General features: G+C 57.6%; 56 protein-coding genes and 1 rRNA gene (2 of these 57 only partly in view). 17 read left to right on the top strand and 40 right to left on the bottom strand.

All coding sequences use genetic code 11. The features are described from left to right. Window positions 1-583, top strand: the 3' portion of a protein-coding gene (locus A1WC_RS06810) for a DUF5066 family protein (protein WP_008803797.1). The gene continues 68 nt to the left of window position 1, outside the view; the window shows 583 of its 651 coding nt (coding positions 69-651); its start codon lies beyond the left edge, outside the window; it ends in the stop codon at window positions 581-583. Between the two features lie 102 nt (window positions 584-685). Continuing rightward, window positions 686-1,528: a hypothetical protein gene (locus A1WC_RS06805; protein ID WP_016161637.1), complete on the top strand. Its 843-nt coding sequence runs from the start codon at window positions 686-688 to the stop codon at window positions 1,526-1,528. A 70-nt stretch (window positions 1,529-1,598) separates the two neighbouring features. Here A1WC_RS06805 and sseB read toward each other — a convergent pair whose 3' ends face one another. The 11 genes from sseB to trmJ form a co-directional block, all read right to left on the bottom strand. Next, a complete protein-coding gene (gene sseB / locus A1WC_RS06800) occupies window positions 1,599-2,375 on the bottom strand; it encodes an enhanced serine sensitivity protein SseB (protein ID WP_012540874.1) in 777 nt (258 codons plus the stop codon). Between the two features lie 97 nt (window positions 2,376-2,472). Then, window positions 2,473-3,759, bottom strand: coding sequence for an aminopeptidase PepB (pepB, locus tag A1WC_RS06795; RefSeq protein WP_016161638.1), 1,287 nt, complete (start codon window positions 3,757-3,759; stop codon window positions 2,473-2,475). 107 nt (window positions 3,760-3,866) lie between these two features. Beyond that, entirely contained in the window at window positions 3,867-4,067 is a 201-nt protein-coding gene (iscX, locus tag A1WC_RS06790; protein ID WP_002913954.1) for a Fe-S cluster assembly protein IscX, read from the bottom strand. A gap of 1 nt (window position 4,068) precedes the next feature. Beyond that, complete coding sequence (gene fdx / locus A1WC_RS06785; RefSeq protein ID WP_004201872.1) at window positions 4,069-4,404, bottom strand: ISC system 2Fe-2S type ferredoxin; 336 nt, start codon at window positions 4,402-4,404, stop codon at window positions 4,069-4,071. Between the two features lies 1 nt (window position 4,405). Next, on the bottom strand, window positions 4,406-6,256 hold the full coding sequence (gene hscA, locus A1WC_RS06780) for a Fe-S protein assembly chaperone HscA (protein ID WP_016161639.1): 1,851 nt from the start codon (window positions 6,254-6,256) through the stop codon (window positions 4,406-4,408). Between the two features lie 15 nt (window positions 6,257-6,271). Beyond that, window positions 6,272-6,787 carry a co-chaperone HscB gene (gene hscB, locus A1WC_RS06775; RefSeq protein ID WP_008803792.1) on the bottom strand — a complete coding sequence of 172 codons (516 nt, stop codon included), beginning with the start codon at window positions 6,785-6,787 and terminating at the stop codon, window positions 6,272-6,274. 74 nt (window positions 6,788-6,861) lie between these two features. Next, window positions 6,862-7,185 carry an iron-sulfur cluster assembly protein IscA gene (gene iscA / locus A1WC_RS06770; RefSeq protein ID WP_002913979.1) on the bottom strand — a complete coding sequence of 108 codons (324 nt, stop codon included), beginning with the start codon at window positions 7,183-7,185 and terminating at the stop codon, window positions 6,862-6,864. Window positions 7,186-7,202: 17 nt separating this feature from the next. Next, on the bottom strand, window positions 7,203-7,589 hold the full coding sequence (gene iscU / locus A1WC_RS06765) for a Fe-S cluster assembly scaffold IscU (protein ID WP_002913991.1): 387 nt from the start codon (window positions 7,587-7,589) through the stop codon (window positions 7,203-7,205). A 26-nt stretch (window positions 7,590-7,615) separates the two neighbouring features. Beyond that, a complete protein-coding gene (gene iscS, locus A1WC_RS06760) occupies window positions 7,616-8,830 on the bottom strand; it encodes a cysteine desulfurase (RefSeq protein WP_016161640.1) in 1,215 nt (404 codons plus the stop codon). Window positions 8,831-9,009: 179 nt separating this feature from the next. Then, entirely contained in the window at window positions 9,010-9,501 is a 492-nt protein-coding gene (gene iscR, locus A1WC_RS06755; RefSeq protein WP_008803790.1) for a Fe-S cluster assembly transcriptional regulator IscR, read from the bottom strand. A gap of 252 nt (window positions 9,502-9,753) precedes the next feature. After that, window positions 9,754-10,488, bottom strand: coding sequence for a tRNA (cytosine(32)/uridine(32)-2'-O)-methyltransferase TrmJ (gene trmJ / locus A1WC_RS06750; RefSeq protein ID WP_008803789.1), 735 nt, complete (start codon window positions 10,486-10,488; stop codon window positions 9,754-9,756). Window positions 10,489-10,608: 120 nt separating this feature from the next. Between trmJ and suhB the strand changes: the two genes are divergently transcribed. After that, on the top strand, window positions 10,609-11,412 hold the full coding sequence (gene suhB / locus A1WC_RS06745) for an inositol-1-monophosphatase (protein ID WP_008803788.1): 804 nt from the start codon (window positions 10,609-10,611) through the stop codon (window positions 11,410-11,412). 46 nt (window positions 11,413-11,458) lie between these two features. Here suhB and A1WC_RS06740 read toward each other — a convergent pair whose 3' ends face one another. The 3 genes from A1WC_RS06740 to A1WC_RS06730 all read right to left on the bottom strand — a co-directional run bounded on the left by A1WC_RS06740 (window position 11,459) and on the right by A1WC_RS06730 (window position 14,004). Further along, on the bottom strand, window positions 11,459-12,295 hold the full coding sequence (locus A1WC_RS06740; RefSeq protein ID WP_016161641.1) for a hypothetical protein: 837 nt from the start codon (window positions 12,293-12,295) through the stop codon (window positions 11,459-11,461). Window positions 12,296-12,394: 99 nt separating this feature from the next. Then, window positions 12,395-13,375 (bottom strand): nickel/cobalt transporter, encoded by a 981-nt coding sequence (locus A1WC_RS06735; protein ID WP_016161642.1) that lies wholly within the window; start codon window positions 13,373-13,375, stop codon window positions 12,395-12,397. Continuing rightward, window positions 13,366-14,004, bottom strand: a complete 639-nt coding sequence (locus A1WC_RS06730) for a DUF1007 family protein (protein ID WP_012967437.1) — start codon at window positions 14,002-14,004, stop codon at window positions 13,366-13,368. Before A1WC_RS06730 ends, A1WC_RS06735 begins: the two co-directional genes overlap by 10 nt. 124 nt (window positions 14,005-14,128) lie before the next feature. Between A1WC_RS06730 and csiE the strand changes: the two genes are divergently transcribed. After that, window positions 14,129-15,406, top strand: coding sequence for a stationary phase inducible protein CsiE (gene csiE / locus A1WC_RS06725; protein WP_016161643.1), 1,278 nt, complete (start codon window positions 14,129-14,131; stop codon window positions 15,404-15,406). On the opposite strand, the gene A1WC_RS06720 is transcribed toward csiE, so the two are convergent. Then, window positions 15,403-16,539, bottom strand: coding sequence for a 3-phenylpropionate MFS transporter (locus tag A1WC_RS06720; RefSeq protein WP_008803783.1), 1,137 nt, complete (start codon window positions 16,537-16,539; stop codon window positions 15,403-15,405). The two genes, csiE and A1WC_RS06720, sit on opposite strands and share 4 nt — an antisense overlap. Before the next feature lie 300 nt (window positions 16,540-16,839). Between A1WC_RS06720 and A1WC_RS06715 the strand changes: the two genes are divergently transcribed. Beyond that, complete coding sequence (locus A1WC_RS06715) at window positions 16,840-17,262, top strand: DoxX family protein (protein ID WP_012540860.1); 423 nt, start codon at window positions 16,840-16,842, stop codon at window positions 17,260-17,262. 55 nt (window positions 17,263-17,317) lie between these two features. Here the strand turns inward: A1WC_RS06715 and glyA are convergent, their stop codons facing one another. Next, window positions 17,318-18,571, bottom strand: a complete 1,254-nt coding sequence (gene glyA, locus A1WC_RS06710) for a serine hydroxymethyltransferase (RefSeq protein WP_008803781.1) — start codon at window positions 18,569-18,571, stop codon at window positions 17,318-17,320. 325 nt (window positions 18,572-18,896) lie between these two features. On the opposite strand from glyA, the gene hmpA reads away from it, so the two are divergent. Then, window positions 18,897-20,087 (top strand): NO-inducible flavohemoprotein, encoded by a 1,191-nt coding sequence (gene hmpA, locus A1WC_RS06705; protein ID WP_008803780.1) that lies wholly within the window; start codon window positions 18,897-18,899, stop codon window positions 20,085-20,087. A gap of 74 nt (window positions 20,088-20,161) precedes the next feature. Here hmpA and glnB read toward each other — a convergent pair whose 3' ends face one another. From glnB to purL, 5 genes are all read right to left on the bottom strand, one after another. Beyond that, window positions 20,162-20,500, bottom strand: a complete 339-nt coding sequence (gene glnB / locus A1WC_RS06700) for a nitrogen regulatory protein P-II (protein ID WP_002914032.1) — start codon at window positions 20,498-20,500, stop codon at window positions 20,162-20,164. A 65-nt stretch (window positions 20,501-20,565) separates the two neighbouring features. Further along, on the bottom strand, window positions 20,566-21,903 hold the full coding sequence (gene glrR, locus A1WC_RS06695) for a two-component system response regulator GlrR (RefSeq protein WP_016161644.1): 1,338 nt from the start codon (window positions 21,901-21,903) through the stop codon (window positions 20,566-20,568). Beyond that, window positions 21,890-22,576, bottom strand: coding sequence for a two-component system QseEF-associated lipoprotein QseG (gene qseG, locus A1WC_RS06690; RefSeq protein WP_012540858.1), 687 nt, complete (start codon window positions 22,574-22,576; stop codon window positions 21,890-21,892). Before qseG ends, glrR begins: the two co-directional genes overlap by 14 nt. A gap of 29 nt (window positions 22,577-22,605) precedes the next feature. Further along, the gene (locus tag A1WC_RS06685; protein ID WP_012967434.1) at window positions 22,606-24,027 is read right to left on the bottom strand and encodes a sensor histidine kinase; all 1,422 of its coding nucleotides are present in this window, start codon (window positions 24,025-24,027) and stop codon (window positions 22,606-22,608) included. A 591-nt stretch (window positions 24,028-24,618) separates the two neighbouring features. Next, window positions 24,619-28,506 carry a phosphoribosylformylglycinamidine synthase gene (gene purL, locus A1WC_RS06680; protein ID WP_016161645.1) on the bottom strand — a complete coding sequence of 1,296 codons (3,888 nt, stop codon included), beginning with the start codon at window positions 28,504-28,506 and terminating at the stop codon, window positions 24,619-24,621. A gap of 175 nt (window positions 28,507-28,681) precedes the next feature. On the opposite strand from purL, the gene mltF reads away from it, so the two are divergent. After that, window positions 28,682-30,298, top strand: a complete 1,617-nt coding sequence (gene mltF / locus A1WC_RS06675) for a membrane-bound lytic murein transglycosylase MltF (protein WP_008803775.1) — start codon at window positions 28,682-28,684, stop codon at window positions 30,296-30,298. Here mltF and tadA read toward each other — a convergent pair. Further along, window positions 30,295-30,804, bottom strand: a complete 510-nt coding sequence (gene tadA, locus A1WC_RS06670; RefSeq protein ID WP_012967431.1) for a tRNA adenosine(34) deaminase TadA — start codon at window positions 30,802-30,804, stop codon at window positions 30,295-30,297. The two genes, mltF and tadA, sit on opposite strands and share 4 nt — an antisense overlap. Before the next feature lie 62 nt (window positions 30,805-30,866). After that, window positions 30,867-31,502, bottom strand: a complete 636-nt coding sequence (gene yfhb / locus A1WC_RS06665) for a phosphatidylglycerophosphatase C (RefSeq protein WP_008803773.1) — start codon at window positions 31,500-31,502, stop codon at window positions 30,867-30,869. A gap of 212 nt (window positions 31,503-31,714) precedes the next feature. Here yfhb and A1WC_RS06660 point away from each other — a divergent pair, with 212 nt between their 5' ends. Continuing rightward, a complete protein-coding gene (locus tag A1WC_RS06660; protein WP_004144349.1) occupies window positions 31,715-32,563 on the top strand; it encodes a MurR/RpiR family transcriptional regulator in 849 nt (282 codons plus the stop codon). Between the two features lie 56 nt (window positions 32,564-32,619). Further along, on the top strand, window positions 32,620-32,880 hold the full coding sequence (locus A1WC_RS06655; RefSeq protein WP_004144350.1) for a YfhL family 4Fe-4S dicluster ferredoxin: 261 nt from the start codon (window positions 32,620-32,622) through the stop codon (window positions 32,878-32,880). 12 nt (window positions 32,881-32,892) lie between these two features. On the opposite strand, the gene acpS is transcribed toward A1WC_RS06655, so the two are convergent. The 12 genes from acpS to rseD form a co-directional block, all read right to left on the bottom strand. After that, the gene (acpS, locus tag A1WC_RS06650) at window positions 32,893-33,273 is read right to left on the bottom strand and encodes a holo-ACP synthase (RefSeq protein ID WP_008803771.1); all 381 of its coding nucleotides are present in this window, start codon (window positions 33,271-33,273) and stop codon (window positions 32,893-32,895) included. Further along, the gene (pdxJ, locus tag A1WC_RS06645; RefSeq protein ID WP_016161646.1) at window positions 33,273-34,004 is read right to left on the bottom strand and encodes a pyridoxine 5'-phosphate synthase; all 732 of its coding nucleotides are present in this window, start codon (window positions 34,002-34,004) and stop codon (window positions 33,273-33,275) included. The genes acpS and pdxJ overlap by 1 nt, the downstream gene beginning before the upstream one ends. Window positions 34,005-34,015: 11 nt before the next feature. Beyond that, entirely contained in the window at window positions 34,016-34,753 is a 738-nt protein-coding gene (gene recO, locus A1WC_RS06640) for a DNA repair protein RecO (protein ID WP_016161647.1), read from the bottom strand. 11 nt (window positions 34,754-34,764) lie between these two features. Then, on the bottom strand, window positions 34,765-35,670 hold the full coding sequence (era, locus tag A1WC_RS06635) for a GTPase Era (RefSeq protein ID WP_008803768.1): 906 nt from the start codon (window positions 35,668-35,670) through the stop codon (window positions 34,765-34,767). Further along, window positions 35,667-36,347 (bottom strand): ribonuclease III, encoded by a 681-nt coding sequence (rnc, locus tag A1WC_RS06630; protein ID WP_002914065.1) that lies wholly within the window; start codon window positions 36,345-36,347, stop codon window positions 35,667-35,669. The genes era and rnc overlap by 4 nt, the downstream gene beginning before the upstream one ends. 249 nt (window positions 36,348-36,596) lie before the next feature. After that, complete coding sequence (gene lepB / locus A1WC_RS06625; protein WP_008803766.1) at window positions 36,597-37,571, bottom strand: signal peptidase I; 975 nt, start codon at window positions 37,569-37,571, stop codon at window positions 36,597-36,599. Window positions 37,572-37,584: 13 nt separating this feature from the next. Then, window positions 37,585-39,384, bottom strand: coding sequence for a translation elongation factor 4 (gene lepA, locus A1WC_RS06620; protein WP_008803765.1), 1,800 nt, complete (start codon window positions 39,382-39,384; stop codon window positions 37,585-37,587). A 185-nt stretch (window positions 39,385-39,569) separates the two neighbouring features. Next, window positions 39,570-40,049 (bottom strand): SoxR-reducing system protein RseC, encoded by a 480-nt coding sequence (gene rseC / locus A1WC_RS06615; RefSeq protein WP_008803764.1) that lies wholly within the window; start codon window positions 40,047-40,049, stop codon window positions 39,570-39,572. Beyond that, window positions 40,046-41,002 (bottom strand): sigma-E factor regulatory protein RseB, encoded by a 957-nt coding sequence (gene rseB, locus A1WC_RS06610; RefSeq protein WP_012540854.1) that lies wholly within the window; start codon window positions 41,000-41,002, stop codon window positions 40,046-40,048. Before rseB ends, rseC begins: the two co-directional genes overlap by 4 nt. After that, the gene (rseA, locus tag A1WC_RS06605; protein ID WP_008803762.1) at window positions 41,002-41,652 is read right to left on the bottom strand and encodes an anti-sigma-E factor RseA; all 651 of its coding nucleotides are present in this window, start codon (window positions 41,650-41,652) and stop codon (window positions 41,002-41,004) included. The genes rseB and rseA overlap by 1 nt, the downstream gene beginning before the upstream one ends. Window positions 41,653-41,684: 32 nt before the next feature. Beyond that, the gene (rpoE, locus tag A1WC_RS06600; RefSeq protein WP_002914074.1) at window positions 41,685-42,260 is read right to left on the bottom strand and encodes an RNA polymerase sigma factor RpoE; all 576 of its coding nucleotides are present in this window, start codon (window positions 42,258-42,260) and stop codon (window positions 41,685-41,687) included. Continuing rightward, window positions 42,257-42,352, bottom strand: coding sequence for a rpoE leader peptide RseD (gene rseD / locus A1WC_RS28570; protein WP_121980491.1), 96 nt, complete (start codon window positions 42,350-42,352; stop codon window positions 42,257-42,259). Before rseD ends, rpoE begins: the two co-directional genes overlap by 4 nt. 328 nt (window positions 42,353-42,680) lie before the next feature. Here rseD and nadB point away from each other — a divergent pair, with 328 nt between their 5' ends. After that, entirely contained in the window at window positions 42,681-44,300 is a 1,620-nt protein-coding gene (gene nadB / locus A1WC_RS06595) for an L-aspartate oxidase (protein ID WP_008803761.1), read from the top strand. On the opposite strand, the gene trmN is transcribed toward nadB, so the two are convergent. Further along, a complete protein-coding gene (gene trmN, locus A1WC_RS06590; protein ID WP_016161648.1) occupies window positions 44,285-45,022 on the bottom strand; it encodes a tRNA(1)(Val) (adenine(37)-N(6))-methyltransferase TrmN in 738 nt (245 codons plus the stop codon). The two genes, nadB and trmN, sit on opposite strands and share 16 nt — an antisense overlap. A 130-nt stretch (window positions 45,023-45,152) precedes the next feature. Between trmN and srmB the strand changes: the two genes are divergently transcribed. Further along, window positions 45,153-46,484: an ATP-dependent RNA helicase SrmB gene (gene srmB / locus A1WC_RS06585; RefSeq protein ID WP_012540851.1), complete on the top strand. Its 1,332-nt coding sequence runs from the start codon at window positions 45,153-45,155 to the stop codon at window positions 46,482-46,484. Between the two features lie 45 nt (window positions 46,485-46,529). On the opposite strand, the gene grcA is transcribed toward srmB, so the two are convergent. Further along, entirely contained in the window at window positions 46,530-46,913 is a 384-nt protein-coding gene (grcA, locus tag A1WC_RS06580; protein WP_002914084.1) for an autonomous glycyl radical cofactor GrcA, read from the bottom strand. A gap of 311 nt (window positions 46,914-47,224) precedes the next feature. Here grcA and ung point away from each other — a divergent pair, with 311 nt between their 5' ends. Next, entirely contained in the window at window positions 47,225-47,914 is a 690-nt protein-coding gene (gene ung, locus A1WC_RS06575) for a uracil-DNA glycosylase (RefSeq protein ID WP_012540850.1), read from the top strand. Between the two features lie 56 nt (window positions 47,915-47,970). On the opposite strand, the gene A1WC_RS06570 is transcribed toward ung, so the two are convergent. Next, the gene (locus A1WC_RS06570; RefSeq protein WP_016161649.1) at window positions 47,971-49,056 is read right to left on the bottom strand and encodes a tRNA/rRNA methyltransferase; all 1,086 of its coding nucleotides are present in this window, start codon (window positions 49,054-49,056) and stop codon (window positions 47,971-47,973) included. A gap of 203 nt (window positions 49,057-49,259) precedes the next feature. Here A1WC_RS06570 and trxC point away from each other — a divergent pair, with 203 nt between their 5' ends. The 5 genes from trxC to A1WC_RS06545 all read left to right on the top strand — a co-directional run bounded on the left by trxC (window position 49,260) and on the right by A1WC_RS06545 (window position 54,980). Next, a complete protein-coding gene (trxC, locus tag A1WC_RS06565) occupies window positions 49,260-49,685 on the top strand; it encodes a thioredoxin TrxC (RefSeq protein WP_002914091.1) in 426 nt (141 codons plus the stop codon). Between the two features lie 69 nt (window positions 49,686-49,754). Continuing rightward, window positions 49,755-50,453 (top strand): tRNA-uridine aminocarboxypropyltransferase, encoded by a 699-nt coding sequence (tapT, locus tag A1WC_RS06560; protein ID WP_012540848.1) that lies wholly within the window; start codon window positions 49,755-49,757, stop codon window positions 50,451-50,453. A 34-nt stretch (window positions 50,454-50,487) separates the two neighbouring features. Further along, a complete protein-coding gene (locus A1WC_RS06555) occupies window positions 50,488-53,139 on the top strand; it encodes a bifunctional acetate--CoA ligase family protein/GNAT family N-acetyltransferase (RefSeq protein ID WP_016161650.1) in 2,652 nt (883 codons plus the stop codon). 120 nt (window positions 53,140-53,259) lie between these two features. After that, a complete protein-coding gene (pssA, locus tag A1WC_RS06550) occupies window positions 53,260-54,615 on the top strand; it encodes a CDP-diacylglycerol--serine O-phosphatidyltransferase (RefSeq protein ID WP_016161651.1) in 1,356 nt (451 codons plus the stop codon). 41 nt (window positions 54,616-54,656) lie between these two features. Continuing rightward, window positions 54,657-54,980 carry a YfiM family lipoprotein gene (locus A1WC_RS06545; protein ID WP_008803753.1) on the top strand — a complete coding sequence of 108 codons (324 nt, stop codon included), beginning with the start codon at window positions 54,657-54,659 and terminating at the stop codon, window positions 54,978-54,980. 3 nt (window positions 54,981-54,983) lie between these two features. Here A1WC_RS06545 and A1WC_RS06540 read toward each other — a convergent pair whose 3' ends face one another. Next, window positions 54,984-56,282: an MFS transporter gene (locus A1WC_RS06540; RefSeq protein WP_012540846.1), complete on the bottom strand. Its 1,299-nt coding sequence runs from the start codon at window positions 56,280-56,282 to the stop codon at window positions 54,984-54,986. Window positions 56,283-56,744: 462 nt separating this feature from the next. Then, window positions 56,745-56,766: ribosomal RNA gene (gene rrf / locus A1WC_RS06530) — 5S ribosomal RNA — on the bottom strand; it runs 94 nt beyond the window's last position.

Here is a 56,766-nt window from a genome sequence, read left to right on the forward strand (position 1 = left end):
GATGCCCGTAGACGAAGTGGATCGCCTGCGGGTACGGAAATATCGTGACCCGCAAAATAGCGAAACCGTGGCGCTTCCGGAGAGTCTGAAAGCGCTGTTGGCCTACGATTGCCAACTGAAAAGCCCCCACGGACAGCTGGTACTGGAATGGGTTGTGGACTCCATTGATGAACATGGCGTCCTGCTTTCCGACTCGCTTGATGAAGATGCTTATTACATGAATGGTCTTGATATGGCCGGACTGGACTTTGAAGAGCTGATGCCCGTCTGGAACGACGATCCGCGTCTTCCTGCCCTGATTCGCATCAGCCACGCCGGCGATCAGCAGGTATTTATCTATGTCACTGAACGTGATGAACAAGGTGAATATCCTGTTGTCCGCTTCGAGGGTAAAGAGAATGATCTCTGGCTGGCAGAATCGTCACTGATTGAATATCTGCAGGGGATCTTTGCCGGCAGCGAGGAGAGTCACGACGAATGGCAGCATCAGCAGACCCTCAATGAGGCACGCGATGGCGCCTTGCTGGAGCTGGAATATATTCATGAGGATCTTTACGCCAGGCTCGAAGGCTGCCCTGACTAATTCACGATCTCACCCCGGATGACGCGATTAACGCGCGCCGCCGGGGCCTGCTCCAGGAGGGAGCGTTTTATCCGTAACCTGATGTCACCACAAGGAGTGAAAATGGCATTAGTCTCTAACCCACATTCTGCTGATTCACCGCGCCGTCCCTGGCTGGGAGGCATAGCTGGCCTGCTGGCGGGCGGCGTCATTCTTTATTTTTGGCCGCAATGGAACCGGACATGGTTAAGCCTGGTGCCTGCGCCGGTCTCCGTGTATACCCGATTTCTCGGGGTCACGCTGGAAGAGGTCCCGCTGATCACCTATGGTCACCAGGCGCTGCTGGGTTTTCTGATGGTGCTGCTCGCGCCCGGTTACGGTAAGTCGACCCTTGCCGCGTGGATGATGCATAACCCTGCGTCAAGCCGGCGCTGGCCCGGTGAGGTACTCCGCGCCTGGGGCATAAAATTTGGCCTGCTGATCATCGTCTTTTGCAATCTGTTCTTTTTATCCCGGGTCGGATCCGGGACCCTGGCGTTATATATTTTTATTCTCCAGCACGTCAGCGTTGCCGCGGCGGTGGCGTCAGGGGGGCTGCTCCTGCGTGACGCCCGGCGTCTGGCCCGCACGTTCGACGCTCAGCTGGCGGACCTGCGCCTTCTCATGATACTCACGCTGGGGTTTCAGACGATTTTGCCGGCGCAGATCGCGCTGATGAGCGCCCGGGGCGTGAATACACCGCTGGGCTGGTACATTGTTATCGCCCAGATGGCAGGGGTGTTACTGGCGTTTATGCTGGTCGGCGGGCTGGTGGCAGCGCTACGTTCTTTGCTGGGCAAGGAGAGATGTCGGGCATGGCGTGGGGATATGGCGCTCTTCAACGGCATTGTCTCGCTGTGTGTGACGGGATTCCTTATCTATAACATGGTGTCAGCCTATCCGCGGATCTTTGCTGCGCTGCATTAACCCTGGCAAAGCCGATTTTCGGCCTCACACTGGAAGCATAAAGAAACAGCGGGGGCAGCCGCCCCCGCTGTCAGATAATGCGGTTTTGTTTGAAATCGCGCAGGAAGCTGCCCCAGCGCTTTTCATAGAACGGTGTGATATGGGCAATCATAAAGTGGCTGATGCCCTTCTCGCCTTCCACCACCTGACAAATATCGATCGGCTCATCGCCGGGCAGGGTATCGGTCGCCACGCTGCCGGTGGTCTGGATAACGGATTCAATATCCCCTTCCGCTTCAATACCGATCAACAAGTTGGCCGGCGCGTCGGCGCTCTCTTTAATCGAGCACAGAAACGCCCGCTTGACGGTTTTCAGCGTTTTGAACAGCGTGGTCAGCGAATCGACCATCTGCGCCGGCGGGTCAGCGACTTCAGACAATAACAGCGCTTCGCCCCCTTCCAGCACCGTCTGGGTGCTGAGCGGGCTGCCCTCTTCCCCGAGCAGATGGCTGATTTCACGCGGGGTGAACTCTTTGCCGCTCGGCAGCTTCGGGTTGAGGAACAGCGATTCGCCCAGCGTCATCGCCATCAGCGTACGGGCCGGCATCATCACGAAAGCCTGTTCGTCTTCCACCGCCTGCTGCAGCGCCTCCAGCGAGGTAAAGAACGGGATCACCGAGCTGCCGTCATCTTTTTCCCAGTGCTGCAGATCCAGCGCGCTGTCTTCGACAATCTGCTCACCATCGGCTGCACTGCCGGGTACCCAGACGGTCGCCTCCAGCAGCGCGCTGAAAAATGCCGGACGGTGGGCGGGCTCAGTCGCCGCTTTTTCCAGCAGGGTTTCTAATTCATTTTTCGTATCAGACATAGTTTGGCTACTTCACAATGAATTGCCCGGCGGCCATTCGTCCACGCGGGCATACGGTTTTCCTGGCCGGGTAAGCGTAGCGCCCCCGGCAAGGCCGTTACTCAGCCGTCAGCAGGTTAGCAATGGTACGCACGCCAAGACCCGTCGCGCCCGCCGACCACTGCTCAACGGCAGATTTACGGTAGGTTGCCGAACAGTCGATATGCAGCCAGCCCTGATGGTAGTTTTCCACGAAGTGGGACAGGAAACCCGCCGCGGTACTGGCGCCAGCCGGATAGGCGGCACTGCCGGTGTTGTTCAGTTCAGCGAAGTTCGACGGCAGCTGGTTGCGGTGGAACTCGGCCAGCGGCAGACGCCAGAAGGCTTCGTTTTCCGTCTGGGCGCTCGCCAGCAGGCGATTCGCCAGCGCATCGTCAAAGCTGAACAGCGCGTGGTAGTCATTACCCAACGCGGTTTTCGCCGCGCCGGTCAGGGTGGCGGCATCGATGATCAGCGCCGGCTTCTGCGCCGAAGCGTCAATCAGGCCATCCGCCAGCACCAGGCGGCCTTCGGCGTCAGTGTTCATCACTTCAACGGTTTTGCCGTTACGATAATGAATAATATCGCCGAGTTTAAAGGCGTTACCGCTGATCAGGTTGTCGGCGCAGCACAGGTAGAGCTTCACGCGCTTGTTCAGCCCGCGGGTAATGGCAAAAGCCAGCGCGCCGGTGATGGTCGCCGCGCCGCCCATATCGGATTTCATTGAATCCATAAAGGCGCTCTGTTTGATGCTGTAGCCGCCGGAATCAAAAGTGATGCCTTTGCCCACCAGGCAGGCGTATACCGGGGCTTCTTTATCGCCGGTCGGGTTATAATCCAGCGCCAGCAGGACCGGCGGACGCTCGGAGCCGCGGCCTACGGTGTGCAGACCGAGATAGCCCTGCTCACGCAGATCTTCGCCTTTGGTGATGCGATAGCTCATCTGCTCGCCCGCCACGCTGCACAGCAGGTCCACGGCGCGCTGTGCCAGCTGCTCCGGGCCCAGCTCTTCCGCCGGCGCGTTGATGGTGTCGCGCACCCAGTCAATAATGGTCAGACGGTTGTCCAGCTCGCTACGCTGCGCATCGTCCAGGGTCGGCCATTCAACTTTACGGGTGCCTTTCGGACCTTTATAACCCGCCCAGAACGCCCACGCGCGGTCGGTGTCCCAGCCTTCGCCGCTTAACGCGACATGTTTGATGCCCATACCGTCAATTTTACGCGCCGCGCGCTGAATCAGGCCCAGGTCGTCTTTGCCGTTGAGGTGCAGGGCGATGCCGTCGTTATTAATGCTGTAAGACGCCTTTTCTCCCCAGCGCGCATCGGCTGGCTGAGTAGAAAGCGTAATCTTCATGGCTTCGGTCATTATCATTATCCTTCTTAGCAAACGGGCCACCGTATGGCAGCCCGTAATGTTCTCTCGCTCGATGATTCATCCGACTTAATACCGTCGCATAAATCATAACGCGAAAATTATTCGGCTTCGTCTAACCAGACTAACAGAATCGCCTCGAGAATTTTTTCATTGGATGCGTTTGGGTCGTCATCGAACTCTTCCAGATCGCAAATCCACTGATGCATGTCGGTAAAGCGAACGGTTTTCGGATCGAGATCCGGATAAGCGTCGTACAGCGCTTCGCCGATTTCACGGCTGTCGGTCCATTTCAGTGCCATATTAATGCTCGCGTGCGTGGTTGATGGTGTAACGCGGGATCTCAACGACCAGATCTTCGTCGGTGACGCGCGCCTGACAGCTCAGGCGGCTGTCAGGCTCCAGTCCCCAGGCTTTATCCAGCATATCGTCTTCATCTTCGGTACTTTCCGCCAGCGAGTCAAAGCCTTCACGCACGATGCAGTGGCAGGTGGTGCAGGCACAGGATTTTTCGCAGGCGTGTTCAATCTCGATGCCGCTACGCAGCGCCGCATCCAGAATAGTTTCACCAGTCTCAGCTTCCACAACGATGCCATCCGGACACAGGTCCTGGTGGGGCAGAAATACAATTTTTGGCATTTTAAACCTCGTCCACGGATTGGCCTTTCAGCGCGATACGGACCGACTGATCCATACGGCGGGCGGCGAATTCCTGGGTTTGTGTGTCGATATTTTTAATCGCTTCTTTAATGGCGTCGGCGTCGTCGCCTGCCGCCGCGGCGCGTACCTGCTCCGCAGCGGCATCGATAACCTGACGCTCCGCGGCGCTTAACAGCGCGGCGTCGGCGGCCAGCGCGCTTGTCAGGCTCTCCAGGACGCGGGCGGCTTCCACTTTCTGTTCAGCCAGCATGCGCGCCTGGACATCCTGTTCGGCGTAGCTCATCGAATCTTTAATCATGGTGGCGATTTCGCCATCGGTCAGACCGTAAGACGGTTTCACCTGGATAGAGGCTTCCACGCCGGTCGATTTTTCCATCGCCGTGACGCTCAGCAGACCGTCGGCATCGACCTGGAAGGTGACGCGAATATGCGCCCCGCCTGCCGGCAGGGCCGGGATCCCACGCAGCGCAAAACGCGCCAGCGAGCGGCAATCCTGCACCAGCTCACGCTCGCCCTGCATCACATGAATGGACATCGCCGTCTGACCATCTTTGAAGGTGGTAAACTCCTGCGCGCGGGCCACCGGAATGGTGGTATTACGCGGGATCACTTTCTCCACCAGGCCGCCCATGGTCTCCAGCCCTAACGACAGCGGGATAACGTCGAGCAGCAGCAGTTCGCTGTCCGGCTTGTTGCCGACCAGAATATCCGCCTGAATCGCCGCGCCGATGGCGACGACTTTGTCCGGGTCGATGGAGGTCAGCGGGGTGCGGCCAAAGAATTCGCCAACGCGTTCGCGCACCAGCGGCACGCGAGTGGAACCGCCGACCATCACCACTTCCAGCACCTCTTGCGCCTCAACGCCGGCGTCTTTCAGCGCGCGACGGCAGGCCAGTAAAGTGCGTTTTACCAGCGGGGCAATCAGATCGTTAAACTGGCTGCGGGTGATATCGCCCTGCCAGCCGCCGACCTCGACGTGCGCTGCCTCGGCATCGCTGAGGGCGATTTTCGCCGCGATGGCGGCATCCAGCAGCTCACGCTGCAGGCGGTTATCGCTGCGGTCGCTGAAGCCCGCCTGCTCGCGCAGATAGTCGGCCAGCAGATGGTCGAAATCATCGCCGCCGAGCGCCGAGTCACCACCGGTCGCCAGCACTTCAAACACCCCGCGGCTTAAGCGCAGAATGGAAATATCAAAGGTGCCGCCGCCGAGATCGTAGACCGCAATTACCCCTTCCTGACCGGAATCGAGGCCGTAGGCGATAGCCGCCGCGGTCGGCTCATTGAGCAGGCGCAGCACGTGCAGCCCCGCCAGACGCGCCGCGTCTTTGGTCCCCTGACGCTGAGCGTCGTCGAAATAAGCGGGAACGGTGATCACCACGCCGTCGAGTTCGCCAGCCAGCGCTTCGGTTGCCCGGGCAGCCAGCGCTTTCAGGATGTCGGCGGAGACGCGAATCGGGTTCAGCAGGCCGCCGGCGGTCTGGATCATCGGCAGGCCGTTTTCACTGGCCTGCAGCTGATACGGCAGATGCGGGTAGCGGTTTTGAATATCGGCGAGGGAGCGCCCCATCATTCGCTTCACCGAGCTGATGGTATTGGCAGGATCCTGGGCGGCGTTAAGCCGGGCATCATAGCCGACGGTCAGCCCCGAAGCGTGGTAGTTCACCACCGACGGCAGCAGATAGCGGCCTTGATGGTCGGGCAAGGTTTCGGCCTGGCCGCTACGCACGGTAGCCACCAGAGAATTGGTGGTGCCCAGGTCGATACCGGCCGCCAGACGACGCTGGTGCGGCGCGGCGCTCAGGCCGGGCTCACTAATTTGTAATAAGGCCATAATTGCTTCCGAAAATTAAAAATCGAGCAGTTTTTCTTCGAGTTCTTCAGCACTGCTGCGCAGTTTATCAAGAAAACGGAGCTTACGTACCGTATCCGCCGCCGCCTCCCAGCTCTCATTATGCAATTGGTCAACCATCAGTTGATGGCGGGTATCAAACAGCGCTTTCACTCGTTTGATAAAGGCTTCCAGCCGCGCATCGTCTTTCGCCTTACCGATCTCGTCGAGCTCTTCGCGTAGCTCCAGCTGTTCCATCAGGAATGCGGTATCGCGAACGGTATGCTGCTCGCTGGCCAGATCGAAGCCATGAAGCGAGAGGAGGTATTCCGCCCGGGTCAACGGATGGCGCAGCGTCTGCCAGGCCTGGTTTATGGTCGCGGAATGCTGAACCGCCGCAAGCTGTTCCGCAGCAGGCGCGCTGGCAAATTTATCCGGATGGTACTGGCGCTGCAGATCCTGATACCGGACAGCCAGTTGTTCAAGCGAGAGGGTATAGCTGGCTGGTAACCCGAAGAGGGTGAAATAGTCCATAGTAACCTCAGGGTCATGCATCTAAATGAAAACCCCACGCGCGGCGTAACCGCGGTGGGGTTGGGGATGACCGATTATACGTTAAAGCTTTCGCCGCAGCCGCACTCGTCTTTGACGTTAGGGTTGGTGAACTTGAACCCTTCGTTGAGACCTTCTTTGACGAAGTCCAGCTGAGTGCCGTCGAGGAATTGCAGACTTTTGCCGTCGATCACGACCTTCACGCCTTTGTCTTCAAACACGGTGTCTTCTGCCGCCGGCTCGTCAACAAACTCCAGTACATAGGCCATACCCGAGCAGCCGGAGGTTCTCACGCCCAGGCGCAGGCCAAACCCTTTACCGCGGTTCGCCAGAAAGGCATTGACTCGCGCTGCAGCACTGTCGCTAAGAGTAATCGACATAACAAAACCTCAACTAATTATTTTGCTTCACGTTTGCTTTTGTAATCCGCAATCGCGGCTTTAATCGCGTCTTCCGCCAGAATAGAGCAGTGAATTTTCACCGGCGGCAGTTCCAGTTCATCGGCGATATCAGTGTTCTTGATCGCCTGCGCTTCGTCCAGGGATTTGCCCTTCACCCACTCGGTAACCAGGGAGCTGGAAGCGATGGCGGAACCGCAGCCGTAGGTTTTGAAGCGCGCGTCTTCAATGATACCTTCATTGTTGACTTTAATCTGCAACTTCATCACGTCGCCGCAGGCCGGCGCGCCGACCATACCGCTGCCGACGTTCTCGTCACTGTTGTCAAAAGAGCCGACGTTGCGCGGATTCTCGTAATGATCGATAACTTTTTCGCTGTATGCCATGTTGAATTCTCCTTATCGGTGCCGAATTAGTGATGTGACCATTCAATACTGTTCAAATCCACGCCCTGCTTAAACATTTCCCACAGCGGAGAAAGATCGCGCAGACGGCCGATGGAGTTACGAACCAGTTTGATGGTGTAGTCAATCTCTTCTTCGGTAGTGAAACGACCTAAAGAGAAACGAATAGAGCTGTGCGCCAGTTCATCAGTCATACCTAACGCGCGCAGCACGTAGGATGGCTCAAGGCTCGCGGAAGTACAGGCTGAACCGGAGGAAACCGCCAGGTCTTTCAGCGCCATAATCAGCGACTCACCTTCAACGTAGTTGAAGCTGACGTTAAGAATGTTCGGCGCGCCCTGCTCGAGGTCGCCGTTGAGATAAACTTCTTCCATATCCTTCACGCCGTTCCACAGACGGTTGCGCAGCGTGCGCAGACGCGCCATTTCGCTTTCCATCTCTTCTTTGGCGATACGGTAAGCTTCACCCATGCCGACGATCTGGTGAACAGGCAAAGTACCAGAACGCATACCGCGCTCGTGGCCACCGCCGTGCATCTGAGCTTCGATACGGATACGCGGTTTACGGCGAACGTACAGCGCGCCAATGCCTTTCGGACCATAGATTTTATGGCCGGAGAAGGACATCAGGTCCACCTTCAGCTGGCTCAGATCGATAGGCAGCTTGCCCACGCTCTGGGTGGCGTCTACGTGGTAAATGATACCGCGGGCGCGACACATCTCGCCGATGGTAGCGATATCCTGCACCACGCCGATTTCGTTATTCACATGCATGATGGAAACCAGGATGGTGTCGTCACGCATCGCCGTTTCCAGCTCTTTGAGATCGATAATCCCGTTGCGCTGCGGCGCCAGGTAGGTCACCTCGAAGCCTTCACGCTCCAGCTGACGGCAGGTATCCAGAACCGCTTTATGCTCGGTTTTGCTGGTGATGATGTGCTTACCTTTTTTCTGATAAAAGTTGGCTGCACCCTTGATCGCCAGGTTGTCGGATTCAGTCGCACCAGAGGTAAAGACGATTTCGCGCGGGTCGGCACCGACCAGCTCGGCAATCTGATTGCGGGCGATATCAACCGCCTCTTCAGCCTGCCAGCCAAAACGGTGGGAACGGGAGGCCGGGTTACCAAAGGTCCCGTCCATGGTCAGGAACTGCATCATTTTCTCGGCAACACGCGGGTCCACCGGCGTGGTTGCGGAGTAATCGAGATAAATCGGTAATTTCATTGCTCTTAAACTCCGTACATCACTCAATGCAAGGAATCAGGCAACCGGCTTGATGTACGACCGAGTACACGGAATGCTGGCGCATCCCGGCCTGATTCTGAAAGCTCTTTATAATCGTTGTCCCGACCGTTTCGCGCTGCCTCGCCCTGTCAGCCGCAGTCCGAAACGGGACGGGTCACTCAGGCGCGCAGCTTAACGTTGATCGCGTCCTGGGTGCGCGCATTGCGCTGGGTTTCGTGCTGATGCTGACGGCCGGACACATCAAGGATCTCCTGGTTATTCACCAGTTCACCCAGGGTGATATTGTTCAGGAAGCCGGTCAGGCGTTCGCTCAAATCGCGCCACAGCGCGTGAGTCAGGCACTTATCGCCGCCCTGACAGCCGCCTTTGCCCTGGCAACGGGTCGCGTCAACGGATTCGTCTACCGCGCTGATCACTTCGCCGACGGCGATGCTGCTGGCATCTTTACCTAACAGATAACCACCGCCTGGACCACGAACGCTGGAAACCAGGCCATTTTTACGCAGGCGAGAGAACAGCTGTTCCAGATAGGAAAGCGAAATTCCCTGACGCTCTGAAATATCTGCCAACGGCACCGGGCCCGTTTCAGAGTTGAGCGCAACGTCAAGCATCGCGGTCACGGCATAACGCCCTTTAGATGTCAGTCTCATGTCTTACTTAACCTCAAACTCGCCCCTGGCCGGGCTTTTTATTAATATGGGTATTGCATAGCAGGGCCAAGTCTGACATTCCCGAGTAATTTGGTCAACTATTTACTTGACTGTTTTAGTCAGGTATTTGGCTTTCCGTGCCGTTATTAATTTCGAGCCGCTCCCGGGGTCGGCCAAAGGCCTCGCCCGGGCTACAACAGAGATGTAGATTCGTAGGCCGGATAAGCGAAGCGCCATCCGGCGTTAACGCGCTTACTTACCTTTATTCTGCTGCTCAATAGACGCCAGCATGCCGCGCAGAATGTTCAGCTCCTGACTTTCCGGACGCGCGCGGGTGAACAGACGACGCAGCTTGTTCATCACCTGCCCCGGATGATTCGGGCGGATGAAGCCCGTCGCCAGCAGCGTCTGCTCAAGATGGCCGTAGAAACGCTCCAGATCGTCCACCAGCGGGTACGGCGCCTCTTCATGGTCAACCGCAGGCTGCGCCTGCTCCTGCGTCGCCAGCCAGGCCATCCGCACTTCATAAGCGATAACCTGCACCGCCATCGCCAGGTTCAACGAGCTGTACTCCGGGTTCGCGGCGATCGCCACGTGGTAGTGGCACTTCTGCAGCTCTTCGTTGGTCAGGCCAACGCGTTCGCGGCCAAAGACCAGCGCCACCGGCGCATGCTGCCCCTCGGCGACGCTTTTCAGGCCGCATTCGCGCGGATCGAGCATTGGCCACGGCAGTGTGCGGGAGCGCGCGCTGGTACCCACCACCAGGCTGCAGCCCGCCAGGGCTTCATCAAGGGTATCGACGATCTGCGCGTTACCGATCACATCGCTGGCGCCCGCGGCGAGGGCTATCGCCTGTGAGTCGGGTTTGACCAGTGGGTTGACCAGCCACAGGTTAGTTAAGCCCATGGTTTTCATCGCGCGGGCTACAGAGCCCATATTGCCGGTGTGGGAGGTTTCTACCAGTACGATTCGAATATTTTGCAGCATTATGGTTCTTCGGCTAAAGATTATTCGGGCATGCTACCATAAAACGGAGACATAAGCAGATTTCGCTGTTATTATATGCGCCGTTTTTTCCCGTTCTTTAACATCCAGTGAGAGAGACCGATGCATCCGATGCTGAACATCGCCGTGCGCGCCGCGCGCAAGGCGGGTAATTTAATTGCCAAGCACTACGAAACGCCAGACACCGTAGAAACCAGCCAGAAAGGCAGCAATGATTTTGTGACCAACGTCGATAAAGCCGCTGAAGCGATTATTATCGAAACTATTCGCAAATCTTACCCGCAGCACACCATTATCACCGAAGAAAGCGGTGAACACGCTGGTGAAGAGCAGGATGTTCAATGGGTTATCGATCCACTGGATGGCACCACCAACTTCGTTAAACGTCTGCCCCACTTCTCTGTTTCCATCGCCGTACGCATCAAAGGTCGTACTGAAGTCGCGGTGGTTTACGATCCGATGCGTAACGAACTGTTTACCGCGACCCGCGGCCAGGGCGCGCAGCTGAACGGCTATCGTCTGCGTGGCAGCAACGCTCGCGACCTCGACGGCACCATCATCGCGACCGGCTTCCCGTTCAAAGCGAAGCAGCACGCCACCACTTACATGAATATTCTCGGCAACATGTTTACCGAATGTGCCGACTTCCGTCGCACCGGCTCTGCCGCGCTGGATCTGGCCTATGTAGCCGCCGGCCGCGTTGACGGTTACTTTGAGATCGCCCTGAAGCCTTGGGATTTCGCCGCAGGCGAGCTGATCGCCCGTGAAGCTGGCGCGATTGTCTGCGACTTCACCGGTGGCCATAACTACCTGCTGACGGGCAACATCGTTGCCGGTAACCCGCGCGTGGTGAAAGCGATGCTGGCGAATATGCGTGAGCAACTGAGCGATGCGCTGAAGCGTTAATCTCTTACAGATGTCAAAAAGGAAGCCGCGGCTTCCTTTTTTTATGTCATTTTATCATGTTGAGGATCTGGCGAATCACCGCATTGCCGCCGATGCACAGTACCGTCAGGCCGCTAAACAAGGCCAGCGGCCCGCGCCAGCGCAGGCAGCCCTGCGGTCCCAGCCAGCGCCGGAAACACAACGCTATTCCTACTGTCGCCAGGCGGGCTAACAGCACGCCGACCATCGCCGGAACCAGCAGCAGCCATCCCCACAGCGGCAACTCGAACTGCTGCGCACTGAGTAAAATCCATACCAGCTGAAACGGCAGATAAAAGCTCAGGGCAAAGATCAGCGGAATGCGAATATTGCTTGCCGGTGCGGAAACGCCTTGAAAGTCTCGCCAGCTATCGCGCAGCAGTATCCCAGCCAGCACCAGCGTGGCCAGATAGCAGACGTCGTTAAAGATGCCCACGAACTGCATCAGCCGATAGCTGGTCAGCTTCCCCATGAAAGCAAAACGCCAGAAAATGATCACCAGGAAACCGAACTGCAATACCCAGCTGCGCAGGATCCAATCGACCATCTCCCGTAGCGAAGGCTGATTATGCACAGCCCAGGCAACAATGGGCAGTTTACTGTGCCCGGGGTGGCAAAAAGCCATGACGAAACCCGACAGCGTTAAGGTGGCGTAGGCCACCAGCGGGATATCCCCGATACGCGACACCCCGAATCCCATGACATACGACATGGCGTGGTAGACGCGCACCAGATCTGACGGCCACCAGCTGGCCAGCGCCGGAAACCAGTAGACGATCGCCAGGCCCGCCAGCAGCCCGGCGGCACCGGCGCAGCCATAATAAAACCGCCCGCTCGGTGCGGAAGAAACGATATTTGCGGCCATAGCGACTCCTTGTCATCCGCCGAAAAGCGGAAAACTAGAGCATCGCTTCGCCAGCGGCAAGCACAGGCGCCCACTTTCGGATTTGCGCCCGGCGTCTGACTAAAACGGGCGGATCCCACCGCCGGCCGGGACCGCGGTGAACCACATCACTCCTGCCGCCGCCAGCAAAATCACGCCGCCGGCCAGCGCCAGCGTCAGCCAGCCCACCTGACGCCACAGCGGCGGCGCCTGATGCTGACCCAACTTCACCGCCAGCTGGCGAAAACTGTGCACCAGCAGCGCCAGCGCCGTGATGGTCAACGAGGTTCCCGCCGCCATCGCCAGCGCCGCCGCCATTCCCCAACTGAACACCCCGATCACCTTGCTGAACAGCAGCACCATGATCGCTCCCGAGCAGGGGCGCATGCCCATCGACAGGACGATCGCGGCGCGTGCCCGCCAGTCGTCGCCGCTCTGAAGCTGATCCGACGCCGGGAGATGCTGATGCCCGCAGCCGCAATGCTCGTGATGAACATGATGTGGGGTAAAAGCGGTAAACGTTGGCCGGCTCAGCAGCAGACGCAGCTTTTTTAACGCCCGCCAGCACAGCAGCAAGCCTAATGCGCCCACCAGCAGATAGCTGCCCTTCTCCAGCCAGAAACTGCTGAGATGCAGCTGGCGCGCCGGCAGCTGCAGCAGCGCCAGCACCACGACCACCAGCGCGATGGCCACCAGCCCCTGTAATAAAGAGGCGGCCAGCGTCAGGTTAATGCTTGATTTCAGCTTCGAGGGATGGGTGGCGAGCCAGGTAGTAATGACAATTTTGCCATGGCCGGGCCCTAAGGCATGCACTACACCATAAACGAAACTGAACCCGAGCAGCGACAGGCCCGCCGCTGCCGGGTTCTCCGCCACCGCCTGCAGCAGGCGGCTGAGTTCCAGATTCAACGAGCGCTGCCAGACCGCGCTCTGCATCAGCACCTGCGGCCACACCCGCCATAGCCAAATGCCGCCGATGATGCTCACAGCCAGCAACAGCGCCAGCGGCCACAGCGCTTTCCAGCGCGAGGATCGCGCGCGGGGGGTGAAAATTACTGACATGTCAGGGTCACCTTCTGGGCAAAATAGCTGCCCAGCGCCATATCCTCCGGCGGCGCATCCGCTTTATCCAGCGACTGAGCGTACGAGAGCATTTTGTCGTTCGGTTTTGGCGTCATCACCGTTGCCTTACAGGCGGCCCGCAGCGCGGCGGGCAGGGAAAAATCGCTATCCTTGTCATAAAACATGTCGACGTAGTAGGTCGGGTCGAAGGTGGAAAAGGTAAACGTCTGCCCGGCAACGGGTTGCGGCGTCGCCAGCGGCAGCGTAAAGGTCAGTACCGCCTGCAGTCCGTCACGCTCGAGGCCATAGCCGTCGGGACGATTTTCAAATTTCACCCGCTGGCCGTTGTGCCACAGCTCGCTGAAATAGTGCTGGCCGAGTACGTTGGCCATCACCTCCGCCGCCAGCTTTTTCCATACTTCGCTGCCCGGTTTGGCGTTACCGGCGTCATAGAGCAGATCCGATGAGGTAATTTCATCCATGGTCCAGCGCATTTTAAACCCGCTCAGCAGACCGTCTTTAACCACCGGCTCGCTCTGCAAACTAATGAAGCTATGCGGATGCGCGGCGGCTGAAAATGATAAAACCATGAAAAACGCCGCGCTGGTGCATTGTTTCACTCTGTTCATCTGTTCCTCACGTGAAAAATTCTGTGAACTTCACCAGCAATCCTGAGCTAAAGCGGGCGTTTCGCCCTGCCCCCGCCTCTGCCATTGTCTATTCTTAGCGAAAACCCTAACTGGAACTTACCAGATGATGACCGTCATTGAACCACCATCTGCGCTTTCCAGTCCACAGCGCCGTAGCCAGGTGCTCCTGATGTTTTATCTGCCCGGACAGTCGGTGACGACTGAACGGCTTGGCAGGATCAACCTCGTTGATGAGACCACGGCCCGGCAGGATATTGAGGAGACCGGACGCGAAATTCAGCGTTACCACCGTTTGACCCTCCGGTCAGAGGTGGACGGCAGCTATCGGATTGAAGGCGCCGCGCTCGACCAACGTTTATGTCTGCTGCATGCGCTGCGGCGGGGGCTACGCCTCTGCCCGCAGTTCGTCAATCATCATTTTACCCCGGCCCTGAAAACGCAGCTTAAACATGAAGGCATTGCCCGTACCTTATACGATGATACCAATCTGCAGGCGCTGGTGAACCGCTGCGCGCGGGCGCTCAATCGCCAGTTTGACTGCCGCGACGTGCAGTTTCTGCGCTTATATCTGCAGTACTGTCTGCTTGAGCATCACCGGGGATACTCTCCGGACTTCAATGATGAACAGCAGCGTTGGGCCCAGACCGCCGCCGAGTTTACCCTGGCGCAGGAGATTGTCCGCCACTGGCAGCGCCGGGTCGGCGCTCCGCCGCATGTTGGAGAGCCCTTCTTCCTCTCGCTACTGTTTATGTTGCTCAAAACCCCCGACCCGGTCCGCGACGGTCACCCGCACGATCGCCGCCTGCGACTGGCTATCTCCGGCCTGATCCATCGCTTCCAGGTCCTCGCCGGCAGGGCTTTCAGTGATGAGCAGGGGCTCAGCGATCAACTCTATATTCATTTATCGCAGGCGTTGATCCGCAGCGTGTTTGCCATCGGCATCGACAGCACGCTCACGGAGGAAGTGAGCCGGCTCTATCCTCGCTTACTGCGTACCACCCAGGCGGCATTGAGCGAATTCGAGGAAGCCTGGCACATCCGTTTTAATGAGGAAGAGACTGGCTTAATCGCGGTGATCTTTGGCGCCTGGCTGATGCAGAAAAGCGACCTGCACGAAAAACAGGTGCTGTTGCTAACCGATGACAACCCGGCTATAGAAGAGGCTCTGGAACAGCAGCTGCGCGAACTCACGCTGCTGCCGCTGAATATCAAATACCAGACCGTAGAGCGCTTTCAGAAGGAAGGCGCGCCCAAAGGGGTGACGCTTATCGTCACCCCTTATGCGACGGCGCTACCGCTGTTTTCGCCGCCGCTGATCCACGCGGAAAACTGCTTCACTGAACGCCAACAGCAGCATATCTGCGCGATGCTTGAGGACTAGGCCGCCACCGCTTTTGGCCGGATAATCAGCGCCGGGATCGTCAGCAGGGCCATTACCCAGAACACGCCCTGGTGCAGGTGCTGATAGAGGAAACCGGCGAAGACGGTCATGATGGCAATACTCCCGCCCATCGCCACCGCGGAGTAGACGGCCTGCAAGCGGATCACTTCGCTGCCCTGACGGGCGGCGATATAGCGCATCGCCGCCAGATGACACACCGTGAAGGTGCCGCAGTGAAGGATCTGCGCAAGGAGGAGTCCCGGCAGCGCCGTGGTCCAGCCCATCAGTCCCCAGCGAATCAGCCCGCAGACGGCGGAGAGCAGCAGCAGGTCGCGTGCGCTGAAGCGGCGGAACACCTTTTTACTCAACGCGAAGATCACCACTTCCGCCACCACGCCTAACGACCACAGATAACCGACCGCCGAGGCAGAATAGCCGGCCTGCTGCCAGTAGATGGCGCTAAAGCCGTAGTAGGCGGCGTGCGCCCCCTGTAGCAAACAGACGCAGGCGAGAAAGCGCCAGCTCTGGCGTACCAGCGTCAGCCAGGCCGTCAGTCCTGCTCCCTGCTGCTGGCGCGACTCCCCGTGGGGCATCACCGACGGCTTAAGCAGCATACCCAGCAGCATCGAGGCGACACCCAGGCTTAACATCAGCAGGATCGCCCGATAATCAAACAGGCTGACCAGCTTGCCGGTCAGCGCCGAACCGATGACAAAGGCAATGGAGCCCCATAGCCGCACCCGGCCATAGTCCATGGTGATCTGCTTTTGCCAGGTATTGGCCAGGGCATCCGTCAGCGGCACCAGCGGCGAAAAGAACAGGTTGAAGCCGATAATGACCGCCAGCAGCCATGCCACGTGACTGCCGACCCAGAAGGCCAGCGCGAAAAGTAAGGTTAACAGGGCCAGCACGCGCAACGCGGCAATGAGCCGGGAGGGATCGCTGACCCGCGGGGCAATCAGCAGGCTCCCAAGAAAACGGGCCACCAGGCCAGCGCCAAGCAACAGGCCGATGGTTTCCGGAGTCAGCCCGTTTCCGGCCAGCCAGACGCTCCAGAAGGGCAGAAAAATACCGTAGCTAAAAAAGTAGGTGAAATAACTGAGCGCCAGCCAGCGCGTGGAGTGCAAGACCATGATTTCCTCCCGAATGGTGGCGATAGTCTGGCGACAAACCCCATCTTGAGTAAACCGGTGTCTCACTCTCTATATGGAAGTTGAGTACATTTGTCTTTAAATCGTGACACACATCACAGAGCGAGCACCATCCCATCGCCGGTTGTATTAAATAAAATCCGATAACCGGGCATCAAAGTGCGAGCAACCCCGCAGCCAAATCCTGATGAAACGAAGCGCAACATTATTATTTTCTCTCCATGGCGGCGGGCAAATTTGTGTATTACGTTTAGATCACACTTCTCTCATAACGAGCTGATTATGAACACACTCCGCTATTTTGATTTTGGCGCTTCCCGCTCCTTGCTGCTGCTCATCGCCCGCATCGCCGTGGTGGTCCTGTTTATCCTTTTTGGTTATCCGAAACTGTTAGGCTTTGGCGGTACGGTGCAGTACATGGCCGCCTCCGGCGCGCCGATGCCGACGCTGGCGGCGATTATCGCTGTGATAATGGAGGTCCCTGCGGCGATCTTAATTGTGTTGGGCTTTTTCACCCGCCCGCTGGCGGTCATCTTTATTTTTTATACGCTGGGTACGGCGGTGATTGGCCATCATTACTGGGATATGACCGGCGATGCGGTATTGCCGAACATGATTAATTTCTGGAAAAACGTCAGTATTGCTGGCGCTTTTCTGCTGTTGGCGATTACCGGCCCCGGCGCGATTTCGCTCGACCGCCGCTAATCGGCAGACACAAAAAAGGCCGCAATCGCGGCCTTTTTTATTGCAACGTTAACGCTTACGCATAAACCGGGAAGCGGGCGCAGATATCCAGCACTTTGCCTTTCACACGTTCAATGACCGCTTCATCATTGATATTGTCCAGCACGTCACACATCCAGCCAGCCAGCTCTTTGACTTCCGCTTCTTTAAAGCCGCGGCGAGTCACAGCCGGAGAACCGATACGGATACCGGAAGTCACGAACGGGCTCTTCGGATCGTTCGGCACGCTGTTTTTGTTCACGGTGATGTTGGCGCGGCCCAGGGCGGCGTCAGCTTCTTTACCGGTCAGGTTTTTATCCACCAGATCCAGCAGGAACAGGTGGTTCTCAGTCCCGCCAGAAACCACTTTGTAGCCGCGGTTCAGGAACACTTCCACCATTGCTTTGGCGTTTTTCGCAACCTGCTGCTGGTAAACTTTAAACTCTGGCTCCATCGCTTCTTTCAGCGCCACCGCTTTCGCCGCGATAACGTGCATCAGCGGGCCGCCCTGCGCGCTTGGGAACACGGCAGAGTTCAGTTTTTTGTACAGCTCTTCGCTACCGCCTTTCGCCAGGATCAGGCCGCCGCGCGGACCCGCCAGGGTTTTGTGGGTGGTGGTGGTCACAACGTGAGCATGCGGAACCGGGTTCGGATACACACCCGCGGCAATCAGGCCAGCCACGTGCGCCATATCGACGAACAGGTAAGCGCCGATGCTGTCGGCGATTTCACGCATTTTCGCCCAGTCAACGATACCGGAGTAAGCGGAGAAACCACCGATGATCATCTTCGGTTTGTGTTCCTGAGCCTGCTTCGCCATGTCGTCATAGTCAATTTTACCGGACTCATCAATACCGTAAGGGATGATGTTGTACAGTTTGCCGGAGAAGTTCACCGGAGAGCCGTGAGTCAGGTGGCCGCCCTGCGCCAGGTTCATACCGAGCACGGTATCGCCCGGCTGCAGCAGCGCGGTGTAGACCGCAAAGTTAGCCTGAGAGCCGGAGTGCGGCTGGACGTTAGCATAGTCAGCGCCGAACAGTTCTTTCGCGCGGTCGATAGCCAGTTGCTCAACCACGTCGACATATTCACAGCCGCCGTAGTAACGCTTGCCCGGATACCCTTCAGCATATTTGTTGGTCAGCTGAGAGCCCTGCGCCTGCATGACGCGCGGACTGGTGTAGTTTTCGGAGGCGATCAGTTCGATGTGCTCTTCCTGACGTACTTTTTCCTGCTCCATAGCCTGCCACAGTTCGGCATCATAATCGGCAATGTTCATTTCACGCTTTAACATCCGCATCTCCTGACTCAGCTAACAATAAAATTTCGGCCTAAAAAGGCGGTCCGATTGGACAACGGCCCACAGTATAACCTAATCATTCTGTGATAACAGGTCTTGACAAAGGATTTTACGCAAACGATTGGCTCCGCATGACACAAGGCTTTGAGCAATAACGTCTCTCTCATTATCAACGGATTTCTTTTCAGGTTTGTGATGCAAATTCTTCATGTTGTAACGGCATCGGGGTTAAGTGTTAAAGAACCATTTACATAGCAGGGTTATTTCTATAAGATGCATTTAAAATACATCAATAAGATAACACACAAGGAAGCACGCTATGCTCGACGCTCAAACCATCGCCACGGTCAAAGCCACCATCCCCCTGCTGGTAGAGACCGGCCCAAAGCTTACCGCCCATTTCTACGATCGTATGTTCGCGCATAATCCGGAGCTCAAAGAGATTTTCAACATGAGCAACCAGCGCAACGGCGATCAGCGCGAAGCGTTATTCAACGCCATTGCCGCCTACGCCAGCAATATCGATAACCTGCCCGCCCTGCTGCCGGCGGTGGAAAAAATCGCCCAGAAACACACCAGCTTCCAGATCAAACCGGAGCAGTACAACATCGTTGGCAGCCATCTGCTGGCGACCCTCGATGAAATGTTCAGCCCGGGTCAGGAAGTGCTTGATGCCTGGGGAAAAGCTTACGGCGTGCTGGCGAACGTCTTTATCGGCCGCGAAGCAGAAATTTATCAGCAAAACGCCAGTAAAACCGGCGGCTGGGAAGGGACCCGCGCGTTCCGCATCGTGAAGAAAACCCCGCGCAGCCAGCTTATCACCAGCTTTGAGCTCGAACCGGTTGATGGCCAGCCGGTCGCCGATTACCAGCCTGGCCAGTACCTGGCCATCTGGCTGAAACCGGAAGGCTTCGAATATCAGGAAATCCGCCAGTACTCCCTGACCCGCAAAGCGGACGGCAAAGGCTACCGCATTGCGGTAAAACGTGAGGACGGCGGTCAGGTTTCCAGCTGGCTGCATAACCATGCCAGCGAAGGCGATGTGGTCTATTTAGCCGCCCCGGCGGGTGACTTCTTCCTTAACGTTGAACCACAGACGCCGGTCACCCTGCTCTCCGGGGGCGTCGGGCAAACGCCGATGCTGGCGATGCTGGATGCGCTGGCGAAGAGCGGTCATCAGGGTCAGGTGAACTGGTTCCATGCGGCGGAAAATGGCGACGTTCACGCCTTTGCCGATGAAGTGAGTGCGCTTGGCGCGGCGCTGCCGGCGTTTACCTCTCACGTGTGGTATCGCAACCCGAGCGAAGCCGACCGTCAGACTGGACGTTTTGATAGCGAAGGTTTGATGGATTTAGCGGCAGTGGCGGACAATATTCGCGCCCCGCAGATGCAGTTCTATCTCTGCGGCCCGGTAGCGTTTATGCAGTTTGCAGCGAAGCAGCTGGTAGAATTAGGGGTTAATAAAGACAACATTCATTACGAATGTTTCGGCCCGCATAAGGTCCTGTAAGCCCCGACGACGCGGGGATTTGTAGGCCGGGTAAGCGCAGCGTCACCCGGCAATACTGCAGCGAGCGGCGAGGATTAAATCGCCGCGTCGTCTTCTTCACCGGTACGGATACGAATGACCCGCGCGACGTCGAAGACAAAGATCTTGCCGTCGCCAATCTTGCCGGTCTGCGCCGTACGGATGATGGTATCCACACAGGTATCGACGATATCGTCGGTCACCACGATTTCAATTTTTACTTTTGGCAGAAAATCCACCATGTACTCCGCACCGCGGTACAGCTCGGTATGACCTTTCTGGCGGCCAAAGCCCTTCACTTCCGTCACCGTCATCCCGGTGATGCCGACTTCGGCCAGCGCTTCACGCACGTCATCCAGTTTGAAAGGTTTAATAATCGCATCAATCTTTTTCATGGTGTTCCTGTCTTAGTCGCGTAACCGGTTGCTTACCGTATCATAACTTGCGCTATGTTGCGGAGCTACTCTTTAAAGTCGTTGGCGTCGAGCTCATGGCGCGACAGCAGTTTATAGAATTCGGTGCGGTTGCGCCCTGCCATCCGCGCGGCGTGGGTGACATTGCCTTTAGTAATTTGCAGCAGCTTGCGCAGGTAGTTCAGCTCAAACTGATTGCGCGCCTCCACGAAGGTCGGCAGCGCGGTATTCTCTCCTTCCAGCGCCTGCTCCACCAGCGCGTCGCCAATCACCGGCGACGAGGTCAGGGCCACACACTGCTCAATCACGTTCACCAGCTGGCGCACGTTACCCGGCCACTTGGCGGCCATCAGCCGCTTCATCGCATCGCTGGAAAACGCCCGGACAAACGGCTTATGGCGATCGGCGGACTGGCGCAGCAAATGATTAGCCAGCAGCGGGATATCCTCAGCCCGTTCGGAAAGCGGTGGGATCTTCAGATTCACCACGTTGAGTCGGTAAAACAGATCTTCGCGGAACTCGCCGCGGGCCATCGCCTTCGGCAGGTCGCGATGGGTGGCGGAGATGATCCGCACGTTGATCTCGATATCGCGGTTGCTGCCCAGCGGACGCACCTTACGCTCCTGCAGGACGCGCAGCAGCTTCACCTGCAGCGCAACCGGCATATCACCGATCTCGTCGAGAAACAGCGTACCGCCCTCAGCGGCCTGGAATAATCCTTCACGGTTACTGACCGCGCCGGTAAAGGCGCCCCGCGCATGGCCAAACAGTTCGGATTCGAGCAGCTGTTCCGGCAGCGCGCCGCAGTTGATCGCCACGAACGGTTTATCATGACGCGGGCTGGCGTTATGGATCGCCTGGGCGACGATCTCCTTCCCGGTCCCACTCTGGCCGTTAATCAGCACGCTGACATCCGATTGCGCCACCATCCCGGCCTGCTCAAGCAGACGCAGCATCAGCGGGCTGCGGGTCACAATCGCCTGGCGCCAGGCTTCGTCGGTGGCCGGCGAGCGCTGCTCCAGCGCCTCATCAATGGCTTTATACAAGGCATCTTTATCGACCGGCTTGGTCAGGAAGCTGAACACCCCCTGCTGGGTCGCGGCCACGGCGTCGGGAATCGAACCATGGGCGGTGAGAATAATCACCGGCATGCCGGGCAGCCCTTTCTGGATCTCGCTGAACAGCTGCAGGCCATCCATTTCATCCATCCGCAGATCGCTAATCACCAGATCCACTTTCTCACGCCCCAGCACGCGCAGCGCTTCCGACCCGCTCTCGGCGGTGACCACGCTGTAGCCTTCGCTGACCAGGCGCATGCCCAGCAGCTTCAACAGTCCCGGATCGTCATCCACCAGCAGCAAACGCGCCGGTTTACGGATCGTCATGGATCACCTCCGGCACTTTTTCGCTGCCGAAATTGCCGCCCGGCTTGCGGCTGGAGAGCTGACGCTCAATATCCGTCAGGTTCTCCAGCTTGCGGGTGGTCAGCTCCAACTGCTCGCGCAGCGCCTGCTCCTGCTGTCGCAGCGTCTCCAGTTCGCTATCGCTGGACTGCTGAAGCTTCGCGTAACGGGCACGCTCTTCCACCAGCTGCAGCTGACGGGTCTGGCCATCGCGCCAAAGCTGATACAGCGGGCGGACCTGAACGGCGATTTGCGGGCTGAAGGTATCGAGACGCGCCACCAGGTCGCGACGCTCGTCGGGAGTAATTTTGGCATCAGCAAGCAGGATGCCGCGACGGAACGCGTCCTGCCAGCTATCGTCGGTATGGCGTTTCGCCTCCGCCCGCGCCTGCGCCGGTGCGAGGCGATCGGCACAGTCAATGCCCCGCAGCCAGTAGAGGGGATTTTTGTCGCTGGCATCGCTGCTGTGCGCCCAGATGTCCGCGCAGTCTACCGCGACAAAATCGGCCACCTGATGCTGCGCCTGCCCGGAGGCGGCGGTACCTTCCGCAGTATGCGGTGAAAAGCCGGCGGAACACCCCGCCAGCGTCAGACAAGCAATGCCTGAAAGCAGCCATCCGCGAAGGGAACGGCGCCAGGCCAGGAATTGGGACATAGTTCCCCGATATCGATTCATAAGTTGGATTATTCCGGCGCTGAGGGAAGCGTAATGCGAAAACAGACCTGCCCGGCGGGCGCGTCAACTAAGCTGAGCTCCCCTTGCATCTGCCGGACGCAGTCGCGGGCGATACTCAACCCCAGCCCACTGCCCTTAACGGCCCCTTTACGCTGGTGACTCCCCTGGTAAAAAGGCTCGAAAATCATATTCTTTTCCGCGGCCGGGATCGGTTCGCCGCTGTTGGCGACATCAATACGCACCTGCTCTCCGTGCCGGTAGCTGTGAATACGGATGTTACCGGATTCAGCGCCATAGTGCACCGCATTGGAGTAGAGATTATCCATTACGCTTATCAATAGCGCAGGCTCTGCCAGGCAACGCCGCGCCTGCAGCGTCAGTTCGGTATGCATCAGTTTAGCCCGCGCGGGCAGGCTGTGCGCCGCCACGACGTTTTCCACCAGGTCCACCAGGTCCACCGCTTCGCGAGCCACCGGGCTGTCGGCCTGTTTTCGGTTGTAGTCCAGCAACTGTTCAATCAGCTTTTGCAGGTTACGACTACTGCTGTCGAGGATCTCGACGATCTCCTGCTGCTCAGGGGTCAGTGGCCCGGCGACCCGGTCGGCCAACAGCTCGGTACCTTCACGCATACTGGCCAGCGGGGTTTTCAGCTCATGCGACAGATGACGAAGAAATTGATGCCGCTGCGACTCCAGCCACGCCAGGCGCTCGCTGAGCCAGATGATGCGCTTGCCCACCGAGCGCAGCTCGCGCGGGCCGGTAAACAATGCGGCGTCGTCCAGCGACTTCCCTGCCCCCAGCTGATTGATCATTCTTTCTATGCCTTTCACCGGACCGATAATCATACGGGTGAAGAGCAGCACCAGCGCCAGGCTCAGCAGAAACAGCACCAGCGCCTGCCAGCCGAAAAACTGGCCGCGTTCGGCAATCTCCTGCTGCAGCTGCTGGCCGCGGGAATAGACGACTGCCCGGGTCGCCTGCACCATATCGCTGTTATTGCTGGCGAAAACTTCCAGTCTGGCGGCCGCCTGGGCATCGGGGCCGCTATTTTTACACTGCAACTGCGCCAGATCGCTGACGTCCTGACGCAGCGCCTGCCAGAGTTTCTCGTCCGGTAGCACGCCGGCATGGGCATCCAGCATCTGGCTGTAGCGCTGTCGCTGATTCTGATACACCCGCGCCAGCGTCGGATCGTCCAGCACGCAGTACTGGCGATAGCTGCGCTCCATTTCCAGCGCGGCATTGATCATCGCCTCGCTGCGTCGGGCATCGACCAGCGTAGTGCGGTTAATATGCGCCGCCTGGGCGCTAAGGGCATTCAGGCTCTGCCAGGCCTGCCACGCCAGCACCAACAGCGGCAGCAGGATCAGCACAAAGGAGAGCGTCACCAGTTGACGCAGCGAACGGGGAAAAAGAGAGAGTCGCTTCAAGGATGTTGTCTCAATCATTAGCTCTGGTCGATGCTAACTGAGGAGCGCGCCGGAGAAAAGCGCTACCGCTGGTTACTGCGCCGCAGAAACAACAAAGCCAGGCGCAAGGCCTGGCTTTGTTCAGGAATGAGGCGGTGCCTTACTCGACGTTTCGCCCGATGTCTGATAAAGCCAGGCTGTTATCAGGAGTTGGACGGCAGGCACCTGTTTGTGCGTCATTCGAAGTTTATGTAGCGCGTCCCGAAGGGGCTGACATAAGAAGGTGAATGAGCCACTGGTTAATATTATGCATGAACTATGCCACCTTTCAAAACATTTTATTAACACGCTGATATATATGATATTAGCTCACGATCATTGCCATACCGGAACCGTACATTTTTTATTCATATTGTCGCTAATTGACGACACTAAACAGGCGCCGCACCACTGCTCAATAAAATCAATATGTTAAGTGTCTCCTATTGACGACACCATAACATAGGGGTTGTCGGCAATTCCCGACACCCTGGCGTGCCGGCCATCACAGATAAAAAAAGCCCCCTGCCTGAGCAGGGGGCTGATACATTCACATGAGGCGCTGCCGGAAGGTTAACCCAGCTGTTTACGCGCGTTACGGAAGATACGCATCCACGGGCTGTCCTCGCCCCAGTTCTCCGGGTGCCAGGAGTTGCTTACGGTGCGGAAGACGCGTTCCGGGTGCGGCATCATGATGGTCGCGCGCCCGCTTTCGCTGGTCACCGCGGTGATACCGTTCGGGGAACCGTTCGGGTTCGCCGGATAGGTTTCGGTCACTTTGCCAAAGTTATCCACGAAGCGCAGCGCCACCAGACCTTTGCTCTCCAGCTGGGCCAGATGCGCGCTGTCGCGCACTTCCACCTGACCTTCGCCGTGGGAGACCGCAATCGGCATCCGTGAGCCAACCATGCCTTCCAGCAGCAGGGATGGGCTTTGCGTCACTTCCACCAGGCTAAAGCGCGCTTCGAAGCGGTCAGACTGGTTACGCACAAAGCGCGGCCACAGGTCGCTGCCCGGGATCAGCTCGCGCAGGTTGGACATCATCTGACAGCCGTTGCACACGCCGAGCGCCAGCGTCTGCGGACGATGGAAGAACGTCGCGAACTCATCGCGCACGCGCTCGTTGAACAGAATCGACTTCGCCCAGCCTTCACCCGCGCCCAGCACGTCACCATAGGAGAAGCCGCCGCAGGCCACCAGGGCATGGAAATCCCCCAGACCGGTGCGGCCCGCCAGCAGGTCGCTCATATGCACGTCGATGGCGTCAAAGCCGGCGCGATGGAAGGCTGCCGCCATTTCAACGTGGGAGTTCACCCCCTGCTCGCGCAGGACGGCCACTTTCGGACGCGCGCCGGTGGCAATGTACGGCGCCGCAATGTCGTCATTAATCTCAAACGAAAGCTTCACATTGAGGCCCGGATCGGCGTCATTGGCTTTCGCCTCGTGCTCCTGATCGGCGCAGGCCGGGTTGTCGCGCAGACGCTGCATCTGCCAAGTGGTTTCCGCCCACCACATGCGCAGCGTAGTGCGGCTCTCGCTAAACACCGTCTGACCGTTGGCGGTCAGCACGAAGCGATCGCCCTCGACCGCTTTACCAAGGTAATGCACGCAGTCTGCCAGGCCGTTAACCGCCAGAATGGCTTCCACCGCCTCACGGTCTGCAGCGCGCACCTGGATCACCGCCCCCAGCTCTTCGTTGAACAGCGCGGCCAGACGATCATCGCCCAGCGCGGCGATATCTGCTTCCAGGCCACAGTGGCCGGTAAAGGCCATTTCCGCCAGAGTCACCAGCAGGCCGCCGTCGGAGCGGTCGTGGTAGGCCAGCAGTTTACGCTGCGCCACCAGGGCCTGCATCGCGTCCCAGAAGCCTTTCAGCTGGGCAACATCGCGCACGTCAGCCGGCTTGTCGCCGAGCTGGCGATAGACCTGCGCCAGGGCCGTCGCGCCCAGCGCGTTGTGCCCTTTACCGAGGTCGATCAGCAGCAGCGCGTTATCTTCTGTAGAAAGCTGCGGCGTGACGGTATGACGAACATCTTCGACACGGGCGAAAGCGGAGATCACCAGCGACAGCGGGGAGGTCATCTCGCGCTGCTCGCTGCCTTCCTGCCAGCGGGTTTTCATCGACATCGAGTCTTTACCGACCGGAATGGTCAGGCCCAGCGCCGGACACAGCTCTTCGCCTACCGCTTTTACCGCCTCATACAGGCCAGCGTCTTCGCCCGGGTGACCTGCGGCGGCCATCCAGTTAGCTGACAGTTTCACGCGATTCAGCTCGCCAATCTGCGTGGCGGCGATGTTGGTCAGCGCTTCGCCGACGGCCAGACGGCCAGAGGCCGCGAAGTCCAGCAGGGCAACCGGGGCGCGCTCGCCCATCGCCATCGCTTCGCCGTAGTAGCTGTCGAGGCTGGCGGTGGTCACCGCGCAGTTGGCCACCGGGATCTGCCACGGGCCGACCATCTGGTCGCGGGCGACCATACCGGTCACGGTGCGGTCGCCGATGGTCACGAGGAAGGTTTTCTCGGCCACCGTCGGCAGGTGCAGAACACGATTTACCGCATCGGCAAGGGTAATCGGTTGACGATCCAGCGCGCTGCCCTGGGCTTTCAGGGTCTGCACATCGCGGGTCATTTTCGGTGTTTTGCCGAGCAGAACGTCCAGCGGCAGGTCGATCGGCTGATCGTTAAAGTGGCTGTCGCTCAGGCTCAGGTGCTGCTCCGCGGTAGCTTCGCCGATAACGGCATAAGGCGCGCGTTCGCGGCGACACAGTTCGTCGAACAGCGGCAGTTGCTCCGGGGCGACCGCCAAAACATAACGCTCCTGCGATTCGTTACACCAGATCTCCAGCGGGCTCATCCCTGGCTCATCGCTGAGAATATCGCGCAGCTGGAATTTACCGCCGCGGCCGCCGTCGCTCACCAGCTCCGGCATGGCGTTGGAGAGACCGCCCGCGCCAACGTCGTGGATAAAGAGGATCGGGTTGGCGTCGCCCAGCTGCCAGCAGCGGTCGATCACTTCCTGACAGCGGCGTTCCATTTCCGGGTTGTCACGCTGTACGGAGGCGAAATCGAGGTCGGCATCGGACTGGCCGGAGGCCATAGAAGAGGCCGCGCCGCCGCCGAGACCGATGTTCATCGCCGGGCCGCCCAGCACGATCAGCTTCGCCCCGACGGTAATCTCGCCCTTCTGCACATGCTCGCCGCGGATGTTGCCGATACCGCCGGCCAGCATGATCGGTTTGTGGTAGCCGCGCAGCTCTTCGCCATTGTGGCTGGTGACTTTCTCTTCATAGGTGCGGAAGTAGCCGTTCAGCGCCGGACGACCAAACTCGTTGTTAAACGCCGCGCCGCCCAGCGGGCCTTCGGTCATGATGTCCAGGGCGGTGACAATGCGGTCCGGTTTACCGAAATCTTCTTCCCACGGCTGCTCGAAGCCCGGAATACGCAGGTTGGAAACCGAGAAGCCCACCAGGCCCGCTTTCGGCTTCGCGCCGCGGCCGGTGGCGCCTTCATCACGGATTTCGCCGCCGGAGCCGGTTGCCGCGCCCGGCCATGGAGAGATGGCCGTCGGGTGGTTATGGGTTTCCACCTTCATCAGTATGTGCGCCGGCTCCTGATGGAAGTCGTAGCGCCCGGTCTGGTGGTCGGCAAAATAGCGCCCCACTTCAGACCCTTCCATCACCGCGGCATTATCTTTATAGGCCGACAGGACGTAGTCCGGCGTTTTTTCGAAGGTGTTTTTGATCATTTTGAACAGCGACTTCGGCTGCTGTTCGCCGTCGATGATCCAGTCGGCGTTGAAAATCTTGTGGCGACAATGCTCAGAGTTCGCCTGAGCGAACATATACAGCTCAATATCGTTCGGGTTGCGGCCCAGACGGGTAAACGCATCCTGCAGGTAGTCAATTTCGTCATCTGCCAGCGCCAGCCCCAGACGGAGGTTGGCGTCAATCAGCGCCTGACGGCCTTCGCCCAGCAGGTCAACGCTGGTGACCGGCGTCGGCTGATGATGGGCAAACAGCGTCTCGCCCGCTTCCAGGGCGTCGAAGACGCTCTCCATCATGCGGTCGTGCAGTTCCGCCGCCACGGCGGTCCACTGCGCTTCGGTCAGGGTTGAGGCTTCAACGTAATACGCCACGCCGCGCTCCAGGCGCACGACCTGAGTCAGACCGCAGTTGTGAGCGATATCGGTAGCTTTAGAAGACCAGGGAGAGATGGTGCCAGGGCGAGGGGTCACGAGCAGTAATTTACCGGTCGGGGTATGGCTGCTTAAGCTCGGGCCATACTGAAGCAGTCGCGCCAGGCGCTCGCGATCGTCAGCGCTCAGCGAGGCGTTCAGATCGGCAAAATGAATATACTCGGCATATATGGCGCTTACCGGAAGGTTGGCCGCCTGAAATCGTGCCAGCAGTTTATTGATACGGAATGCCGACAGTGCAGGTGAACCACGCAAAATTTCCATCATAAGTCTCTCGTCTTCGAAGCTTTCAGGGTGAGCCAGGGGGGGAAACGGGCGTCATTATAGTGAATCCTGCGCCCCGACGAAACCGTTTGCGTAGAAATAAAATCATTGATGCTGTTTATCAATAAATGTGACGACCATCGCGAATAAGTTGCCAACTGGCGCATTCTTAAGCAGAATGCCGCACATTCGACGACAACCTTGCGTTTTTTCCGGACATCGCCTGCTGAGGAACCTGAAGCTGCAGAAGATTAACGCTCTGAAAAAATTAAAGATTAATTATCTGCTGATCGGCATTGTCACCCTTTTGCTGGCGGCGGCCCTGTGGCCGTCAATCCCCTGGTCCAGTAAACCCGAGAACCGGGTGGCGGGTATTATCGCTCGCGGCGAGCTGCGCATCAGCACCATCAACTCGCCGATGACCTTCGCCACCATGAACGATAAAACGTTCGGTCTGGATTATGAACTGGCGAAGCAGTTTGCTGACTATCTGGGCGTGACGCTTAAGATAACCGTCCGGCAGAATATCAGCCAGCTGTTTGACGACCTCGACGACGGTCAGGCCGATATGCTGGCTGCCGGTCTGGTTTATAACCAGGAGCGGGTGAAAAACTACCAGGCTGGCCCCACCTACTATTCTGTTTCCCAACAGCTGGTCTATCGTGTCGGTAATATCCGGCCGCGCACTCTCGCGTCGCTAACCGCCGAGCAACTCACTATCGCTCCGGGCCACGTGGCGATCAACGACCTGCAGGCCTTAAAAGCGGAGAAATATCCGGATCTTACCTGGCGCGTGGACGAGAAGCGCGGTACCACGGCGCTGATGCAGGCGGTGATTGACGGCAAACTCGATTACACCGTCGCCGATTCGGTGGCCGTCAGCCTGTTTCAGCGCGTCCATCCGGAGCTGGCGGTGGCCCTGGATATCACCGACGAACAGCCGGTCACCTGGTTTAGCGCCCGGGGCGAAGATAATTCGCTGTCGGCCGCAATGCTTGATTTCTTCAATAACATTAATGAAGACGGGACGCTGGCGCGCCTGGAGGAGAAATACCTCGGCCACGGCAACGACTTCGATTATGTCGACACCCGCACCTTCCTCCGTGCAGTGGAAAATATTCTCCCGGACGTGCAGCCGCTATTTGAAAAGTACGCCCGCGAGATTGACTGGCGCCTGCTGGCCGCGATCGCCTGGCAGGAATCCCACTGGGATCCGCAGGCCACTTCCCCCACCGGCGTGCGCGGCATGATGATGCTGACGCGCAACACCGCGCAAAGTCTGGGACTGACTGACCGGACCGATGCGGCGCAGAGTATCGACGGCGGCATGCGCTATCTGCAGGATATGATGGATAAAGTGCCGGATTCGATTCCGAAAGACGAACGCATCTGGTTTGCGCTGGCTGCTTACAATATGGGCTATGCCCATATGCTGGACGCCATGGCGCTCACCCGCAAACAAAAAGGCAATCCCAACAGCTGGGCAGACGTTAAGCTGCGTTTACCCCTGTTGAGCCAGAAGCCCTATTACAGCAAACTTAAATACGGCTACGCGCGCGGCCATGAGGCCTACGCCTATGTGGAAAACATCCGCAAATATCAGATAAGCCTTGTCGGCTATTTGTCAGAGAAGGAGCGCCAGCAACAGCAAACGCTGGCCCTGGCGGAGGATTACCCGGCCGTGCTCCCGAATGAACTCGAACAGCCGCAGGAGACCACCCTGCCCTTTTTCAAGTTTCGCGCCGATAAGCAGATGGATAATGCCCGGTTAAAACTCCCCGGCCACCTGTATTAACCTTCTCCGGTCTGCTCCCGGGCTTTCTTCAGCGCTTTTTTCTCTTCCCGCCGCCAGCGAAAGAAGTCGCTCAGCATGGTAGAGCAGGACTCCGCCAGCACGCCTTCGCTTATTTCAACCCGATGATTCATTCCCGGATGGTGCAGGACATCTATTAGCGAGCCAGCGGCGCCGGTCTTGGCATCCCTGGCGCCAAAGACCAGGCGGGCGATACGGCTGTGCACCATGGCGCCAGCACACATGACGCAAGGCTCCAGGGTCACGTACAGCGTGGCGTCGATCAGGCGATAGTTTTGCTGCACCAGCCCGCCCTGGCGTAAAGCCATAATTTCCGCGTGAGCGGTGGGGTCGTGACGGCCGATCGGCCGGTTCCAGCCCTCGCCGATGACCTGGTTGTTATACACCAGCACCGCGCCCACCGGCACCTCGCCCTCTTCCCAGGCGCGCTTTGCCAGCGTCAGGGCATGACGCATCCAGTATTCATCATTGAGTTCGAGGTCAGACACAGCGGCCACTCCAGCAGAAAAAGCGGGGCGCATTATACATGGGCGCTATCAATTACACACTATTACTCCAGCTGCTGGAGCTCTCCCTGAGGCGTTACCCGCCAGCGATGCTGGCAAAAGCCGAGCAACGGGTTGTCCTGCTCGCTGTCGCTATAGCCGCTGTACAGCCGCAGCGGCGCGCCGATCTTTTTCTCCAGCTGCACCACTTTTTCATGCCCCAGGCAGCGCAGGGTCAATACCCAGCCGCCCCAGCGGCGCGCGGTGCGGCTGGCTATCAGATTCACCCGCGGCAGCCAGAGAGTATCGCGATAGACCTGCTCCACCAGCGACTGCGGCGAGCCGGTGATCAACCAGACGTCGGCATCGGTACTGGTCAGGTAGGCCGTGAGCCGCGCATGAACCACCGGAAACGCCGTCACATGATGGCGAAACCAGCCGACAAACTCCGCTTCCAGCCGCTTCAGTACCGCCTCGCGACGGCCAAAGGTTGACGCCCACAGCAGGAGGCTCATTGGCCAGCGCGCCGCCCGCCCACACACCGCCAGCCCGGCAAGGATCGCCGGCCCCATCGCCACCACCAGCAGCAGGTTTAGCGGCAGATTACGCAGCAGGTAGCGCAGGAAACTGCCGAACATATCCTGCTGATGCAAGGTTCCGTCCAGATCGAAAAACACCACTTTCCGTTCATTGTGCTGCAAACTGCCTCCTTATGTCAGGACTCGCTTCTCGTTAGGTTAAGCTTAACAGCCTTACGCCGCGAAGAGGGAAAACATCCCCTGCCGTTAAGGAACAATTAAATTAGCAGGCGAAGGAAAAATTGTGGCTCAAGAATTTTTAATTCGTGGTATACCCCTTATAATCGAATAAAAATTCTGTCAGTCACGAGCCGGACGGCTCCAGCGGAGCTCCAATGAACTGTTTAACGCGTATTCGTCAGCGCTATCCCACCCTGGCGGCGAGCGACAAAAAGTTGGCCGATTATATTCTGAGCCAGCCCGATGAGACCCGGCACCTCAGCTCGCAGCAGCTGGCGGCGGAAGCCGGCGTGAGTCAGTCCAGCGTGGTTAAATTTGCCCAGAAACTGGGGTTCAAAGGCTTTCCGGCGCTGAAGCTGGCGCTGAGTGAAGCGCTGGCCAGCAGCCCGGATCCGCACTCGGTTCCGGTACATAACCACATTCGCGGTGACGACCCGCTGCGTCTGGTCGGCGAGAAACTCATTAAAGACAATGTCGCCGCCATGCATGCCTCGCTGGACGTCAATACTGAAGAGACGCTGCGGGAAGCCGTCACGCTGCTGCGCAACGCCCGGCGGGTGATCGTCACCGGCATCGGCGCGTCCGGTCTGGTGGCGCGTAACTTTAGCTGGAAGCTGATGAAGATCGGCATCAACGCGGTTTCTGAGCAGGATATGCACGCCCTGCTGGCGACAGTGCAGGCCATGTCCAGCGACGATCTGCTGCTGGCGATCTCTTACTCCGGTGAGCGCCGGGAGATCAATATGGCGGCAGGTGAAGCGCTGCGCGTGGGCTGCAAGATCCTGGCGATCACCGGCTTTAGCCCTAACGCCCTGCAGCAGCAGGCAACCCACTGCCTGTATACCATTGCCGAAGAGCAGGCGACGCGCAGCGCGGCCATCTCCTCCACCAGCGCGCAAATGATGCTCACCGACCTGCTGTTTATGGGGCTGGTGCAGCAGGATCTGGAGCGGGCGCCGGAGCGCATTCGCCATAGCGAAGCGCTGGTGAAAAAGCTGGTCTGAGCAGAAAATGGGCGTATAATGCCCGCCCTGTTTGTGTTGTTTCTGAGACTTTCCTGATGGCGCTGTTAATTACCAAAAAATGCATCAACTGCGATATGTGCGAACCGGAGTGCCCGAATGAGGCCATTTCGATGGGTGATAGCATTTATGAAATTAACAGCGACCGCTGCACCGAGTGCGTGGGTCATTACGACACGCCAACCTGCCAGAAAGTGTGCCCGATCCCGAATACGATCCTGAAAGATCCGGCACACGTCGAGAGTGAAGAACAGCTTTGGGATAAATTCGTGCTGATGCACCACGCGGATAAAATTTAACCGCCATCCTGGCTAGCTTTCGACAATCACCGTGGCGCAGGCGTAGTGGCGTTCATCGGCGAGGGTGACATGAATAGCCCTTACCCCCATTCGTTCCGCCAAAAGCTTTGCTTCGCCCCATAGCCGCAGCTTCGGCTTGCCCAGCTCGTCGTTGTATACCTCGAACTGATTAAACGCCAGTCCGTTACGGATCCCGGTTCCCAGCGCTTTCGCCGCCGCTTCCTTGACCGCAAAGCGTTTCGCCAGGAAACGCACCGGCTGCTGATGCTGCTCCCAGATGCTCCATTCATGGTCGCTCAGCACCCGGCGGGCAAGGCGATCGCCGCTGCGGGCGATCACCGCTTCGATGCGGGCGATCTCGACGATGTCGGTACCCAGCCCGAGAATGGCCATTAGCCGCGCGCTTCCAGCATCAGACGCTTCATTTCCGCGACAGCCTCTTTCAGGCCACTCATCACTGCGCGACCGATAATCGCATGGCCGATATTCAGCTCATGCATTTCCGGCAGCGCGGCAATCGCTTTCACGTTGTGATAGGTCAGACCGTGGCCGGCATTCACCTTCAGGCCAAGGCTGGCGGCATAGGTGGCCGCTTTGGCAATACGTTCCAGCTCCTTCGCCTGCTCAGCATCGGTTTTGGCATCGGCATAGCAGCCGGTGTGAATTTCGATATAGGGCGCGCCAACGTCTGCCGCCGCTTTGATCTGCTCGTTATCCGCATCGATAAACAGAGAGACCAGGATACCGGCATCCGCCAGACGTTGGCAGGCATCGCGCATCTTGTCGCGCTGCCCGGCCACGTCCAGTCCGCCTTCGGTAGTGACTTCCTGACGTTTCTCCGGCACCAGGCAGCAGAAGTGTGGTTTGGTTTCGCAGGCGATCGTCAGCATCTCTTCGGTGACCGCCATTTCAAGATTCATCCGGGTGTGCAGCGTCTCGCGCAGGATACGCACATCGCGATCGGTAATATGGCGACGGTCTTCGCGCAGATGCACGGTGATGCCGTCAGCGCCGGCCTGCTCGGCAATGAACGCTGCCTGAACCGGATCCGGATAGGCGGTGCCGCGCGCGTTACGCAAGGTCGCGATATGGTCAATATTGACCCCTAACAGTAATTCAGCCATGACAATCCTCGTTAATCATTATTCGTATTATCCGCCCGCGCCTTTCGCGAGGGCATAAACTGGCGAAACAATTCCCGACTCTTAAGCGGTTTGCCGCCAAGATAGGGCTTCAGGGCGATACGGGTAAAGCGCTTCGCGGCGCGCAGCGTATCAACATCTGGAAATTCGCGACTCGCCAACGCTTTCAAATGGTGCCCGGTAAACGTGTTGTTATCAATCACCAGGCTGGCAATAAAGCCCTTTTCTTCGCGATAGCGATAGGTCATGGTGTCATCCACCGGCTCACCGCTGCCCGCGCAGTGAAGAAAATCCACGCCATAGCCCAGGTGCCCGAGCAGCGCCAGCTCAAAACGCCGCAACGCGGGCTCCGGCGAGCCGCTGGTTCCGGCAAGCGCCTGAATGCAGTGCAGATAGTCAAAAAAGAGTTCGGAGAAGCGTGTTTCGTGCTCCAGCACGCGGGAGATAAGCTCGTTCACATAGAGACCGCTGTAGAGCGTGATACCACTGAGCGGCAGCGCCAGCGAGACGGCTTCCGCGCTGCGCAGGGTTTTGACTTCGCCGCGGCCGCCGAAGCGAACCAGTAAGGGGGTAAAGGGCTGTAAAGCGCCTTTGAGATTAGAGCGTTTGGAGCGTGCGCCTTTGGCCACCAGGCGCACACGACCCGATTCTTCCGTGAAGACGTCCAGCATCAGGCTGGTTTCGCTCCACGGTCGGCTATGCAGGACAAAGGCGCGCTGCCATCCATCCACGTTGCGTTAACTCAGAGGTCGTCAACGTAACCGAGACTGCGCAGGGCGCGCTCGTCATCGGCCCAGCCGGATTTCACTTTGACCCACAGCTCGAGGTGTACCGGCGCTTCAAACATGTCCTGCATGTCCTTACGCGCTTCGATACCGATGGTTTTAATTTTGGCGCCTTTATTGCCAATCACCATCTTCTTCTGCCCTTCGCGCTCGACGAGGATCAGGCCGTTGATATCGTAGCCGCCGCGCTCATTGGTTACGAAACGTTCGATTTCCACAGTGACGGAGTACGGCAGCTCAGCACCGAGAAAACGCATCAGTTTTTCACGGATGATCTCGGAGGCCATAAAGCGCTGGGAACGATCGGTAATATAATCTTCCGGGAAGTGATGGATCGCTTCCGGCAGATGCTTACGCACGATCGCCGCGATAGTATCGACGTTGGTGCCGGTTTCCGCAGAGATCGGCACAATGTCGAGGAAGTTCATCTGGCTGGCGAGGAACTGCAGGTGCGGCAATAGCTCCGCTTTGTCCTGCACGTTATCCACCTTATTGACCGCGAGGATCACTGGCGCTTTCGCGTCACGCAGCTTGTTGAGCACCATCTCGTCGTCTTGCGTCCAGCGAGTGCCTTCCACCACGAAAATGACCAGTTCAACATCGCCAATTGAGCTGCTGGCCGCTTTGTTCATTAAGCGGTTAATAGCACGCTTCTCTTCCATATGCAGGCCCGGGGTATCGACGTAAATCGCCTGATACGGCCCTTCGGTATGGATACCGACGATGCGGTGACGCGTCGTTTGCGCTTTTCGGGAAGTGATCGAAATCTTCTGCCCAAGCAGCTTATTCAACAGCGTGGATTTGCCAACGTTTGGACGACCAACGATGGCGACAAATCCGCAATAACTTTTTTCTTCGCTCATTCCAGCTCCAGTTTTTTCAGCGCCTGTTCGGCGGCAGCCTGCTCCGCCTTGCGACGGCTGGAACCTGTGCCAACCACCGGTTCACTCAGGCCACTGACCTGGCAGTGGATAGTAAATTCCTGATCGTGCGCTTCGCCACGCACCTGGACCACCAGGTAGGACGGCAGCGGCAGATGACGTCCCTGCAGATACTCCTGCAGACGCGTCTTCGGATCCTTTTGCTTATCGCCCGGACTGATTTCGTCCAGACGGGTCTGGTACCAGGAGAGGATTAAGCGTTCAACGTTCTGAATATCGCTGTCGAGGAAAACCCCGCCAATTAACGCTTCAACGGTGTCCGCGAGAATGGATTCGCGACGGAAACCGCCGCTTTTCAGTTCGCCCGGCCCGAGGCGCAGACACTCGCCCAGTTCAAACTCGCGAGCGATCTCCGCCAGCGTGTTGCCACGCACCAGCGTCGCGCGCATGCGGCTCATATCGCCTTCGTCTACGCGAGGAAAACGATGATAGAGCGCATTCGCGATCACAAAACTTAAAATGGAGTCACCTAAAAACTCCAGGCGCTCATTATGTTTGCTGCTGGCACTGCGGTGAGTTAATGCCTGTTGCAACAGCTCCTGATGATGAAAAGTGTAGCCCAGCTTTCGTTGAAGCCGATTAATTACGATGGGGTTCATGCGTTACCAATAAATGAATGCGTCAAAGATGCAGCACACGAAACCGACCTGAGCATACGCTTCATACAGCAAGTTGAAACAGTCCAATACGCTTTCGTGTGCAGTGTCACCCGGCAGAGCGACAACCAAAAACTTCGGGGGGATATTCTATACGCAACGACACGTGATGTCGTTAGTTTGAATGGATTTAAATATTAAATAATTCACGTCGCTGCGGTTATCGCAGCGACGTGAATTCAACAGGGGAAATTAATGAATTCCACCAATGCGCGATAACCGCACGCCGGTCGGCCATTCACCTTCCTGTTTTTCAAAACTCATCCAGATAGCGGTCGCTTTTCCGACCAGGTTCGCTTCCGGCACAAAGCCCCAGTAGCGGCTGTCGGCGCTGTTATCCCGGTTGTCACCCATCATAAAATACTGACCGGGCGGTACAATCCAGGTGGCCAGCGGCAGGCCGGACTGATGGTAGTACATCCCAACCTGATCCTGGGCAATCGGCACCATCAGAATACGGTGCGTGACGTCGCCCAGCGTCTCCTGACGCTCGGTCAGACGAATGCCGTCAGCTTTGGTTTCGCCCTTCGGCAACTGCCAGAAACCGCTGGACGCTTCGCCGCCGTTGCTGCGGGAGAAGGTCTGAACGAAATCGCTCGGCTCAACATTGGAATAGGTCACCGGCAGCGCGTTGCCGCAGGCCTGTCCGGAGCTGCAGCCCGGCTGAATAGTGACCTGCTTGGCAACCGGATCGTAGGTGACTTTATCGCCCGGTAATCCCACCGCGCGCTTAATGTAGTCGAGACGCGGATCTTCCGGATATTTAAACACCACGATGTCGCCGCGCTTTGGATGACCCGTTTCGATCAGCGTTTTCTGGTAGATCGGATCTTTAATGCCGTAAGCGAATTTCTCCACCAGGATGAAATCGCCAATCAGCAGGGTCGGCATCATCGAACCTGACGGGATCTGGAAAGGTTCATAGATAAACGAACGCACAATCAGCACAATCGCCAGCACCGGGAAGACCGAGGCGCCAGTTTCCAGCCAGCCCGGTTTCGGGCCCACTTTCTTCAGCGTTTTCTTGTCCAGTTGCTCGCCGGTCGCTGCCTGAGCAGCGGCCTGACGCTCACGACGTTTTGGTGCGAAGATGAACTTATCCAGACACCACAACAGCCCTGTCACAAGGGTCGCAATGACCAAAATCAGGGCAAACATGTTCGCCATGCCAACTCCTTAATTATTTGCCGTCTTTACCAACGTGCAGAATGGCGAGGAACGCTTCCTGCGGCAGTTCAACGTTACCGACCTGCTTCATACGCTTCTTACCTTCTTTCTGCTTCTGCAGCAGCTTTTTCTTACGGCTGACGTCGCCGCCGTAGCATTTCGCCAGGACGTTTTTACGCAGCTGTTTCACAGTAGAGCGCGCGATGATGTGGTTGCCGATAGCCGCCTGAATGGCGATATCGAACTGCTGACGCGGGATCAGCTCTTTCATCTTCTCGACCAGTTCGCGACCACGATAAGGGGCGTTGTCGTTGTGGGTGATCAGCGCCAGCGCATCGACACGCTCGCCGTTGATCAGCACGTCAACGCGCACCATGTTCGAGGCCTGGAAGCGTTTGAAGTTATAATCCAGCGACGCATAGCCACGGGAGGTAGACTTCAGACGGTCGAAGAAGTCGAGAACCACTTCCGCCATCGGGATTTCGTAGGTCAGCGCCACCTGTTTACCGTGGTAAACCATGTTGGTCTGCACACCACGCTTCTCGATACACAGGGTGATCACGTTGCCGAGGAACTCCTGCGGCAATAGCATGTGACACTCGGCGATAGGCTCACGCAGCTCCTGAATATTATTCAGCGGCGGCAGCTTGGACGGGCTATCGACGTAGATAACTTCTTTGGAGGTCGTTTCCACTTCATAGACTACCGTCGGCGCCGTGGTAATCAGGTCAAGATCGTACTCACGCTCCAGACGCTCCTGAATGATTTCCATGTGCAACAGGCCGAGGAAGCCGCAGCGGAAGCCGAAGCCCAGCGCCGTTGAGCTTTCCGGCTCATAGAACAAAGAAGCATCGTTCAGACTCAGTTTACCCAGCGCATCACGGAAGTTTTCATAGTCATCAGAGCTCACCGGGAACAGACCGGCATAGACCTGCGGCTTCACTTTTTTGAAGCCCGGCAGCGCTTTATCCGCTGGATTACGCGCCGCGGTCAGGGTATCGCCCACCGGCGCGCCGAGGATGTCTTTGATCGCGCAGACCAGCCAGCCTACCTCGCCGCATTTCAGCTCGGTACGGTCGACCTGTTTCGGGGTGAAGATGCCCAGACGGTCGGCGTTATAGACCTGGCCGGTGCTCATCACTTTAATTTTATCGCCCTTGCGCATGGTGCCGTTTTTAATACGCACCAGGGACACGACGCCTAAGTAGTTATCGAACCAGGAGTCGATGATCAGCGCCTGCAGCGGCGCGTCCGGATCGCCTTCCGGCGGCGGAATATCGCGCACCAGACGTTCCAGCACGTCCGGCACGCCAACGCCGGTTTTCGCCGAGCAGCGAACCGCGTCGTGAGCATCGATACCGACGATATCTTCAATCTCGTCCGCTACGCGCTCCGGATCGGCCGCAGGCAGGTCGATCTTGTTGAGCACCGGAACGACTTCGAGGTCCATTTCCATGGCGGTATAGCAGTTCGCCAGGGTCTGGGCTTCTACGCCCTGTCCGGCGTCAACCACCAGCAGCGCGCCTTCGCACGCCGCCAGGGAGCGCGATACTTCATAGGAGAAGTCAACGTGGCCCGGGGTGTCGATAAAGTTGAGCTGATAAGTTTCACCATCGCTGGCTTTATAGTCCAGGGTGACGCTCTGCGCCTTGATGGTAATCCCGCGCTCACGTTCAAGGTCCATGGAGTCCAGAACCTGGGCCGCCATTTCGCGATCAGAAAGGCCACCGCAAATCTGGATGATACGGTCAGACAGCGTCGACTTACCGTGGTCGATGTGAGCGATGATCGAAAAGTTACGTATATTCTTCATATTTAGAGTTAATTATGCCTTACGAGTATCATGAGGCCGCTGTACTGTGCCTGACGTTTTTTAATCCGAAAACGCCGCATTCTACACTACATCCGTGAAACCAGGAAATGCTGTTAGATCCAGCATAACGGCAGAAATTGTGGCGTTGTTACAGGAAGAGTAAATAAAGATGAGGGGCAGTGAAATCACTGCCCCATTTCAGAGGAGGGCGTATCAACACGCAGCAGATCCGGCGGCAAACCGACGCTTAAAATCACCGGCTGCCATGACTGGCGAGCAGCCAGCTGCGGCGACAGACCGCGCGCCACCAGGAAGCCGCCGACGCCGCCCAGCAGCGCGCCGCAAAGTGACGCGATATCGCTGGCAAACAGCACCTGGAAAATGGACGCCATCACAAACAGCCCCACCAGCGGCGCCATATAGACGAGCAGCGCTGAGCCCAGCAGGCTACTTTCAGCGATCCCCAGCTCCACTTTTTGCCCCGCGGCCAATGGCTGCTCGCAGGGCACGCTAATGGTATGGCTGGTCTGCGGCCCCAGCTTGTTTAACACCCGGCTACCGCAGCCGGCACGGGAAGCGCAGCTGCTGCAGGAGGCTTTAACGTCGCAGTGCACCTGCGCCACGCCGTTATGCCAGGAAACCACGGTGGCCCACTCTTTAATCATTGTACTGCCTTGAATTTAATACTGTCAGAGATACGCTTCGCCGTCTGCGGCGGCAGTTCGCCCACCACGGTGATCTCCGCATTATCGCGTACCGTCGTGCTGACGGTACGTCGGCCGGTGCGCAACAGCTGGTCGCTGCTGGCCGCCGTGGCGCGGTTGATATTGATCGAGAAGCTGAACAAGCCGTCGGAATAGAGACGTGATTCGACTGGACCGTCAAAAGTGGGCAGACGGCGCTGACTGCTGGAAACTTCAGCCATCCCCTGGGGAAGCCATGTTGGCGCCCAGTTGAAGTTGGCTTTGTCGCCCCCTTCAGGGACGGACAGCTGCGGCGGTAGATTCGCTTTTGCCAGCGTCTCCATGCTGGCGCTGACGTTATCGCCAACGTTGAAGGAGACAACCCGGAACTGCTCCAGCGTTTCACCGTCGCGGTCGAGCAAATCGACGCGCAGAGGCAGTTTGGTCTCGGCGTCCAGCCAGGCGATAAAGCTATAGCGCGTACCGTCGCGAGCTACGACGCGGATCACGTCGCAGAGGCGATCAGCGATACGAGTACGGCCAACGGAGATAAAATCATACGCAGCGGAGAGGCGTTTGAAATCGCTATAAACCAACGATGGCAGCGAATCGACGATGTAGTCGCCGTTGAGGGTGAAAGGATCGAGACCGGGTTCAAAATAGCTGATTTCCGTGCCGCGCAGGACCACTTCCCGGCGCGGGCCGTCCAGCTGCAGCAGTTGCGCCAGCGGTTGATTGTTCAGTCGCGCATGACGATAGCGCAGCGACTCAACGCCTTGTTTATTGATGCTGACGAAAGACAGCTCATAATTGAGGGACTGGCTGGCCAGGTTCATCTGCTGCAACAACGCCCCGGACGATGTATCAGCCGAGGCGTTGACAGAGAACAACAGGCTGCCTGCCATGAGCGACATGGCACACCAAAGTTGCTTCATTACTGCGATTGCGTTCCTAAAGTTTGATAACCCGGCACCTGGACTGCTGCCTGCTGAGTCTGGGCCTGGCCAAACTGCAGCTGCTCAGCGTGCAGGCGGCGCTGCAGTTCATAGTCCTGCAACATGGCGTTAATCCGGCGGCGCTGTTCCTGGACTTGCGCCTGCTGGCCGCTACCCGCTGATGCGTCAGCCGGCACGCCAAGGCTTACCGGGCTCGCTTTACCCATCATCGGCAGGGTATTGAACACTGGCGCCTCTGGCTGCTGAGTCGCATCAGATTGCCCATTATAGTGCTGGACGCCGACGATAACCGCAAGCGATACGCAGGCGGCAACGCCCATTTGGGTGAGTGAGCTGGCCCATGGACGCACTTTGTTCCAGAACGGCATCTGCCGCCACTGGTGGGGTGCGGGCTGAGATTCAGGAATAAGCGGCGCCGTCTGACGAACGGGCTCATTTTCAATGGCGGCCATCACCCGGGCGGAGATATCGAATTGCAGCACCTCTGCGGTATCGCCACGCAGCGTATCGCGAATGAGGTGATAGCTCTCCCAGGTTTTTTGCATCTCAGAGGAACGGCTCAGCTCGTTGAGCAGTTCTTTATCCAGCGTTTCACCATCCATTAAAGCCGAAAGTTGTTCTTTCTGCATGCCTGATACCCTTTTCCAGTATTCCGCTATCGTCAACGCCTGATAAGCGGTTGAACTTTATTATCAATAGCTTCTCGCGCCCGGAAGATACGCGAACGCACCGTCCCAACCGGACAATCCATGATAGCGGCTATCTCTTCATAGCTCAGGCCATCCAGCTCCCGTAACGTAATTGCCATGCGTAAATCTTCCGGGAGCGATTCAATGGTACGAAAAACTATTTGTCTCAGTTCTTCTGACAACATTAAGTTCTCAGGGTTCGAAATTTCTTTCAACGCCCCGCCGCTTTCGAAGTTTTCCGCCTCGTTGGCGTCAACATCGCTGGACGGCGGACGGCGTCCCTGAGCAACCAGATAATTCTTCGCCGTGTTGACGGCGATACGGTATAACCAGGTGTAAAAAGCGCTATCTCCCCGGAAAGAGTCCAGCGCACGCCATGCCTTAACGAACGATTCCTGAACAACGTCAGCGATATCGCCCGGCGGTACATAGCGGGAAACCAGACTCGCGACCTTATGCTGATAGCGCACCACCAGCAAATTAAACGCTTTCTGATCTCCTTTCTGGACCCGTTCAACAAGGACCTGATCCGTTAACTGCTCGCTCATCCGAGGTAATGTCTCCCCAAACCCAATTCCCATGCGTCTTCAAAACACCACCCAAAATCTGCATTATGAGCAAGCTGACTGTTGGAGTGCATGAAAACAATAAAGTTCCGTTACGCTTTTGTTTTTTGTCTGGCAACGGCGGCAGATCGTTATCAATCATTATATGCCCAGGTTGCTAAACAACAGGTTAGTCAATAAGAAAAAGCGCAGGCCCGACTGAAGGGTATCGTAACACAGTGTTTATTTCACTATAAAATCCAATGCTAACAACCTGCTCCACTTCTCTTTTTTACCGCACAACGCCCCTTTTCCCGGCCCCTTCTGTTTAGCCGTCACAACACCAGGCAAAAAAATATGTACGATTCCTCACGCGCTGGTGCTATTGTGAGCTAAATGTGTTTAGTAAATTAAACAAAGACGATGAATACCACTCCTGACTTCTCTTGTGATGTGTTGATTATCGGCAGCGGCGCTGCCGGTCTCTCCCTCGCGCTGCGCCTGGCGGAGCACAGTTCGGTGACGGTGCTGAGTAAAGGGCCGATCAGCGAAGGTTCGACGTTCTATGCGCAGGGCGGGATTGCCGCCGTCTTCGATGAGACGGACAGTATCGAATCCCATGTTGAAGATACGCTGATCGCCGGCGCGGGACTCTGCGATCGCCATGCGGTCACCTTCGTCGCCAGCAACGCCAGACCGTGCGTACAATGGCTTATCGATCAGGGCGTGCTGTTTGACACCCAGGTCCAGGCCAATGGAGAAGAGAGCTACCATCTCACTCGCGAAGGGGGGCACAGCCATCGACGCATTCTTCACGCCGCCGACGCTACCGGCAAAGCGGTAGAGACAACGCTGGTCGATAAAGCCCTTGCTCATCCGAATATCCGCATCATTGAGCGCAGCAATGCCGTTGATTTGATTGTCTCGGACAAGATTGGCCTGCCGGGCACGCGCCGGGTGGTCGGGGCCTGGATCTGGAACCGCAATAAAGAGCGGGTAGAAACCTGCAGCGCGAAGGCGGTGGTGCTTGCGACCGGCGGGGCCGCCAAGGTTTATCAATATACCACTAACCCTGACGTCTCTTCCGGAGACGGCATTGCGATGGCCTGGCGGGCGGGCTGCCGGGTAGCGAATCTCGAATTCAACCAGTTCCACCCCACCGCGCTGTATCATCCACAGGCACGCAATTTCCTGCTTACTGAAGCGCTGCGCGGCGAAGGCGCCCACCTTAAACGCCCGGACGGCACCCGCTTTATGCCGGACTTTGACGAGCGCGGCGAGCTGGCCCCGCGCGATATCGTCGCCCGCGCCATCGACCATGAAATGAAGCGCCTGGGCGTTGACTGTATGTTCCTTGATATCAGCCATAAACCCGAGGCGTTTGTTCGCCAGCACTTCCCGATGATTTACGAAAAGCTGCTCGGTCTGGGAATTGATTTAACCAAAGATCCGGTGCCGGTCGTCCCCGCCGCACATTACACCTGCGGCGGCGTGATGGTGGATGATAATGGCCGTACTGACGTCGATGGCTTATACGCCATCGGCGAAGTCAGCTATACCGGGCTGCACGGCGCCAACCGCATGGCCTCGAACTCGCTGCTGGAGTGTCTGGTCTACGGCTGGTCCGCCGCGGAGGATATCGCCCGGCGCCTGCCGCTGGCCCAGAAGGTCACCACCCTGCCGGCGTGGGATGAAAGTCAGGTGGAGATCCCGGATGAACTGGTGGTTATCCAGCATAACTGGCACGAGCTGCGCCTGCTGATGTGGGATTATGTCGGCATTGTGCGCACGACGCGCAGACTGGAGCGCGCCCTGCGGCGCATTACTATGCTCCAGCAGGAGCTGGATGAGTATTACGCCCGCTTCCGCGTCTCGAATAATCTGCTGGAGCTGCGCAATCTGGTGCAGGTGGCGGAGCTTATCGTACGCTGCGCGATGTTACGTAAGGAGAGCCGCGGGCTGCACTATACCCTCGACTATCCGCAGCCGCTGCCGAACAGCGGCCCGTCGATACTGTCGCCCCTGGCTCACATAAAGAGATAAAAATCCCCGGTCAGAGCAGTAAACCCTTCAGAGTACTGCTGCTCTGGCCCGCGGATCGCCAGTCTGTCGCAGAAACACTCTCCTGCCGTCGGGGAGAACGCCAGCAGCACCCGGTGCGGCGGCCGCAGTTCGGTCTCCGCCACGTCAGTGCGCAGTCGCAAATGCCACCCCATCGCCGTTGCCCGCTCGATAAACGCATTACCGATATCCACCGGCAGCACCACGCAAAAAAAACCTTCTTCGGTGATATGCTCTGCGGCACAGGTCAGCAGGGAGGCGTGATCGAGCGTCGTGGTATACCGCGCCTGCTCCCGCTGCGAGGTAGCGCATGGCACGCCTTCGGCAAAAAAAGGCGGGTTACTGATTATCAGTTCATAGCGTCGGGTTTGCGACGGCTGCCACTGATGGATATCGGCCTGGCAGATTTCTATGCGCGAAGACCACGGTGACGCGAGGGCATTTTCCCGCGCCTGAGCGGCTGCCTCCTCGTCCAGTTCGACCGCATCGACTTGCACATCGTGACCGGTACGCTGGGCGAGCATTAGCGCCAGCAGGCCGCTGCCCGCCCCAATATCCAGCACATGCTTCACCCCGGCAATCGGCGCCCAGGCGCCAAGCAAAATGCCATCAGTGCCCACCTTCATCGCGCAACGATCGTGGGCGACAAAGAACTGTTTGAAGGTAAAACCATTGCGCGGCAGCGCAAACTTCGACTGAGACATCCTCAATAACCTTGCCGACAAAACTCCTGAACGTAAGGCTATGCACAATACCGGAGAACAGATAGCCTTACAAACAGATGAACATTACGTCAGTAACGTCTATAATCGGCGGCCCACTCAGAGGTAGAACATGACTGTAACGACTTTTTCCGAACTTGAACTCGACGAAAACCTGCTGGAAGCCCTCCAGGATAAAGGTTTCACTCGCCCGACAGCCATTCAGGCCGCCGCTATTCCGCCTGCGCTTGATGGCCGTGACATTCTCGGTTCAGCGCCGACCGGCACCGGTAAAACGGCGGCGTATCTGCTGCCAGCGTTGCAGCACCTGCTCGATTTCCCGCGTAAGAAATCCGGGCCGCCGCGCATTCTTATCCTGACGCCGACCCGCGAGCTGGCGATGCAGGTGGCTGACCACGCCCGCGAGCTGGCGAAGCATACCCATCTGGATATCGCCACCATTACCGGCGGCGTAGCGTACATGAACCACGCGGAAGTGTTCAGCGAAAACCAGGATATCGTGGTCGCTACCACCGGTCGCCTGCTGCAGTATATTAAAGAAGAGAACTTTGACTGCCGCGCCGTCGAGACCCTGATCCTCGATGAAGCCGACCGCATGCTGGACATGGGCTTTGCTCAGGATATCGAAACCATCGCCGGTGAAACCCGCTGGCGCAAGCAGACCATGCTGTTCTCCGCCACGCTGGAAGGCGATGCGATCAAAGATTTTGCCGAACGCCTGCTGGAAGAGCCGGTTGAAGTCTCCGCTACCCCATCGACCCGCGAACGTAAAAAAATTCATCAGTGGTACTATCGCGCCGACGATATCGAGCATAAAACCGCGCTGCTGATTCATTTGCTGAAGCAGCCGGAAGCAACCCGCTCCATCGTCTTCGTGCGTAAGCGCGAGCGCGTTCACGAACTCGCCGCTAAGCTGCACGAAGCAGGGATTAACACCTGCTGGCTGGAGGGCGAGATGGTGCAGATTAAGCGCAACGAAGCGATTAAACGCCTGACCGATGGTCGCGTGAACGTGCTGATCGCCACCGACGTCGCCGCACGCGGTATTGATATCCCGGATGTCAGCCACGTGTTTAACTTCGACATGCCGCGCACCGCCGATATCTATTTGCACCGTATCGGTCGTACCGGCCGCGCCGGTAAAAAAGGCATCGCCATTTCGCTGGTTGAAGCGCATGACCACCTGCTGCTGGGCAAGATCGGCCGCTACGTTGAAGAACCGCTGAAAGCCCGCGTGATTGATGAATTGCGACCGAAAACCCGCGCGCCGAGCGAGAAGTTAACCGGTAAACCGTCGAAGAAAGTATTGGCGAAGCGCGCCGAGAAAAAAGAGAAAGAAAAAGAGAAACCGCGGGTGAAGAAACGCCACCGCGACACCAAAAATATCGGTAAGCGCCGTAAGCCAAGCGCGGCCGGGACGCCATCAACGTCCACTGAAGAGTAAAAAAAACGCCGGGACATCCCGGCGTTTTCACATCTGGCTTCAGCCTTACAGGCTTTCGGTAAAGGTACGGGCGATAACGTCGCGCTGCTGTTCCGGAGTCAGGGAGTTGAAGCGTACCGCATAGCCGGAAACACGAATGGTCAGCTGCGGGTATTTTTCCGGGTGCTCAACCGCGTCCAGCAGAGTTTCGCGACGCAGCACGTTCACGTTCAGGTGCTGACCGCCTTCCACGCGAACTTCTGGTTTCACGTCTACCGGAATTTCACGGTATTCGATTTCACCCAGTTTGCTCACCGCCACCACGTCGTCTTCCGCAAAACCACCTTTGGCACACAGGCAGCGCGCTTCGCCTTTTTCGCTGTCCAGCAGCCAGAAAGAGTTCAGCAGGTCGTCGTTTGCCGCTTTAGTAATTTGGATACCAGTAATCATTTGATGCCTCCCAGGCAGTGTTTATTCGATTTTGGCCTCTTCGCGGCCAATTGGTAAAACCATTGTTGTATGAGTGTATATATATCAGCCGCACCCTCGGCATTCCTTGATATAAATCAATAAAAACCACTCACACAAAGTGGGTATAGGGGGATTTTATTGTTTTACATCAAGTTAGGCCATGGGGTCTCATAAATAATTTTGTAAATTTTCAATTTTTTTTGCATAAAAGCCCACATCAAGCCGTGCCGATTTTGTTCTGTAGAAAGAAGCCGTTAAGCTATAGCGATGACCCTTTGCAGGAGAGCAAGATGACCACCTCTTTAACCTGGCATGACGTGCTGGCGGATGAAAAGCAACAACCCTATTTTCTCAATACACTGAAGACCGTCGCCGAAGAGCGCCAGTCCGGGATCACCATCTACCCACCGCAAAAAGACGTCTTCAATGCGTTTCGCTTTACCGAGCTGGGCGACGTCAAAGTCGTCATTCTCGGCCAGGATCCCTATCACGGCCCGGGTCAGGCCCATGGTCTGGCATTCTCGGTTCGCCCGGGCGTCGCGATCCCGCCCTCGCTCTTGAACATGTACAAAGAGCTGGAGGCCACGATCCCCGGTTTTACTCGCCCCACTCACGGTTATCTCGAAAGCTGGGCGCGTCAGGGCGTACTTCTGCTTAATACGGTCCTGACCGTCCGCGCCGGGCAGGCGCACTCGCACGCCAGCCTCGGCTGGGAGACCTTTACCGATAAGGTTATCGCGTTAATCAATGAGCATTGCGAGGGGGTGGTATTCCTGCTGTGGGGTTCTCATGCGCAGAAGAAAGGCGCGATTATCGATCGTCAGCGCCACTGCGTGCTGAAGGCGCCGCACCCATCGCCGCTCTCTGCGCATCGCGGCTTCTTTGGCAGCAACCATTTCGTACAGACCAACCAGTGGCTGGCTGACCGCGGCGAAGCGCCGATCGACTGGATGCCGGTCCTCCCCGCCGAAAGCGAGTGATCGACAGCCATAAAAAAGCCAGCATCAGCTGGCTTTTTCGCATTCAGGCAGGCGAATTACGCCTTGTTCTGACGCCACCATTCTGCCAGCAGGACGCCGGTCGCCACAGAGACGTTCAGGCTTTCGACATTGCCGGTACCGTTGATGGCAACGCTGAGATCGGAGCTGGAAATCGCCGCATCGGACAGACCATCACGCTCCTGGCCTAACACCAGCACCATTTTCTTCGGCAGCTCGGCTTTAAACAGCGGCGTACCATTATGGCTGGACGTTGAGACAATCGCGTAGCCCGCTTTGCGGAACTGATCCAGGGTATCGATAAAGCTGTCGCCGGTGATCGGTTCAACATGCTCCGCCCCGCCCTCCGCCGTACGGATCGCCGCCCCGGACTCCAGCACGCCAGCATCCTGAACCACCACGCCCTTCACGCCGAAGTGCGCGCAGCTGCGCATGATCGCCCCGAGGTTGTGCGGGTTACCCACGTCTTCCAGCGCCAGAACGCAATCTTCTTCTGCCGCCTTCGCGACCCACTGGGCAACAGAGGTGCCGTGGCGTTTTTTGATCAGGAAGCAGACCCCGCCGTGGTGCTCGGTGCCGGAAGCTTTCGCCAGCTCGGCTTCGTCCACCACATGATAGGCTTTACGGTTGGCCGCCATCCAGCGCAGCGCCTCTTTAAAGCGGGGCGTGACGCTCTGAATAAACCAGGCGCGAACGATAGCTTCCGGACGGCTCTGGAACAGCGCCTGGCAGGCGTTTTCGCCATACACGCGGGTCTCTTCCGCACGCTGACGACGCAGCACTTCCGGATCGATAAAGCTCTTCCCGCTGATCCCGCCGTGATCTTCTTTTACCGGCGTCTCATCGCCAGGAGCACGGGAAACGGTACGCCACGGAGACGCATCGTCACGATGAAAATCATCGCGCTTGCGATCGTCACGCTTACGGTCGTCACGTTTGCGATCGTCGCCGCGGCTGTTTCGTTCGTCACGCGCAGGGCGGCTGCGGCCGTCAACACGAGATTTTCCTGGACGACCTCCCCCTTTCCCGGTACGTGGGTTATGGGTGCGTTTGTCAGAATCATCATCACTGCGGACATACATCACTTTGACCTTGCCGCTTTTATTTTTCAGTTCGTCGCTCATCAATTTTCTCCACCTGCGCTGCGCGAAGCGCGCAGATTACCCGATGTGTCATCGCTTCGCCATGATTTCGTTTAAAAGCCGGCCTCTATTGCACTCATCGAACAAAACGCATTGTCCTTAAATAACACTTAATCGATAATATGTAACATCACAGAAACATATCGGCCACGTGCCACGTTGCAACCCATAACCAGAGGTTAGTTATGAATACCGTTTGTGCCAGTTGTCAGGCTCTGAACCGCCTCCCGGACGATCGTAGCGCGGATGGCGCAAAGTGCGGACGCTGCGGTCACGATCTTTTTGACGGCGACGTCATCAACGCGACCGGGGCAACGCTGGATAAACTCTTAAAGGACGATCTGCCGGTCGTTGTCGATTTCTGGGCGCCATGGTGCGGCCCCTGCCGTAGCTTCGCGCCGATCTTTGAAGATGTCGCGGAAGAGCGTAGCGGGAAGATGCGTTTTGTGAAAGTCAACACCGAAGCGGAACGTGAGCTTAGCGCCCGGTTTCGTATCCGCAGCATCCCGACCATTATGATGTTCAAAAATGGCGAAGTGATCGACATGCTCAATGGCGCGGTGCCAAAAGCGCCATTTGATAGCTGGCTGAACGAAGCCGGCCAACAGTAATCCTTCCGGGGCACCGCTTGTGCCCCGTTTTCACCTCTGCGACAATAGCGTTTTTCTCTAGCGACTCCCATGATTGAAAACGCAGTCCTTCGCCTGCGCGCTGAACGCCTCGCGCGTGCTACCCGGCCTTTCCTTGCTCGCGGCAACCGCATCCGCCGCTGTCAGCGCTGCCTGCTGCCGCTCAAGCAGTGCCTGTGCGCAACATTAGTGCCAGCGCAGGCCACCAGCCGCTTCTGCCTGGTGATGTTTGATACAGAACCGATGAAGCCCAGCAACACCGGCCGGCTCATCGCCGATATTCTGCCTGATACCGAGGCTTTTCAATGGTCGAGAACCGAGCCGCCGCAGGCGCTGCTCGATCTGGTCGCGCATCCTGATTATCAACCGATGGTGGTTTTCCCTGCCTCCTATGCCGGGCCGGAGCGCCAGATCCTGAGCGCGCCGCCGTCCGGCAAGCCGCCGCTATTTATTATGCTCGACGGCACCTGGACCGAAGCGCGCAAAATGTTCCGCAAGAGCCCTTATCTTGACGCGCTACCGATAATCTCCGTCGATCTGTCACGCATCTCTGCCTATCATCTGCGCGAGGCGCACGCCGACGGACAATACTGTACCGCGGAAGTAGCCATCGCCCTGCTGGATCTGGCGGGCGATGCCCCGGCCGCCGCTGCGCTTGGCGAGCACTTCACCCGCTTCCGGACCCGCTATCTGGCGGGAAAAACCCAGCATAAGGGCAGTATCACAGCGGACCAGGTGGAAAACGTTTAAAATCATTCGGTCACTGGGATGAAAGGAGACCGGTATGAGCCAACGAGGCCTGGAAGCACTGCTGCGACCAAAGTCCATCGCCGTTATTGGCGCATCAATGAAGCCGCAGCGCGCTGGCTATCTCATGATGCGCAACCTGTTAGCCGGCGGTTTCAATGGCCCGGTACTGCCGGTGACCCCCGCCTGGAAGGCGGTGCTCGGGGTGCTGGCATGGCCCACGATTGAGAGCCTGCCGTTTACGCCGGATCTGGCGGTGCTCTGTACTAACGCCCGGCGTAATATCGAATTGCTCGAAGCCTTAGGGCAGAAAGGGTGTAAAACCTGCATCATTCTCTCTTCGCAGCCGGAACAGTATCCGGCGCTGCTCGAATGCGCCGCGCGCTATCAGATGCGCCTGCTCGGCCCGAACAGCCTGGGACTGCTGGCGCCGTGGCAAGGCCTGAACGCCAGCTTCTCGCCGGTCGCGATCCATCGCGGTAAACTGGCCTTTATCTCGCAGTCGGCCGCCGTCTCTAATACCATCCTTGACTGGGCGCAGCAGCGCGAGATGGGGTTTTCCTACTTCATCGCGCTGGGCGATAGCCTGGACATTGATGTCGATGACCTGCTGGACTTTCTGGCCCGCGACAGCAAGACCAGCGCCATTTTGCTTTACCTCGAGCATCTAAGCGATGCGCGCCGATTTGTCTCCGCTGCGCGCAGCGCTTCGCGAAACAAGCCTATCCTGGTGATTAAAAGCGGCCGTAGCCCCGCGGCGCAAAAGCTGTTGCACGTCAACTCCGGGATGGATCCGGCATGGGATGCAGCCATACAGCGTGCTGGCCTGCTGCGGGTGCAGGACACCCATGAGCTGTTCTCCGCCGTGGAAACGCTCAGCCATATGCGCCCGCTACGCGGTGAAAAGCTGATGATCGTCAGCAATGGCGCGGCTCCGGCGGCGCTGGCGCTGGATGAACTCTGGCTGCGGAATGGCAAACTGGCGGTCCTCAGCGAGGAGACCCGCGACGCCCTGCACCAGGCGTTGCCGGTTGGCGTCGAGATCGCCAACCCATTAGATCTGCGCGATGATGCCAGCAGCGAACATTATCAGCAGGCCGTGAATATTTTGCTCAACAGTCAGGACTATGACGCGCTGCTGGTGATCCACTCGCCCAGCGCGGCCGCGCCGGGCACGGAGAGTGCGCTGGCCCTGATTGATGCCCTGAAGCATCATCCGCGCGGTAAATATGTCACCGTGCTGACCAACTGGTGCGGCGAATTTTCCTCGCAGGAAGCGCGACGTTTATTCAGCGATGCCGGCCTCCCAACCTACCGTACGCCAGAGGGCACGATCACCGCTTTTATGCATATGGTGGAATACCGTCGCAACCAGAAACAACTGCGCGAGACGCCGGTGCTACCGGATTCGTTAACCGCCAATACCAGCGAAGCGCATGCTCTGCTGCAGCAAGCGATAGATGACGGCGCCACCACGCTGGATACCCATGAGGTCAGCCCGGTGCTCCGGGCCTATGGCATCCATACTCTGCCGACATGGATTGCCGCTGACAGCGCAGAAGCAGTGCATATCGCTGAGCAGATAGGCTATCCGGTCGCGCTGAAGCTGCGTTCTCCGGATATCCCGCACAAATCGGAAGTACAGGGGGTCATGCTCTATCTGCGTACCGCCGCCGAGGTGCAGCAGGCGGCAGATGCGATGATCGATCGCGTCAGACTGGCCTGGCCCCAGGCGCGCATCCATGGTCTGCTGGTGCAGAGTATGGCTAATCGCGCCGGCGCCCAGGAGCTGAGAGTGGTGGTTGAACACGATCCCGTCTTCGGCCCGTTGATTATGCTGGGCGAAGGCGGCGTGGAGTGGCGGGCCGAGGATCAGGCCGCGGTGGCGCTGCCGCCGTTGAATATGAACCTGGCGCGTTATCTGGTGATCCAGGCGATCAAAAATAAAAAGATCCGCGGTCGCAGCGCATTGCGCCCGCTGGATATCGCGGGCCTGAGCCAGCTGCTGGTTCAGGTATCGAATCTGATCGTCGACTGCCCGGAGATCCAGCGCCTGGACATTCATCCCCTGCTCGCCTCCGGCAACGAGTTTACGGCGCTGGACGTCACGCTAGGCCTGGCCCCCTTTGACGGCGACAGTGAAAGCCGCCTTGCGATTCGTCCCTATCCGCAACAGCAGGAGGAGTGGGTGGTAATGAAAAATGGCGATCGCTGCCTGTTTCGGCCGATCCTTCCGGAAGATGAGCCGCAGCTGCTCGCGTTTATCGCTCAGGTCACCAAAGAAGATCTCTATTATCGCTATTTTAGTGAGATCAACGAATTTACCCACGACGATTTAGCCAATATGACGCAGATCGACTACGATCGTGAAATGGCGTTTGTTGCCGTCAGGACCACCGCAGAGAAGAGCGAAATTCTCGGCGTAACGCGGGCGATATCCGATCCCGACAATATTGACGCCGAGTTTGCCGTTCTGGTCCGTTCAGATTTAAAAGGGTTAGGCCTGGGGCGAAGGCTGCTGGAAAAGCTGATCGCTTATACACAAAGCCATGGCCTGCAACGCCTTAATGGCATTACGATGCCGAATAACAGAGGCATGATCGGCCTGGCCAGAAAGCTGGGATTCACCGTTGATATTCAGCTGGAAGATGGGATTGTCAGTCTATCGCTGCCCCTGAATCAGGGATAATCGCGTCACGCTGACCGCAATTGTTGACCACATTAGCGGGTAGTAATGGTATTATTGCCCGCTTACGTCGTCTGCATGGTACAGAAGACCCTTCAATAAACAGAGAAGAAACGCACTGTGATGTTGTCAAAATTTAAGCGTAATAAACATCAACAACACCTTGCCCAACTCCCTAAGCTTTCTCAGTCAGTTGATGATGTAGAGTTCTTTTACACCCCTGCGGATTTCAGGGAAGCGTTACTGACCCGGATTGCCCACGCCACTCAGCGTATATGCATTATTGCGCTCTACCTGGAGCAAGATGATGGCGGAAAAGGAATTTTGCAGGCTCTCTACGACGCCAAACGCCAGCGTCCGGAACTGGATGTCCGCGTTCTGGTAGACTGGCACCGTGCTCAACGTGGTCGTATCGGCGCCGCCGCCTCCAACACCAATGCCGACTGGTATTGCCGGATGGCCGATGAAAACCCAGGTGTGGATATCCCCGTTTACGGCGTGCCGATTAATACCCGGGAGGCGCTCGGCGTTCTCCATTTCAAAGGCTTTATTATCGATGACAGCGTCCTCTACAGCGGCGCCAGCCTGAACGATGTTTATCTGCATCAGCACGACAAGTACCGTTATGACCGCTATCAGTGCATCCGTAACGGCAAAATGGCGGACGTCATGTTCGACTGGGTCGACAATAATCTGGTTCAGGGGCGCGGCGTTAATCGTCTCGACAGACCGGATCGGCCAAAAAGCCCGGAAATCAAAAACGACATTCGCCAGTACCGTCAGGAGCTCCGCGACCGCAGCTACCATTTTGTCGGCACCGCTGGTGACGAAGAACTCTCCGTCACCCCGCTGGTAGGACTGGGGAAATCCAGCCTGCTGAACAAAACTATTTTTCACCTGATGCCTTGTGCCGAGCACAAGCTGACGATCTGTACCCCCTACTTCAACCTCCCTGCCGTACTGGTGAGAAATATCATCCAGCTGCTGCGGGACGGTAAACAGGTGGAGATTATTGTCGGCGATAAAACCGCTAACGATTTCTACATTCCGGAAGATCAACCGTTTAAAATTATCGGTGCGCTTCCCTATCTGTATGAGATCAACCTGCGGCGTTTCCTCAGCCGACTGCAATATTATGTCAATACCGATCAGCTGATCGTTCGCCTGTGGAAGGATGACGATAACAGCTACCATCTGAAAGGCATGTGGGTTGACGATGAGTGGATGCTGCTCACTGGCAACAACCTTAACCCACGCGCCTGGCGGCTCGATCTGGAAAACGCCATTCTGATCCACGATCCAAAGCGGCAGCTGGGGGCCATGCGGGAAAAAGAGCTGAAGCTCATCCGCACCCACACCACGGTAGTGAAACATTATCGGGATCTGCAAAGTATCGCCGACTATCCGGTGAAAGTGCGAAAACTGATCCGCCGCCTGCGACGGATCCGCATTGACCGGTTGATCAGCCGTATTCTCTGACTATCAGCCCCGCGTCGACGGGGCTTTTTTCTGGAAGCGCTATGCGTTCGATAATAGTGATGACATCGCTGCTGTTAACGGGCTGCAGCCACATGGCAAATGATGCATGGTCCGGTCAGGACAAAGCCCAGCATTTTCTGGCCTCGGCGATGCTGTCTGCCGCCGGCAATGAGTATGCGCAACATCAGGGTTACAGCCGGGACCGCAGCGCCGCCATTGGCCTGATGTTTTCCATCAGTCTTGGCGCGTCAAAAGAGCTTTGGGACAGCCGCCCGGCAGGGAGCGGCTGGAGCTGGAAAGATTTCGCCTGGGATGTCGCCGGCGCGACCACCGGCTATGCTGTGTGGCAACTGGCGCACCAGTAAGCGTTACAGGCGCAGGCCTTTTCCCTTGCGATGCAGCATCAGGGAAACCAGGAAGGCGATGGCCGCCATCACCGTCACATACCAGTAGAACGCGTGCTCTATCCCCGCCGACTTAAGCGACAGCGCGACATACTCCGCAGAGCCGCCGAACAGCGCGTTCGCGACGGCATAGGAAAGCCCTACCCCAAGCGCGCGGACCTGAGCCGGGAACATCTCTGCTTTCAGGATGCCGCTGATAGAGGTATAGAAACTGACGATCAGCAAGGCGCAGATCACCAGTCCGAAGGCGGCATACGGTGAGCTCACCTTCTGCAGAGCACTGAGAATAGGCACGGTAAATAACGTCGCCAGCACGCCAAAGCACAGCATGGAGGTGCGACGGCCAACTTTATCCGAAAAGGCGCCGAACAGCGGCTGAACCAGCATATAAACGAATAGCGCCGCGGTCATGATCACACTGGCGGTGCTAGCCGTCATGCCCGCCGTGTTGACCAGATACTTTTGCATATAGGTAGTAAAGGTGTAGAAGGTCAGCGATCCGGCGGCGGTAAAGCCCAACACCATCACGAAGGCCCGGCGATTGCGCCACAACCCTTTAAATGATCCAGCCTCTTTCAGCGCCCGGGTCTCCTGCTTTGAGGTTTCGTCCAGCTGGCGACGCAGCCACAGCGCGACGATAGCCAGTACCGCCCCAAGAGCAAAAGGAATACGCCATCCCCAGGCATGGAGATCTTCATCGCTGAGCACCTGCTGGAGCGCGACAACCACTAATACCGCCAGCAGTTGACCGCCAATCAGCGTAACGTACTGGAAGGAGGCATAGAAGCCTTTCTTACCTTCCACCGCGACTTCACTCATATAGGTCGCACTGGTGCCGTATTCTCCGCCAACAGACAGCCCCTGGAACAGACGCGCCAGCAGCAGCAGCGCCGGGGCCCAGGTGCCGATGACCGCATAACCCGGCAGACAGGCAATCACCAGTGAGCCAAAGCACATCATGCACACCGAGATAAGCATAGAGGCTTTACGTCCGCGGCGGTCGGCGATTCGACCAAACAGCCATCCGCCGATGGGACGCATCAGGAATCCGGCGGCAAATACGCCTGCCGTCTGCAGCAGTTGGGTGGTGGTATTGCCAGATGGAAAAAAGATATGGGCGAAATAGAGCGAGCAGAATGAATAAACGTAAAAATCAAACCACTCAACCAGATTCCCCGAGGAAGCGCCAACTATTGCCCAAATACGACGACGGGTATCGGCCTGATCCGGCGCGCCCCGTTCGGTAATGCTACTTTCTGTCATTGTTATATTGCTCCAGCAAAGACTGCAATCTGTCTTGTCGGGCGTACCACGTCACGTAGACAAATTAGTTAGTGAACTAAATGTTATATAATTGTTATATCGTTATATGTGACTGTATTCACATTTTTTTTCGTAAGAGTGGTTTTCGCGATTAACGCCAGCGCAGGGGCAAGGAAAAAGTAGATTATGATGAAGGGATTACCATGACGGGGTTTTATGTTGCTTTGAATGAAGATAATGGGGCGGATATGGCAGGGTTTTCCCCGGAGGCGGTGCTGCGCACCTTGTCCGGGCTACAGGTCGTGCAGGGCGGGTGCGAATCCGTAGCCCCGGTAAGCGCAGCGCCACCGGGGAGATATACCCCACACAGCAAAAAACCCCGCACCTTTCGGGACGGGGTTCTTGTTAAAACGCAAAAACAAAAAGCTCAGTCTTTCGACTGAGCCTTTCGTTTTATTTGATGCCTGGCAGTTCCCTACTCTCA

Origin of the sequence: Klebsiella sp. KTE92 (assembly GCF_000398905.1) — a bacterium.
GTDB classification, from domain to species: Bacteria; Pseudomonadota; Gammaproteobacteria; order Enterobacterales; family Enterobacteriaceae; genus Klebsiella; species Klebsiella variicola.

Bases quoted from the DNA above. Each gene is read 5' to 3' on its own strand.
- A1WC_RS06805 (WP_016161637.1), top strand. From the start codon at position 686: ATGGCATTAGTCTCTAACCCACATTCTGCTGATTCACCGCGCCGTCCC.
- sseB (WP_012540874.1), bottom strand. From the start codon at position 2,375: ATGTCTGATACGAAAAATGAATTAGAAACCCTGCTGGAAAAAGCGGCG.
- pepB (WP_016161638.1), bottom strand. From the start codon at position 3,759: ATGACCGAAGCCATGAAGATTACGCTTTCTACTCAGCCAGCCGATGCG.
- iscX (WP_002913954.1), bottom strand. From the start codon at position 4,067: ATGGCACTGAAATGGACCGACAGCCGTGAAATCGGCGAAGCGCTGTAC.
- fdx (WP_004201872.1), bottom strand. From the start codon at position 4,404: ATGCCAAAAATTGTATTTCTGCCCCACCAGGACCTGTGTCCGGATGGC.
- hscA (WP_016161639.1), bottom strand. From the start codon at position 6,256: ATGGCCTTATTACAAATTAGTGAGCCCGGCCTGAGCGCCGCGCCGCAC.
- hscB (WP_008803792.1), bottom strand. From the start codon at position 6,787: ATGGACTATTTCACCCTCTTCGGGTTACCAGCCAGCTATACCCTCTCG.
- iscA (WP_002913979.1), bottom strand. From the start codon at position 7,185: ATGTCGATTACTCTTAGCGACAGTGCTGCAGCGCGAGTCAATGCCTTT.
- iscU (WP_002913991.1), bottom strand. From the start codon at position 7,589: ATGGCATACAGCGAAAAAGTTATCGATCATTACGAGAATCCGCGCAAC.
- iscS (WP_016161640.1), bottom strand. From the start codon at position 8,830: ATGAAATTACCGATTTATCTCGATTACTCCGCAACCACGCCGGTGGAC.
- iscR (WP_008803790.1), bottom strand. From the start codon at position 9,501: ATGAGACTGACATCTAAAGGGCGTTATGCCGTGACCGCGATGCTTGAC.
- trmJ (WP_008803789.1), bottom strand. From the start codon at position 10,488: ATGCTGCAAAATATTCGAATCGTACTGGTAGAAACCTCCCACACCGGC.
- suhB (WP_008803788.1), top strand. From the start codon at position 10,609: ATGCATCCGATGCTGAACATCGCCGTGCGCGCCGCGCGCAAGGCGGGT.
- A1WC_RS06740 (WP_016161641.1), bottom strand. From the start codon at position 12,295: ATGGCCGCAAATATCGTTTCTTCCGCACCGAGCGGGCGGTTTTATTAT.
- A1WC_RS06735 (WP_016161642.1), bottom strand. From the start codon at position 13,375: ATGTCAGTAATTTTCACCCCCCGCGCGCGATCCTCGCGCTGGAAAGCG.
- A1WC_RS06730 (WP_012967437.1), bottom strand. From the start codon at position 14,004: ATGAACAGAGTGAAACAATGCACCAGCGCGGCGTTTTTCATGGTTTTA.
- csiE (WP_016161643.1), top strand. From the start codon at position 14,129: ATGATGACCGTCATTGAACCACCATCTGCGCTTTCCAGTCCACAGCGC.
- A1WC_RS06720 (WP_008803783.1), bottom strand. From the start codon at position 16,539: ATGGTCTTGCACTCCACGCGCTGGCTGGCGCTCAGTTATTTCACCTAC.
- A1WC_RS06715 (WP_012540860.1), top strand. From the start codon at position 16,840: ATGAACACACTCCGCTATTTTGATTTTGGCGCTTCCCGCTCCTTGCTG.
- glyA (WP_008803781.1), bottom strand. From the start codon at position 18,571: ATGTTAAAGCGTGAAATGAACATTGCCGATTATGATGCCGAACTGTGG.
- hmpA (WP_008803780.1), top strand. From the start codon at position 18,897: ATGCTCGACGCTCAAACCATCGCCACGGTCAAAGCCACCATCCCCCTG.
- glnB (WP_002914032.1), bottom strand. From the start codon at position 20,500: ATGAAAAAGATTGATGCGATTATTAAACCTTTCAAACTGGATGACGTG.
- glrR (WP_016161644.1), bottom strand. From the start codon at position 21,903: ATGACGATCCGTAAACCGGCGCGTTTGCTGCTGGTGGATGACGATCCG.
- qseG (WP_012540858.1), bottom strand. From the start codon at position 22,576: ATGTCCCAATTCCTGGCCTGGCGCCGTTCCCTTCGCGGATGGCTGCTT.
- purL (WP_016161645.1), bottom strand. From the start codon at position 28,506: ATGATGGAAATTTTGCGTGGTTCACCTGCACTGTCGGCATTCCGTATC.
- mltF (WP_008803775.1), top strand. From the start codon at position 28,682: ATGCCGCACATTCGACGACAACCTTGCGTTTTTTCCGGACATCGCCTG.
- A1WC_RS06660 (WP_004144349.1), top strand. From the start codon at position 31,715: ATGAACTGTTTAACGCGTATTCGTCAGCGCTATCCCACCCTGGCGGCG.
- A1WC_RS06655 (WP_004144350.1), top strand. From the start codon at position 32,620: ATGGCGCTGTTAATTACCAAAAAATGCATCAACTGCGATATGTGCGAA.
- acpS (WP_008803771.1), bottom strand. From the start codon at position 33,273: ATGGCCATTCTCGGGCTGGGTACCGACATCGTCGAGATCGCCCGCATC.
- pdxJ (WP_016161646.1), bottom strand. From the start codon at position 34,004: ATGGCTGAATTACTGTTAGGGGTCAATATTGACCATATCGCGACCTTG.
- era (WP_008803768.1), bottom strand. From the start codon at position 35,670: ATGAGCGAAGAAAAAAGTTATTGCGGATTTGTCGCCATCGTTGGTCGT.
- rnc (WP_002914065.1), bottom strand. From the start codon at position 36,347: ATGAACCCCATCGTAATTAATCGGCTTCAACGAAAGCTGGGCTACACT.
- lepB (WP_008803766.1), bottom strand. From the start codon at position 37,571: ATGGCGAACATGTTTGCCCTGATTTTGGTCATTGCGACCCTTGTGACA.
- lepA (WP_008803765.1), bottom strand. From the start codon at position 39,384: ATGAAGAATATACGTAACTTTTCGATCATCGCTCACATCGACCACGGT.
- rseC (WP_008803764.1), bottom strand. From the start codon at position 40,049: ATGATTAAAGAGTGGGCCACCGTGGTTTCCTGGCATAACGGCGTGGCG.
- rseB (WP_012540854.1), bottom strand. From the start codon at position 41,002: ATGAAGCAACTTTGGTGTGCCATGTCGCTCATGGCAGGCAGCCTGTTG.
- rseA (WP_008803762.1), bottom strand. From the start codon at position 41,652: ATGCAGAAAGAACAACTTTCGGCTTTAATGGATGGTGAAACGCTGGAT.
- rpoE (WP_002914074.1), bottom strand. From the start codon at position 42,260: ATGAGCGAGCAGTTAACGGATCAGGTCCTTGTTGAACGGGTCCAGAAA.
- rseD (WP_121980491.1), bottom strand. From the start codon at position 42,352: ATGCACTCCAACAGTCAGCTTGCTCATAATGCAGATTTTGGGTGGTGT.
- nadB (WP_008803761.1), top strand. From the start codon at position 42,681: ATGAATACCACTCCTGACTTCTCTTGTGATGTGTTGATTATCGGCAGC.
- trmN (WP_016161648.1), bottom strand. From the start codon at position 45,022: ATGTCTCAGTCGAAGTTTGCGCTGCCGCGCAATGGTTTTACCTTCAAA.
- srmB (WP_012540851.1), top strand. From the start codon at position 45,153: ATGACTGTAACGACTTTTTCCGAACTTGAACTCGACGAAAACCTGCTG.
- grcA (WP_002914084.1), bottom strand. From the start codon at position 46,913: ATGATTACTGGTATCCAAATTACTAAAGCGGCAAACGACGACCTGCTG.
- ung (WP_012540850.1), top strand. From the start codon at position 47,225: ATGACCACCTCTTTAACCTGGCATGACGTGCTGGCGGATGAAAAGCAA.
- A1WC_RS06570 (WP_016161649.1), bottom strand. From the start codon at position 49,056: ATGAGCGACGAACTGAAAAATAAAAGCGGCAAGGTCAAAGTGATGTAT.
- trxC (WP_002914091.1), top strand. From the start codon at position 49,260: ATGAATACCGTTTGTGCCAGTTGTCAGGCTCTGAACCGCCTCCCGGAC.
- tapT (WP_012540848.1), top strand. From the start codon at position 49,755: ATGATTGAAAACGCAGTCCTTCGCCTGCGCGCTGAACGCCTCGCGCGT.
- A1WC_RS06555 (WP_016161650.1), top strand. From the start codon at position 50,488: ATGAGCCAACGAGGCCTGGAAGCACTGCTGCGACCAAAGTCCATCGCC.
- pssA (WP_016161651.1), top strand. From the start codon at position 53,260: ATGTTGTCAAAATTTAAGCGTAATAAACATCAACAACACCTTGCCCAA.
- A1WC_RS06545 (WP_008803753.1), top strand. From the start codon at position 54,657: ATGCGTTCGATAATAGTGATGACATCGCTGCTGTTAACGGGCTGCAGC.
- A1WC_RS06540 (WP_012540846.1), bottom strand. From the start codon at position 56,282: ATGACAGAAAGTAGCATTACCGAACGGGGCGCGCCGGATCAGGCCGAT.